At 70.1% G+C, this 56,762-nt stretch carries 56 protein-coding genes (2 of these 56 cut by a window edge); 25 read left to right on the top strand and 31 right to left on the bottom strand.

Features of this window, described 5'->3' with window-relative positions; translation table 11 throughout:
• On the top strand, window positions 1-776 hold the 3' portion of the coding sequence (locus tag ACH34W_RS07755) for a hypothetical protein (protein ID WP_395960012.1). The gene continues 400 nt to the left of window position 1, outside the view; 776 of the gene's 1,176 nt are visible here — the last part of the coding sequence; the start codon falls outside the window, past its left edge; the stop codon is at window positions 774-776.
• 75 nt (window positions 777-851) lie between these two features.
• Here ACH34W_RS07755 and ACH34W_RS07750 read toward each other — a convergent pair whose 3' ends face one another.
• The 5 genes from ACH34W_RS07750 to gndA all read right to left on the bottom strand — a co-directional run bounded on the left by ACH34W_RS07750 (window position 852) and on the right by gndA (window position 9,090).
• On the bottom strand, window positions 852-3,011 hold the full coding sequence (locus ACH34W_RS07750; protein ID WP_395960011.1) for an MMPL family transporter: 2,160 nt from the start codon (window positions 3,009-3,011) through the stop codon (window positions 852-854).
• A 125-nt stretch (window positions 3,012-3,136) separates the two neighbouring features.
• Window positions 3,137-3,829, bottom strand: coding sequence for a response regulator (locus ACH34W_RS07745; RefSeq protein ID WP_395960010.1), 693 nt, complete (start codon window positions 3,827-3,829; stop codon window positions 3,137-3,139).
• A gap of 3 nt (window positions 3,830-3,832) precedes the next feature.
• On the bottom strand, window positions 3,833-4,957 hold the full coding sequence (locus ACH34W_RS07740) for a sensor histidine kinase (protein ID WP_395960009.1): 1,125 nt from the start codon (window positions 4,955-4,957) through the stop codon (window positions 3,833-3,835).
• 116 nt (window positions 4,958-5,073) lie between these two features.
• Window positions 5,074-7,581 (bottom strand): DEAD/DEAH box helicase, encoded by a 2,508-nt coding sequence (locus ACH34W_RS07735; protein ID WP_395960008.1) that lies wholly within the window; start codon window positions 7,579-7,581, stop codon window positions 5,074-5,076.
• A gap of 81 nt (window positions 7,582-7,662) precedes the next feature.
• Entirely contained in the window at window positions 7,663-9,090 is a 1,428-nt protein-coding gene (gndA, locus tag ACH34W_RS07730; protein ID WP_395960007.1) for an NADP-dependent phosphogluconate dehydrogenase, read from the bottom strand.
• Window positions 9,091-9,306: 216 nt separating this feature from the next.
• On the opposite strand from gndA, the gene ACH34W_RS07725 reads away from it, so the two are divergent.
• Together ACH34W_RS07725 and ACH34W_RS07720 are read left to right on the top strand one after the other, a co-directional pair.
• Window positions 9,307-10,149, top strand: coding sequence for a beta-phosphoglucomutase family hydrolase (locus ACH34W_RS07725; protein WP_395960006.1), 843 nt, complete (start codon window positions 9,307-9,309; stop codon window positions 10,147-10,149).
• Window positions 10,146-12,548 carry a glycoside hydrolase family 65 protein gene (locus ACH34W_RS07720; protein WP_395960005.1) on the top strand — a complete coding sequence of 801 codons (2,403 nt, stop codon included), beginning with the start codon at window positions 10,146-10,148 and terminating at the stop codon, window positions 12,546-12,548. Before ACH34W_RS07725 ends, ACH34W_RS07720 begins: the two co-directional genes overlap by 4 nt.
• Before the next feature lie 47 nt (window positions 12,549-12,595).
• Here ACH34W_RS07720 and soxR read toward each other — a convergent pair whose 3' ends face one another.
• From soxR to ACH34W_RS07685, 7 genes are all read right to left on the bottom strand, one after another.
• Window positions 12,596-13,144, bottom strand: a complete 549-nt coding sequence (gene soxR / locus ACH34W_RS07715) for a redox-sensitive transcriptional activator SoxR (protein WP_395960004.1) — start codon at window positions 13,142-13,144, stop codon at window positions 12,596-12,598.
• 114 nt (window positions 13,145-13,258) lie between these two features.
• Entirely contained in the window at window positions 13,259-15,076 is a 1,818-nt protein-coding gene (locus ACH34W_RS07710; RefSeq protein WP_395960003.1) for a phosphoenolpyruvate carboxykinase (GTP), read from the bottom strand.
• A 178-nt stretch (window positions 15,077-15,254) separates the two neighbouring features.
• Window positions 15,255-16,346: an ABC transporter ATP-binding protein gene (locus ACH34W_RS07705; RefSeq protein ID WP_395960002.1), complete on the bottom strand. Its 1,092-nt coding sequence runs from the start codon at window positions 16,344-16,346 to the stop codon at window positions 15,255-15,257.
• Complete coding sequence (locus ACH34W_RS07700) at window positions 16,343-17,173, bottom strand: ABC transporter permease (RefSeq protein ID WP_395960001.1); 831 nt, start codon at window positions 17,171-17,173, stop codon at window positions 16,343-16,345. Before ACH34W_RS07700 ends, ACH34W_RS07705 begins: the two co-directional genes overlap by 4 nt.
• A gap of 18 nt (window positions 17,174-17,191) precedes the next feature.
• A complete protein-coding gene (gene modA, locus ACH34W_RS07695) occupies window positions 17,192-17,950 on the bottom strand; it encodes a molybdate ABC transporter substrate-binding protein (protein WP_395960000.1) in 759 nt (252 codons plus the stop codon).
• A gap of 17 nt (window positions 17,951-17,967) precedes the next feature.
• Complete coding sequence (locus tag ACH34W_RS07690) at window positions 17,968-18,363, bottom strand: molybdopterin-binding protein (protein ID WP_151566704.1); 396 nt, start codon at window positions 18,361-18,363, stop codon at window positions 17,968-17,970.
• A 157-nt stretch (window positions 18,364-18,520) separates the two neighbouring features.
• Window positions 18,521-19,657 (bottom strand): nucleoside 2-deoxyribosyltransferase domain-containing protein, encoded by a 1,137-nt coding sequence (locus ACH34W_RS07685; protein ID WP_395959999.1) that lies wholly within the window; start codon window positions 19,655-19,657, stop codon window positions 18,521-18,523.
• Window positions 19,658-19,747: 90 nt separating this feature from the next.
• Between ACH34W_RS07685 and ACH34W_RS07680 the strand changes: the two genes are divergently transcribed.
• On the top strand, window positions 19,748-20,413 hold the full coding sequence (locus ACH34W_RS07680; RefSeq protein ID WP_395959998.1) for a hypothetical protein: 666 nt from the start codon (window positions 19,748-19,750) through the stop codon (window positions 20,411-20,413).
• Window positions 20,414-20,502: 89 nt separating this feature from the next.
• Here ACH34W_RS07680 and ACH34W_RS07675 read toward each other — a convergent pair whose 3' ends face one another.
• The 14 genes from ACH34W_RS07675 to ACH34W_RS07610 all read right to left on the bottom strand — a co-directional run bounded on the left by ACH34W_RS07675 (window position 20,503) and on the right by ACH34W_RS07610 (window position 33,727).
• Entirely contained in the window at window positions 20,503-20,703 is a 201-nt protein-coding gene (locus tag ACH34W_RS07675; RefSeq protein WP_395959997.1) for a hypothetical protein, read from the bottom strand.
• 117 nt (window positions 20,704-20,820) lie between these two features.
• A complete protein-coding gene (gene der / locus ACH34W_RS07670) occupies window positions 20,821-22,212 on the bottom strand; it encodes a ribosome biogenesis GTPase Der (protein ID WP_395959996.1) in 1,392 nt (463 codons plus the stop codon).
• A 57-nt stretch (window positions 22,213-22,269) separates the two neighbouring features.
• Complete coding sequence (gene cmk / locus ACH34W_RS07665; protein ID WP_395959995.1) at window positions 22,270-22,932, bottom strand: (d)CMP kinase; 663 nt, start codon at window positions 22,930-22,932, stop codon at window positions 22,270-22,272.
• A gap of 131 nt (window positions 22,933-23,063) precedes the next feature.
• Window positions 23,064-24,155 carry a prephenate dehydrogenase gene (locus tag ACH34W_RS07660; protein ID WP_395959994.1) on the bottom strand — a complete coding sequence of 364 codons (1,092 nt, stop codon included), beginning with the start codon at window positions 24,153-24,155 and terminating at the stop codon, window positions 23,064-23,066.
• Window positions 24,156-24,227: 72 nt separating this feature from the next.
• The gene (aroH, locus tag ACH34W_RS07655) at window positions 24,228-24,590 is read right to left on the bottom strand and encodes a chorismate mutase (RefSeq protein WP_395959993.1); all 363 of its coding nucleotides are present in this window, start codon (window positions 24,588-24,590) and stop codon (window positions 24,228-24,230) included.
• Window positions 24,591-24,635: 45 nt separating this feature from the next.
• Window positions 24,636-25,379: a pseudouridine synthase gene (locus ACH34W_RS07650; RefSeq protein ID WP_395959992.1), complete on the bottom strand. Its 744-nt coding sequence runs from the start codon at window positions 25,377-25,379 to the stop codon at window positions 24,636-24,638.
• A complete protein-coding gene (gene scpB, locus ACH34W_RS07645; protein WP_395959991.1) occupies window positions 25,376-25,957 on the bottom strand; it encodes an SMC-Scp complex subunit ScpB in 582 nt (193 codons plus the stop codon). The genes ACH34W_RS07650 and scpB overlap by 4 nt, the downstream gene beginning before the upstream one ends.
• Complete coding sequence (locus ACH34W_RS07640; RefSeq protein WP_395959990.1) at window positions 25,950-26,807, bottom strand: segregation and condensation protein A; 858 nt, start codon at window positions 26,805-26,807, stop codon at window positions 25,950-25,952. Before ACH34W_RS07640 ends, scpB begins: the two co-directional genes overlap by 8 nt.
• Before the next feature lie 25 nt (window positions 26,808-26,832).
• A complete protein-coding gene (locus ACH34W_RS07635) occupies window positions 26,833-27,252 on the bottom strand; it encodes a hypothetical protein (RefSeq protein ID WP_395959989.1) in 420 nt (139 codons plus the stop codon).
• On the bottom strand, window positions 27,234-28,100 hold the full coding sequence (locus ACH34W_RS07630; RefSeq protein ID WP_395960072.1) for a ParA family protein: 867 nt from the start codon (window positions 28,098-28,100) through the stop codon (window positions 27,234-27,236). Before ACH34W_RS07630 ends, ACH34W_RS07635 begins: the two co-directional genes overlap by 19 nt.
• A gap of 145 nt (window positions 28,101-28,245) precedes the next feature.
• Window positions 28,246-29,301 carry a site-specific tyrosine recombinase XerD gene (locus ACH34W_RS07625; protein WP_395959988.1) on the bottom strand — a complete coding sequence of 352 codons (1,056 nt, stop codon included), beginning with the start codon at window positions 29,299-29,301 and terminating at the stop codon, window positions 28,246-28,248.
• Window positions 29,302-29,388: 87 nt separating this feature from the next.
• A complete protein-coding gene (locus tag ACH34W_RS07620; protein WP_395959987.1) occupies window positions 29,389-30,045 on the bottom strand; it encodes an NUDIX domain-containing protein in 657 nt (218 codons plus the stop codon).
• Window positions 30,042-31,712 (bottom strand): CTP synthase, encoded by a 1,671-nt coding sequence (locus ACH34W_RS07615; protein ID WP_395959986.1) that lies wholly within the window; start codon window positions 31,710-31,712, stop codon window positions 30,042-30,044. The genes ACH34W_RS07620 and ACH34W_RS07615 overlap by 4 nt, the downstream gene beginning before the upstream one ends.
• Before the next feature lie 446 nt (window positions 31,713-32,158).
• Entirely contained in the window at window positions 32,159-33,727 is a 1,569-nt protein-coding gene (locus ACH34W_RS07610) for a hypothetical protein (protein ID WP_395959985.1), read from the bottom strand.
• Between the two features lie 129 nt (window positions 33,728-33,856).
• On the opposite strand from ACH34W_RS07610, the gene pip reads away from it, so the two are divergent.
• The 15 genes from pip (at window position 33,857) to ACH34W_RS07535 (ending at window position 48,279) form a co-directional block, all read left to right on the top strand.
• Window positions 33,857-34,825 (top strand): prolyl aminopeptidase, encoded by a 969-nt coding sequence (gene pip / locus ACH34W_RS07605; RefSeq protein WP_395959984.1) that lies wholly within the window; start codon window positions 33,857-33,859, stop codon window positions 34,823-34,825.
• 467 nt (window positions 34,826-35,292) lie between these two features.
• Entirely contained in the window at window positions 35,293-35,802 is a 510-nt protein-coding gene (gene ectA, locus ACH34W_RS07600) for a diaminobutyrate acetyltransferase (protein WP_395959983.1), read from the top strand.
• 164 nt (window positions 35,803-35,966) lie between these two features.
• Window positions 35,967-37,229, top strand: coding sequence for a diaminobutyrate--2-oxoglutarate transaminase (ectB, locus tag ACH34W_RS07595; RefSeq protein WP_395959982.1), 1,263 nt, complete (start codon window positions 35,967-35,969; stop codon window positions 37,227-37,229).
• A gap of 11 nt (window positions 37,230-37,240) precedes the next feature.
• Entirely contained in the window at window positions 37,241-37,714 is a 474-nt protein-coding gene (locus ACH34W_RS07590; protein WP_395959981.1) for an ectoine synthase, read from the top strand.
• Entirely contained in the window at window positions 37,711-38,619 is a 909-nt protein-coding gene (gene thpD / locus ACH34W_RS07585) for an ectoine hydroxylase (protein WP_395959980.1), read from the top strand. The genes ACH34W_RS07590 and thpD overlap by 4 nt, the downstream gene beginning before the upstream one ends.
• A 156-nt stretch (window positions 38,620-38,775) precedes the next feature.
• Window positions 38,776-39,681 carry an ectoine/hydroxyectoine ABC transporter substrate-binding protein EhuB gene (gene ehuB, locus ACH34W_RS07580; protein ID WP_395959979.1) on the top strand — a complete coding sequence of 302 codons (906 nt, stop codon included), beginning with the start codon at window positions 38,776-38,778 and terminating at the stop codon, window positions 39,679-39,681.
• Window positions 39,682-39,685: 4 nt separating this feature from the next.
• Window positions 39,686-40,414: an ectoine/hydroxyectoine ABC transporter permease subunit EhuC gene (ehuC, locus tag ACH34W_RS07575; protein ID WP_395959978.1), complete on the top strand. Its 729-nt coding sequence runs from the start codon at window positions 39,686-39,688 to the stop codon at window positions 40,412-40,414.
• Window positions 40,411-41,061, top strand: a complete 651-nt coding sequence (ehuD, locus tag ACH34W_RS07570) for an ectoine/hydroxyectoine ABC transporter permease subunit EhuD (protein ID WP_395959977.1) — start codon at window positions 40,411-40,413, stop codon at window positions 41,059-41,061. Before ehuC ends, ehuD begins: the two co-directional genes overlap by 4 nt.
• Window positions 41,048-41,917, top strand: coding sequence for an ectoine/hydroxyectoine ABC transporter ATP-binding protein EhuA (gene ehuA / locus ACH34W_RS07565; RefSeq protein ID WP_395959976.1), 870 nt, complete (start codon window positions 41,048-41,050; stop codon window positions 41,915-41,917). Before ehuD ends, ehuA begins: the two co-directional genes overlap by 14 nt.
• A gap of 126 nt (window positions 41,918-42,043) precedes the next feature.
• A complete protein-coding gene (locus tag ACH34W_RS07560) occupies window positions 42,044-43,327 on the top strand; it encodes an MFS transporter (RefSeq protein ID WP_395959975.1) in 1,284 nt (427 codons plus the stop codon).
• A gap of 21 nt (window positions 43,328-43,348) precedes the next feature.
• Entirely contained in the window at window positions 43,349-44,344 is a 996-nt protein-coding gene (locus ACH34W_RS07555; RefSeq protein WP_395959974.1) for a GlxA family transcriptional regulator, read from the top strand.
• 81 nt (window positions 44,345-44,425) lie between these two features.
• Window positions 44,426-45,409, top strand: coding sequence for a GlxA family transcriptional regulator (locus tag ACH34W_RS07550; protein ID WP_395959973.1), 984 nt, complete (start codon window positions 44,426-44,428; stop codon window positions 45,407-45,409).
• Between the two features lie 42 nt (window positions 45,410-45,451).
• Window positions 45,452-46,618, top strand: coding sequence for a thiolase family protein (locus ACH34W_RS07545; protein WP_395959972.1), 1,167 nt, complete (start codon window positions 45,452-45,454; stop codon window positions 46,616-46,618).
• Window positions 46,619-46,633: 15 nt separating this feature from the next.
• Window positions 46,634-47,032: a Zn-ribbon domain-containing OB-fold protein gene (locus tag ACH34W_RS07540; protein ID WP_395959971.1), complete on the top strand. Its 399-nt coding sequence runs from the start codon at window positions 46,634-46,636 to the stop codon at window positions 47,030-47,032.
• A 53-nt stretch (window positions 47,033-47,085) separates the two neighbouring features.
• Window positions 47,086-48,279, top strand: coding sequence for an NAD(P)H-dependent flavin oxidoreductase (locus ACH34W_RS07535; RefSeq protein ID WP_395959970.1), 1,194 nt, complete (start codon window positions 47,086-47,088; stop codon window positions 48,277-48,279).
• Here the strand turns inward: ACH34W_RS07535 and ACH34W_RS07530 are convergent.
• Window positions 48,263-49,396, bottom strand: coding sequence for an SGNH/GDSL hydrolase family protein (locus ACH34W_RS07530; protein WP_395959969.1), 1,134 nt, complete (start codon window positions 49,394-49,396; stop codon window positions 48,263-48,265). The two genes, ACH34W_RS07535 and ACH34W_RS07530, sit on opposite strands and share 17 nt — an antisense overlap.
• Before the next feature lie 230 nt (window positions 49,397-49,626).
• On the opposite strand from ACH34W_RS07530, the gene ACH34W_RS07525 reads away from it, so the two are divergent.
• Window positions 49,627-50,286, top strand: a complete 660-nt coding sequence (locus ACH34W_RS07525; protein ID WP_395959968.1) for a DUF4126 domain-containing protein — start codon at window positions 49,627-49,629, stop codon at window positions 50,284-50,286.
• 53 nt (window positions 50,287-50,339) lie between these two features.
• Window positions 50,340-51,497, top strand: a complete 1,158-nt coding sequence (locus tag ACH34W_RS07520; RefSeq protein ID WP_395959967.1) for a hypothetical protein — start codon at window positions 50,340-50,342, stop codon at window positions 51,495-51,497.
• On the opposite strand, the gene ACH34W_RS07515 is transcribed toward ACH34W_RS07520, so the two are convergent.
• Window positions 51,494-52,123: a hypothetical protein gene (locus ACH34W_RS07515; RefSeq protein ID WP_395959966.1), complete on the bottom strand. Its 630-nt coding sequence runs from the start codon at window positions 52,121-52,123 to the stop codon at window positions 51,494-51,496. The two genes, ACH34W_RS07520 and ACH34W_RS07515, sit on opposite strands and share 4 nt — an antisense overlap.
• A gap of 18 nt (window positions 52,124-52,141) precedes the next feature.
• On the opposite strand from ACH34W_RS07515, the gene ACH34W_RS07510 reads away from it, so the two are divergent.
• Window positions 52,142-52,300: a hypothetical protein gene (locus tag ACH34W_RS07510; RefSeq protein ID WP_395959965.1), complete on the top strand. Its 159-nt coding sequence runs from the start codon at window positions 52,142-52,144 to the stop codon at window positions 52,298-52,300.
• 48 nt (window positions 52,301-52,348) lie between these two features.
• Here the strand turns inward: ACH34W_RS07510 and ACH34W_RS07505 are convergent, their stop codons facing one another.
• Window positions 52,349-52,903: a hemerythrin domain-containing protein gene (locus ACH34W_RS07505; RefSeq protein WP_395959964.1), complete on the bottom strand. Its 555-nt coding sequence runs from the start codon at window positions 52,901-52,903 to the stop codon at window positions 52,349-52,351.
• 154 nt (window positions 52,904-53,057) lie between these two features.
• Between ACH34W_RS07505 and ACH34W_RS07500 the strand changes: the two genes are divergently transcribed.
• Complete coding sequence (locus ACH34W_RS07500) at window positions 53,058-54,266, top strand: hypothetical protein (protein WP_395959963.1); 1,209 nt, start codon at window positions 53,058-53,060, stop codon at window positions 54,264-54,266.
• A 43-nt stretch (window positions 54,267-54,309) separates the two neighbouring features.
• Window positions 54,310-54,750, top strand: a complete 441-nt coding sequence (locus ACH34W_RS07495) for a hypothetical protein (protein WP_395959962.1) — start codon at window positions 54,310-54,312, stop codon at window positions 54,748-54,750.
• A gap of 38 nt (window positions 54,751-54,788) precedes the next feature.
• On the opposite strand, the gene ACH34W_RS07490 is transcribed toward ACH34W_RS07495, so the two are convergent.
• Both ACH34W_RS07490 and ACH34W_RS07485 read right to left on the bottom strand, forming a co-directional pair.
• Entirely contained in the window at window positions 54,789-55,277 is a 489-nt protein-coding gene (locus ACH34W_RS07490) for a cupin domain-containing protein (protein WP_395959961.1), read from the bottom strand.
• Window positions 55,278-55,331: 54 nt separating this feature from the next.
• On the bottom strand, window positions 55,332-56,039 hold the full coding sequence (locus ACH34W_RS07485; protein ID WP_395959960.1) for an IclR family transcriptional regulator: 708 nt from the start codon (window positions 56,037-56,039) through the stop codon (window positions 55,332-55,334).
• Window positions 56,040-56,149: 110 nt separating this feature from the next.
• Between ACH34W_RS07485 and ACH34W_RS07480 the strand changes: the two genes are divergently transcribed.
• A protein-coding gene (locus ACH34W_RS07480) for a homogentisate 1,2-dioxygenase (protein ID WP_395959959.1) crosses the window boundary here: on the top strand, window positions 56,150-56,762 show its 5' portion. Its footprint extends 578 nt past the window's final position; the window shows 613 of its 1,191 coding nt (coding positions 1-613); the start codon lies at window positions 56,150-56,152; its stop codon lies beyond the right edge, outside the window.

Here is a 56,762-nt window from a genome sequence, read left to right as displayed (position 1 = left end):
GCACCCCGCATCAGCTCGATCTGTGGCGCATCGTGCGGGGCCGCCCGATGGGCCTCCCGATGGGCACCGACGATCTCGACGAGATGATCGACACCGTTGTGCGCGCCGTCCTGCCGGACGCCCCGTACCGCACGGTGCCCGCCGTCCACCCCTACACCACGGGCGGGCGCCAGATCGACGTCCAGGTCGGCGACGAGTGGATCGAGCTCGCCGAGTGCGGGCTCGCCGCCCCGCAGGTCCTGGCCCGCGCCGGCCTTGGCCCGGAGACCACCGGGTTGGCCATGGGGCTCGGCCTGGACAGGCTGTTGATGCTCCGCAAGCGGATCCCGGACATCAGGCTCCTGGCGGCGGCCGATCCGCGCATCGCCGGCCAGATGCTCGACCTGGCCCCCTACCGGCCGGTGTCGAAGCATCCGCCGATCGCCCGTGACCTCTCGGTCGCCGTGGCCGCCGACGCTGACGCCGAGACCCTCGGCGGTACGGTGCGCGACGCGCTCGGCGGTGACACGGCTGGCGGTGACACAGTCGGCCACGACGCGATCGAGGAGGTCCGCGTCATCAGCGAAACCCCGGTCGAGGATCTGCCCCCTGCAGCAGTGGAACGCCTCGGCGCGCGCCCCGGCCAGAAGAACGTGCTGCTGCGCATCGTTCTCCGCGACCCAGCACGTACTTTGTCCGACGCCGAGGCGAACGTCCTGAGGGATCGCGTCTACGCGGCCGTCCACCAGGGCACGGCCCGGCAGTGGGCGACTGAGCAGCGGGCGACCGAGCAGTAGACGACTGAGCAGTTAGACGACAGAGCGAGGGCGGGTCGTGAGATCCGCCCTCGCTCTCGCCGGGTGATCGACCCCTCAGCTGACGGTCTGCGGTTCCGGTGCGGCTGGCTCTGGTGCGGCCGGCTCGGCCAGGGCCACGCGATCGTGCACCCGGCGGAGAGGCCGGGGCAGCCACCAGTTGCGCCGCCCCAGGAGAGTCATGGTCGCCGGGACCAGCAACATCCGCACGATCGTCGCGTCCAGGGCGATCGCCAGGACCAGGCCCAGCCCGATCGCTTTGATCGGGACGAAGCCGCCGAACATGAAGCCGGCGAACACCACGCCGATCAGCAGCGCGGCCGCGGTGACGATGCCGCCGGTGCTCTGCAGGCCTTCGGCGACCGAACCCCGGGGTCCGTCACCGGCCAGCCAGCGTTCCCGGATCCGCGACAGCAGGAACACCTCGTAGTCCACCGACAACCCGAACGCGATCACGCCGACCAGCACCGGGACGGTCAGGTTGAGGTAGCCGAGGCCCTGGGTGCCGAGGAGCTCCGCGAAGTGGCCGTCCTGGAACACCCAGACGACGATGCCGAGGGCGGCGCCGATGCTGAGCACGTTGGTGAGGACGGCCTTGACCGGGAGGACGATCGAGCCGGTGAAGGCGAAGAGGAGGAGCAGCGTGCCGACGGCCATGAGCGCCGCGGCCCACGGGATGCGCTCCGTCAGCATCGCACGGTAGTCGACCATGCGGGCCGAGTCGCCCGTCACCTCGACCCTGAACGGCACCGGAAGATCGCGGATCGCCTTGACCGCGTTCTCAGCGGGCTTCTCGCCCGGTCCCTGAGGGGTCGCCAGGAGCAAGGTCTGTGTGGGCCCGAGCTTCACCTCTTCCACCTCGGCGGCTCCCGGCATGGCCTCGATGGCTTGACGCATCCGAGCAAGGTCGGGGTTGCCAGCGGGAGCGTCGGCGAGCACCTGGATCCGGCCCGCCCACTGGGCGCGTTCGGGGTAGTGAACGGACAGTTTGTCCCACAGCTGGCGGGTCGAGGTCGACTCAGGCAACATCCGCGGGTCGCCCTGCGAGATGTGCATGCCGAGCACGGGCCCGGCGAGCGTGGCCATCACACCGAGCGTGGCCACCAGGACCAGGACAGGGCGGCGCTGCACGCCGTGGGCGACGCGGGCGAAGACGCCGCGCCCGCTGCGTTCCTTGGCCGGAGAGATCCGGTGGCCGAAGCGGCTCAGCAGCGCGGGCAAGAGCGTGAGAGCGGCGAGCATGTCGGCCAGGACGACGGCGCCGCCCGCCATGCCCATGGAGCGGAGGAACGGGTCGGGGAAGACCATCAGGCCGGCGAACGCCACCATGACGGTCAGGCCGGAGAACACGATCGTCCGTCCGGCGGTGGCCATCGTCCGGGCGACGGCGGCCGCGACGTCACTCTCTATGACATTGGACGCACTGACATCGGACCCAGTGACATCAGACCCTGCGCGCCGCTCCTCCCGGAACCGGCTGACCATGAGCAGCGCGTAGTCGACCCCGAGGCCGACGGCGAGCATCGTGGTGATCTGGATCGAGTACACCGAGACGTCGGTGACCATGCTGAAGGCGTACAGGATGCCGAACGTCGAGCCGATGCCGACCACCGCGATCAGCAGTGGCAGCCCGGCCGCGAGCACGCCGCCGAAGATGACCAGCAACAGGATCAGCACCACGGGCATGCTGAGCATCTCGGCGCGTGCCACGTCCTTCTGCGCCTGCTCGTCGAACTCCGCGTCGGACAGTGGTCCGCCGGCGATGGTGACTTCGGCGCCCGCGACGCCGCGCAGCTTGGCCGCGGCAGCCTCCGCCGCGTCCTCTTCGGTGTCGCCCGGCGCGACCATGACCTGTATCAGCAACGCGTCGCCCCCAGGTTTCGGGGGCACAGTGGTAGAGGGCACAGTTGACGGCACCGGATCGGTGACGCCGGCGATGCCCGGTACGGCGCGTACGGCGGCCAAGGCCGATCGCAGTGCGGGATCCCCGGCCTGCTTGCCGGTGATGACGGCGGTCAGACGTTCGGGCCGGGGCGCGGCCTGCTGGAGCCGCTTCTCGGCGCCGGCGGACTCGCTGCCCGAGACCTTGCCGACCTCGGAGGTCAGCCGTTCGAAGACGCCGGTGCCGATTCCGAAGCCGCCGGCCAGCACGGCGATCCAGATCACGATGACGATGTACGGCCGGCGGACCGAGAATCCGGTGACGGTGCGGACCATGACAGCCTCCATGGGTTGAGAGCTGTCCTGATGGTCGGCCCCCGACCTGTGGTGACGCCTCGCCGTGAGGAGCGGATTCGCGACCCGCTCTCAGGAGCGAGGGCCCTCACTCTGGAGACGGATACTCATTCTGGAGACGGAGATTCACCGGGCCGTACGAGTCCCGACTCGTACGCCAGCACCACCGCCTGCACCCGGTCGCGGAGCGCCAGCTTGCTCAGCATGCTGCTGACGTGGGTCTTGACGGTGTGCTCGGTGACGTACAGCTCCCGCGCGATCTCCGCGTTCGACAGGCCCCTGGCGACCTGCCGCAACGTGTCGGTCTCGCGGGCGGTGAGCGTCTCCAGGCGCGCGTCCGTGCGCGGCGCCACGGGGGCGCGGCCGGCCCGCCCGACCACGTCGGCGATCAGCCGCCGGGTCACGGTGGGCGCGAGCAGCGCCTCTCCCGCGGCCACCACGCGTACCGCCCCGACCAGCTCGGCGCGCCGCATGTCCTTCAGCAGGAAGCCGCTGGCCCCGGCCCGCAGCGCGTCGTACACGTACTCGTCGAGGTCGAACGTGGTGAGCACCAGCACCTTCGCGGACGTGTCACGGCAGATCGCCGCGGTCGCCTCGATGCCGTCCACGTTCGGCATGCGCACGTCCATGAGGACGACGTCGGGCGACAGCTCGCGCGCCGCGCGGATCGCCTCGGCCCCGTCCGCCGCCTCGCCCACGAGGACGAGGTCGGGCTCCTCGGACAGGATCATGCCGAAGCCGTCGCGCACCAGCGCCTGGTCGTCGGCGATGAGCACGCGGATCGTGTTGTGAGGCGGCACGGCCTAATTCAAGGGCAATGAGGAATTCAAGGGCAAGCAAGCCGCCACGCGAAAGCCCGATCCGCCCTTCGCCGGGCCGAAAGTCAGCTCTCCCCCGGCCGCCGCGACACGTTCCCGCATCCCGGTCAGGCCGTGCCCGCCCGCACCGCCGTCCGGCCCACGGCCGTCGTCGCAGACCTCCAGCCTCAGCGCGCCCTGCTCCCAGCTCACCCGGACCCGCACACTGCTGGCCTCCGCGTGCTTGACCGCGTTGGTGAGCGACTCCTGGACGATCCGGTAGGCGGTCGTCCCGAGGTCCGGCGGCACCGGCCTGGGCTCTCCCGCCTCCTCCAGCGTGACGGTCAGCCCGGCTTTCCGCACCCCGTCGACAAGGGTGGGCAACGCCGCCAGGTCGGGTTGCGGCTCCCGCGCCGCGCCCTCCGAGCGCAGGACGCCGAGCGCCCGCCGCAACTGCGCGAGCGCCTCCCGGGACGTGACCGAAATGGTCTCGAAGACCTGCTGGGCCTTGGCCGGATCGCGGTGCGCCACCGCCGACCCGCCCTCCGCCTGGATGGCGATCATGCTCATGGAGTGGGCGATGATGTCGTGCATCTCCCGGGCGATCCGTTCCCGCTCCCGGGTCGCGGCGGCGTCCTGCTCCTCGGCGAGCCGCCGCGCACGTTCCTCCAGCATCGCGATCCGATCGCGCCGCGCCCGCGCACCCGTGCCGAGCGCGTAGGCCACCGCGAACCCGATGCCGACGAGCCCGAGGTTCAGGGGCTCGTCCTTCGGGATCACGATGGAGACGGTGACGCCGATGACCGTGCCCACCACGGCCAGGGACCTCTTCACCGGCGGGCACAGCTCGGCGAAGGTGTAGGTGGCGACCAGCTGCACCGACGGGAACTGCCCCAGCAGGTCCGTCGGCGCGAGCACCGTGGTGCCGATGCCGCAGATGAACGCCACCGCGAACGGATACCGCCGCCGCCACATCAGCGGCAGCGCGTACGCCGACACCAGGAGCGGCATCCACCATTCGAGCTGATCGTCAACCGCCGCCTGCATCGTGATCTGGACGGAGCAGACGATGGCGATCAGCGTGTCCACCCCGCGCTGCGGCAGCGCCCGCGCCCGCTCGATGATCGACACGTGGTCACCCCCACCGTCCTGGCCGACCACCAGTATCGGGTCCGGGCCCGTCCTCGTCCTCACTCCCAAGAGGGAGGGAGTCCAGGCCCTAGAAGGGCCCGGGCGGGAGTCCGCGTTCAGCCTCCCAGGCGGTCGACGGCGATCACCCGGATGACGGCTTCACCCGCCTCGTCGGATCCGGCCAGGTCGACCTCGGCGCTGATGCCCCAGTCGCGGTCGCCCGCCGGGTCGTCGAAGACCTGCCGTACGCGCCACAGGGAGTCTTCGGGCACCTCTTCGATCTGGAGGAGCTTGGGGCCGCGCGCGTCCGGGCCTGTGGGCAGCTCGTCGTGCTCCTCGAAGTAGGCGTCCATGGCATCGGCCCAGCCGCGGGCGCCGAGCTCGGGGTCCAGCTCGCCGAGTTCGGCGTACCGTTCGAGCGCTGCCAGCTCGACCCGGCGGAACAGCGCGTTGCGCACGAGCACCCGGAAGGCGCGGGTGTTGGCGGTGACCTTGGTGACGCGCTCCTCCAGGTCCTCGGCGAGGGTCTCGTCGGTCGGGTTGGCCAGCTGCTCCCATTCGTTCAGGAGGCTGGAGTCGACCTGGCGGACCAGCTCGCCGAGCCACTCGATGAGGTCGATGAGGTCGTCGTTCTTGATCGACTCCGGCACGGTCTGCTGGAGGGCCTTGTAGGCGCCCGACAGGTAGCGCAGCACCAGGCCCTCGCCGCGGGCGAGCTCGTAGTAGCCGATGTACTCGGTGAACGTCATCGCCCGCTCGTACATGTCCCGCACGACGGTCTTGGGGCGCAGCGGGTGGTCGCCGACCCACGGGTGACCGCGCCGGTAGATCTCGTAGGCGGCCTCCAGCTCCTCTTCGAGCGGCTTGGGGTAGTCGACGTCCTGGAGCGCCTCCATGCGCTCCTCGTACTCCATGCCCTCGGCCTTCATCTCCGCGACCGCCTCGCCGCGGGCCTTATTGAGCTGGGCGGCGATGATCTGGCGCGGGTCGTCCAGGGTGGATTCGATCACCGACAGGACGTCCAGCGCGTACGTCGGGGAGGAGGGGTCCAGGAGCTCGAAGGTGGCCAGCGCGAACGTCGACAGCGGCTGGTTGAGCGCGAAGTCCTCCTGGAGGTCCACGGTGATCCGCGCCCAGCGGCCCTGCTCGTCGGGGACCTCCAGCTGTTCCACCACTCCCCCGGCCAGCAGCGACCGGTAGATCGCGATCGCCTGGGAGATGTGGCGGCGCTGCTGGGGCCGCTCCTCGTGGTTGTCGGTGAGGAGCTTGCGCATCGCCTGGAACGCGTTGCCCGGCCGTGCGATCACCGACAGCAGCATGGCGTGGCTGACCTGGAAACGGGACTTGAGCGGCTCGGGCTCGGCGGTCTGGAGCTTGACGAACATCTCCTCGTCCCAGCCGACGAAGCCCTCCGGGGCCTTCTTGCGCTGGACCTTGCGCCGCTTCTTGGGGTCGTCGCCCGCCTTGGCGAGGGCCTTCTCGTTCTCGACGACATGCTCGGGGGCCTGCGCGACGACGTACCCGATCACGTCGAAACCGGCCCGTCCCGCGCGGCCCGCGATCTGGTGGAACTCCCGCGCCCGCAGCCGCCGCACCCGGTGCCCGTCGTACTTCGACAGCGCCGTGAACACCACGGTCCGGATCGGGACGTTGACGCCCACCCCCAGCGTGTCCGTCCCGCAGATCACCTTGAGCAGCCCGGCCTGCGCCAGCCGCTCCACCAGCCGCCGGTACTTCGGCAACATCCCGGCGTGGTGCACGCCGATCCCGTGCCGCACGAACCGCGACAGGTTGCGCCCGAACTTCGTCGTGAACCGGAAGTTGCCGATCAGATCGGCGATCTGCGCCTTCTCCTCCTTGCTGCACACGTTGATGCTCATGAGCGACTGCGCTCGTTCGATCGCGGCCGCCTGCGTGAAGTGCACCAGGTAGACCGGGGCCTTCTGGTCCGACAGCAGGTCCTCGATGGTCTCGTGCAGCGGGGTGATCCGGTATTCGTACTTCAGCGGTACCGGCCGTTCCGCCGACGTCACCACCGCGGTCGGGCGTCCCGTCCGGCGCTTCAGGTCCTTCTCGAACCGCGCGACTTCCCCCAGCGTCGCCGACATCAGCACGAACTGCGCCTGTGGCAACTCCAGCAGCGGGATCTGCCACGCCCACCCCCGCTCCGGCTCGGAGTAGAAGTGGAACTCGTCCATCACCACGAGCCCGATGTCGGCGTCGGCGCCGTCCCGCAGCGCGATGTTGGCCAGCACCTCGGCTGTGCAGCAGATGATCGGCGCGTCCGCGTTCACACTCGCGTCCCCGGTCATCATCCCGACGTTCTCGCTGCCGAACATCTCGATCAGGTCGAAGAACTTCTCCGACACCAGCGCCTTGATCGGCGCGGTGTAGAAGCTGACCTCGTCCCGGCCCAGCGCCGCGAACTGCGCCCCCGCCGCCACCAGGCTCTTGCCCGACCCCGTCGGCGTCGCCAGGATCACGTTCGACCCGGAGACGGCCTCGATCAGCGCCTCCTCCTGCGCTGGATACAACGTGATCCCGCGCTCGGACACCCACCCCTCGAACGCTTCGAAGACGGCATCGGGGTCGGCGGGGGCAGGAAGGCGGTCAATAAGGGTCACCCTTCCATCCTGCCCTCCATCGCCCCCTGCCCGAGCCATCCAGCAGCAAGTTCCGCGGCGCTGCGGAGCGGTGACCTGCGGTCAGCCTGGGACTTCGGCGCGGTCGGCGCCCCAGAGGGTGTGGAACGAGCCGTCGCGGTCGGTGCGGCGGTAGGTGTGGGCGCCGAAGAAGTCCCGCTGGCCCTGGGTGAGCGCGGCGGGCAGGCGCTCGGCGCGCAGCGAGTCGTAGTAGGCGAGCGCGGCGGAGAAGCCGGGCGTGGGGATCCCGAGGCGCACGCCGGTCGTGATCACTTGCCGCCAGGCGTCCTGGGCGGTGCCGACGGCCTCGGCGAAGTGCTCGGCCTTGAGAAGGGTGGGCAGGCCGGCGTCGGCGTCGTAAGCCTCGCGGATCTTGTCGAGGAACCGGGCCCGGATGATGCAGCCGCCGCGCCAGATGGTGGCCATCGCGCCGGGGTCGATGCCCCAGTCGTACTCGGCGCTGCCCGCCTGGATCTCGTGGAAGCCCTGCGCGTACGCGACGATCTTTGAGGCGTAGAGGGCCTGCTCGACCGCGTCGGCGAAGCCCGACTCCTCGACCTTGGTACGGGAGGGACCCGGGAGTCCCTGGGAGGCGTCGCGGAGGTCGGCGTGGCCGGAGACGGCACGGGCGAAGACGGCCTCGGCGATGCCGCCCACCGGGACGCCCAGGTCGAGGGCGGTCTGCACGGTCCAGCGGCCGGTGCCCTTCTGCTCGGCCTGGTCGAGGACGACGTCCACGAACGGCTTGCCGGTGGCGGCGTCGGTGTGCGCGAGCACCTCGGCGGTGATCTCGATGAGGTAGGACTCCAGGCGGCCGGTGTTCCAGGTCCGGAAGACCTGGGCGATCTCGGCGGGCGTGAGCCCTGCGGCGTGCCGGAGCAGGTCGTAGGCCTCGGCGATGAGCTGCATGTCGGCGTACTCGATGCCGTTGTGCACCATCTTGACGAAGTGCCCGGCGCCGTCCGGGCCGACGTGGGTGGCACACGGGACGCCGTCGACCTTGGCGGAGATGTCCTCCAGCAGCGGGCCCAGCGCCTCGTACGACTCGGCTGAGCCGCCCGGCATGATGCTCGGGCCGTTCAGCGCGCCCTCCTCGCCGCCGGAGATGCCGGCGCCGACGAAGTGGAGGCCGCGCTCGCGCAGGGCCGCCTCCCGGCGGCGCGTGTCGGCGAAGTGCGCGTTGCCGCCGTCCACGATCATGTCGCCCGGCTCCAGCAGCGGCGCGAACTCGTCGATCACCGCGTCCGTCGGCCCGCCCGCCTTGACCATGATCACGAGTCGGCGCGGGCGTTCCAGCGCGGCGACGAACTCCTCGGCCGTCTCGGCGGGCACGAACGTGCCCTCGTGGCCGAACTCCTCCACGAGTGCCTTGGTCTTGGTCGAGGTGCGGTTGTGCACCGCCACCGGATGCCCGTGCCGGGCCAGATTGCGGGCCAGGTTGCGGCCCATGACCGCGAGTCCCGTGACACCGATGCGCGCCTGCTGTGCCATGGCGATGTTCCCTCCGTTGTGGCTCCCACGCCGTACCCCAACGTACGCGCGTCGCCGGGCCGCCGTTCGACCGGGCCCGAAATTGATCAACTGTGGTGCATGTCCTTGTCTTCCCTGGGGAGAAGTCGAACAGTGGGACGGCACAGTGGATGGCACAGTGGGACTGCACAGTGGGACTGCGCAGTGGGGGAGACACCGAACGTGGGAGGGGACGGCGTGCTGGGATTGCCGGAGCAGGTCGAGGCCTGCCTGTTCGACCTGGACGGGGTGCTCACCCGGACGGCCTCGGTGCACGCGGCCGCCTGGAAGGAGATGTTCGACTCCTTCCTGCGCGACCGCGCCGCCGCGACCGGCGAGCCGTTCGTGGCGTTCGACCCGGTCAAGGACTATTCCGCGTACGTGGACGGCAAGCGCCGCGAGGACGGCACCCGCTCGTTCCTGGCCTCGCGGGGCATCACGCTCCCCGAGGGCGCGCCGGACGACCCGCCGGAGGCGGAGACCGTGCACGGCCTGGGACGGCGCAAGAACGAGCTGGTGCTGAAGCTGATCGAGGAGAAGGGCGTCGAGGTCTTCGACGGCTCGGTGGACTACGTGCGGGCCGTACGGGCGGCGGGCTTGCGGACCGCCGTCGTCTCGTCCAGCGCCAACACCGTCCAGGTGCTGAAGGCGGTCGGCATCACCGGCCTTTTCGACGCGCGCGTCGACGGGGTGGTGGCGCAGGAACGCAACCTGCCGGGCAAGCCGGCACCCGATATGTTCCTCGCCGGTGCGGAGGCGGTCGGGGTCGCAGCAGACCGGGCGGCCGTGTTCGAGGACGCGCTGGCCGGCGTCGAGGCGGGACACGCGGGCGCGTTCGCGGTGGTGATCGGGGTCGACCGGGTCGGACCGGAGCACGCGGCGGCCTTGGCCGAGCACGGCGCGGACGTCGTAGTGTCGGACCTGTCTGAACTCCTGGAGCCACACCAACCCGAGCCAGGCAAATCCATGCCTGACATACCCAAGCCAGACATACCCAAGGCAGACAAGCCCGAGCCTGACAAGCCCGAGGGGGCCCAGTGAGCGACCGGAACGGGGATGACGCCCCCGCCATCGACCGCCCCGTCTTCACAGTCGAGCCGTGGTGCGTGCGCGAGCCGGAGCTGCGGCTGGACCGGCTCGCCCAGACGGAGTCCGTCTTCGCCCTGTCGAACGGGCACGTCGGCCTGCGCGGCAACCTCGACGAAGGCGAGCCGCACGGGCTCCCCGGCAGCTATCTCAACTCGTTCTACGAGCAGCGGCCGCTGCCGTACGCGGAGGCCGGCTACGGCTTTCCCGACTCCGGCCAGACCATCATCAACGTCACCAACGGCAAGCTGATCCGGCTCCTGGTCGACGACGAGCCGTTCGACGTGCGCTACGGGCGCCTGCACTCACATGAACGCATCCTGGACATGCGCGCCGGGACCCTCACCCGCACCGTCGAGTGGACGTCTCCCGCCGACCGCACGGTCCGCATCAACTCGGTGCGGATGGTCTCGCTCACGCAGCGGGCCGTCGCGGCCATCTGCTACGAGGTCGAGCCGGTCGGCCACCCCGTCCGCATCGTGGTCCAGTCCGAGCTGGTCGCCAACGAGTCGCTGCCCGACATGGGCAAGGACCCGCGCGTGGCGGCGGCGCTGGAGTCGCCGCTGGTCAGCGAGGAACACCAGACCAACGGCACCAAGGCGATCCTGGTCCACCGGACCAGGTCCAGCGGGTTGCGGATGGCCGCCGGGATGGCCCACCACATCGAGGGGCGCGACCGGATCGCGGTCGACTGCGAGAGCTTCCCCGACGTCGGGCGGATGACGATCGCGACGCGGCTGGAGCCCGGCGAGAAGCTGCGGATCGTCAAGTTCCTGGCGTACGGCTGGTCCAGCCAGCGGTCGCGGCCCGCGCTGCACGACCAGGTGGTCGCGGCGCTCGCGGGCGCCCGGCACGCAGGCTGGGAGGGGTTGCTGGCCGAGCAGCGCGCCTATCTCGACGAGTTCTGGTGCGGCGCGGACGTCGAGGTCGACGGCGACGCCGAGGTGCAGCAGGCGGTGCGGTTCGCGCTGTTCCACATCCTGCAGGCCGGTGCCCGCGCCGAACGCCGGATGATCCCGGCAAAGGGCCTCACCGGGCCGGGTTACGACGGGCACACGTTCTGGGACACCGAGACGTTCGTTCTGCCGGTGCTCACCTACACCCATCCGTCCGCCGCCGCCGACGCGCTCGCCTGGCGGCACATGACGCTGCCGCTGGCTCGTGAGCATGCCGACAAGCTCGGCCTGGCGGGTGCCGCATTCCCATGGCGGACGATCCGGGGCCAGGAGTGCTCGGGTTACTGGCCCGCGGGCACGGCCGCCTTCCACATCAACGCCGACATCGCCGACGCTGTGGTCCGGTATGTGGACGCCACGCAAGACGAGGGCTTCGAACGCGAGATCGGCTTGGAGCTGCTGGTGGCGACCGCGCGGCTCTGGCGGCGCCTCGGCCACCACGACGTCGAGGGCGTTTTCCGGATCGACGGTGTCACCGGCCCGGACGAATACAGCGCGGTGGTCGACAACAACATCTACACCAACCTCATGGCCCGCCGGAATCTGCGGGAGGCGGCGGCGACGGCGATGCGGCATCCCGACCTCGCCGAGGAGCTGGGGGTGACGACGGAGGAGGCCGCGTCCTGGCGGGACGCGGCGGGGTCCATGCTGATCCCGTTCGACGAACGGCTGGGTGTGCATCCCCAAAGCGAGGGCTTCACCAACCACGCCCGCTGGGACTTCGCCGGCACGCCGCCCGAGAACTACCCGCTGCTGCTCAACTACCCGTATTTCGACCTCTACCGCAAGCAGGTCATCAAGCAGGCGGACCTGGTGCTGGCGATGCATCTGTGCGACGACGCGTTCACGGCGGAGGAGAAGGCCCGCAACTTCGCCTACTACGAGGCGCTGACCGTGCGCGACTCTTCGCTGTCCGCCCAGACGCAGGCGGTGATCGCCGCTGAGGTCGGGCATCTCGACCTCGCCCACGACTACCTGGCCGAGACCGCGCTCATGGACCTGCACGACCTCGCACGCAACACCCGCGACGGCCTCCACGTCGCGTCGATGGCGGGTGCCTGGAGCGGCCTGGTCGCCGGGTTCGGCGGGATGCGCGCCTGCGCGGGCCAGCTGAGCTTCGCGCCCCGGCTGCCCGGCGGGATCAGCCGCCTGGCGTTCCGGCTCCGCTACCGGGGCAGCCGCCTGCGCGTGACGGTGACCGCGACCACCACCTCCTACGAGCTGCTCGAAGGCCCGGAGCTGACGCTGATCCACCACGGCGAGCGCTTCACCCTCGGCGAGAAGCCCGTCGAGCTCGGCGTGCCCGCGATGCTCCCGCTGCCCCGGCCCAGCCAGCCGACCGGCCGCGAACCCCATCCCCGCCGCACCGACCCCACCTTCCAGGGCCCGCACCACTAGGAGCAGTCCAGAAGTGGGATCGGAGGGAATGGGCTAGCAGGAGTGCGTTATGTGCAAGGGCCGGCGTTGCAACCGTCGCCCTGGTGGCGTTCCTCCGTGCCGTCACCGCCGCCGGGCTGGGGACGGTCCGCGGCGGCCGCGTGCCGGACGAGCAGGCGGCGCGGGCCGGGGCCCTCGTCGCCGAGCTGGTCGTACGGGTTGGCCAGGGCACACTTGTTGATCGACAGGCATCCGCAGCCGATGCACTCGGTGAGGCTGTCACGCAGGTTCAGGAGCTGGGCGATGCGCTCGTCCAGTTCCTTGCGCCAGGTCTCGGACAGCCGCGCCCAGTCGGCCACTGTCGGGGTCCGCTCCTCAGGGAGGGTCTCGAGGGCCTCCTTGATCTGGCTCAGCGGGATGCCGACCCGCTGGGAGACCCGGATGAACGAGACCCGGCGCAGCGTGTCCCGGGAGAACCGGCGCTGGTTGCCGGCCGTCCGGCGGCTGCTGATCAGCCCCTTGGACTCGTAGAAATGCAACGCTGAGACGGCGACACCGCTCCGCTCGGCCAGCTGGCCGACGGTCAGCTCGTGCACCCTGTGTTCCAGCCGCGTCATGCCGTGCATGGTATTCGGCCGGGACGGGCGTCCAGCACCTTTCCGGCCATGATGATCAGCAGAGGGGCCGCGCCCGGCAGGCGCGGCCCCTCTGATCTCCTCAGCTCCTGCGAACTAGCCGAGGCGGTTCACGAGTGCGTTGTACTCGTCCCACAGCTCCTTGGGCAGGTGGTCGCCGAAGGTGTTGAAGAAGTCGGGGACCAGGGCGGCCTCTTCCTTCCACACCTCGTTGTCGACCGACAGCAGCGTGTCGAGGTCGGCCTCGTCCATCTCCAGCCCGCCCGTGTCCAGGGCCTGCTTGGTGGGCAGGTGCCCGATCGGGGTCTTGACCGCGTCGGCCTGGCCGTTGAGGCGCTCGACGATCCACTTCAGGACGCGGCTGTTCTCGCCGAAGCCTGGCCAGATGAACTTGCCGTCGGCGTTCTTACGGAACCAGTTGACGTAGTAGATCCGGGGCAGGTTCTCGGCGTTCGTGGACTTACCGATCTTCAGCCAGTGGCCGAAGTAGTCGCCCATGTTGTAGCCGCAGAACGGGAGCATGGCGAACGGGTCGCGGCGCAGCTCACCGACCTTGCCCTCGGCGGCGGCGGTCTTCTCCGACGCCACGTTGGCGCCGAGGAAGACGCCCTGCTGCCAGTCGAACGACTCGGTGACCAGCGGCACCGCGGTGGCGCGGCGGCCGCCGAACAGGATCGCCGAGATCGGCACGCCCTTGGGGTCCTCCCACTCCGGCGCGATGATCGGGCACTGCCCGGCCGGGGTGGTGAAGCGCGCGTTGGGGTGGGCCGCCGGAGTCTCCGAGTCGGGCGTCCAGTCGTTGCCCTTCCAGTCGGTGAGGTGGGCCGGCGGCTCGTCGGTGAGGCCCTCCCACCAGATGTCACCGTCGTCGGTGAGCGCGACGTTGGTGAAGATGCTGTTGCCCCACAGGGTCTTCACAGCGTTGGCGTTGGTGGAGTTGCCGGTGCCGGGCGCGACGCCGAAGAAGCCGGCCTCGGGGTTGATCGCGTAGAGGCGTCCGTCCTCGCCGAACCGCATCCAGGCGATGTCGTCGCCGATGGTCTCGACCTTCCAGCCCGGGATGGTCGGCTGGAGCATGGCGAGGTTGGTCTTGCCGCAGGCCGACGGGAACGCGGCGGCCACGTAGCGGGTCTCGCCGCTGAGCGGGGTGAGCTTGAGGATGAGCATGTGCTCGGCCATCCAGCCCTCGTCCCGCGCCATCGTCGAGGCGATCCGCAGCGCGTAGCACTTCTTGCCCAGCAGGGCGTTGCCGCCGTAGCCGGACCCGTAGGACCAGATCTCCCGGGTCTCGGGGAAGTGCGAGATGTACTTCTCGGAGTTGCACGGCCACGGCACGTCGGCCTGGCCCGGCTCCAGCGGGGCGCCGACGGAGTGCACCGCCTTGACGAACTGGCCGCGCTCCTCGATGAGGCGCAGCGCGCCCTCGCCCATCCGGGTCATGATCTTCATCGACACCGCGACGTACGGCGAGTCGGTGATCTCGACGCCCAGCTGCGAGATGTTGCCGCCGAGCGGTCCCATGCAGAACGGCACCACGTACATGGTGCGGCCCTTCATACAGCCCTTGAAGAGGCCGTCGAAGGTCGTGCGCATCTTCGCCGGGGCGATCCAGTTGTTGGTGGGACCGGCGTCCTCTTCCTTTTCGGAGCAGATGAACGTACGGTCTTCTACTCGCGCGACATCACTGGGATCAGAGGCGGCGTAGAAGCTGTTGGGACGCTTTTCGGGATTGAGGCGTTTGAATGTGCCCTGCTCGACGAGGAGGCCTGTCAGGCGCTCCCACTCGGCTTGCGAGCCATCGCACCACTCGACTCGGTCAGGCTCGGTCAGCTCGGCGATCTCCCGCACCCAGTCGATGAGCTCGGTGTGACTGGTCGGGGCCTGGTCGAGGCCGGGGACGACCTGGTTGGACACGGGCAACTCCTTCAGCTGTTCGCAGGATCCCTGCATCATGAACAAGGACCCGCGTTTTTGCCATTTGGTCTGGACCACTCAGAGCCTCTATTGGGCCTTCCGGGGCCTTTTTGTGAGAGAAATCACCGGCAACGGCGTCCGTTCTCTCCGCTGGGCTCCGACCTCGACATACAGTCGATCAAGCTGGGTAGACATGCGTTTCAGTGGCCTTGACAGCGGCCCACACCACGCTGCCTTCGACAAGCCCCAGCTCGGCCACTGCTCCCGGCGTCACGTCCGCGGCGGCCGCCAGGGGCGGGCCTTCCAGCCTTACCCGGACGCGGTCGCCCTGCCTTTCGATCGCCTCGACGCGCGCCTGCCAGAGGTTCCGTGGGCTGCCGTCCGGACGGCTCCGGTAGAGCGCCACCGACGATGGCGCGAATGCCAGGAAGACCTGGCCCTCAAGCTGGTCGACTGTGTCCAGTTTGATAGCACCATCATCGATCAGGACGGTTCCGGCCGCGGCATGACCTCGGTAAAGATTCAGTCCGACCAGCCGCGCGACATAGTCCGTCCGGGGTCGTCGCGCGACCTCGGCGGGTGGCCCCTCCTGCACCAGCCGCCCGTTCTCCAGCACCACCAGCCGGTCGGCGAGGACCATCGCGTCCAGCGGATCGTGGGTCACCAGCACGGCGGCGCCGTCGAAGCCGGCCAGATGGCGGCGCAGCGCGGCCCTGATCTCCAGCCGGGTGTGGGCGTCCAGCGCCGCCAGCGGCTCGTCGAGCAACAGCAGCCGGGGCCGCACCACCAGGGCCCGGGCCAGCGCCACCCGCTGTGCCTGTCCACCCGACAAGGCCCCGGGCCGCGCCTCGGCGTGGTCGGCCAGGCCGACGCGGGCCAGCCATTCGGCGGCCCGCCGGCGCGCCTCGCGCTTGCGTGTCCCCTGGCTGCGCGGCCCGAACGCCACGTTCTCGAGCGCGCTCAAGTGCGGGAACAGCAGGTAGTCCTGGAACACCATCCCGATCCCGCGCTGTTCGGGCGGCAGCGGGCGCAGGTCCGCCCCGTCCACGCGAAGGTGCCCGTCGTGCATCGGCACCAGGCCCGCCAGCGCCCGGAGGGCCGTCGACTTCCCCGCGCCGTTGGGCCCGAGCAGGGCCACGACCTCGCCAGGCTCCGCCGACAACTCCAGGTCCAGGTCGAACGAGCCGCGCCGGACGACCAGGCGAGCGTCGAGTCCCGTGGAGCCGCTCATATGGTCTTCACCGGGCTCTTGGCCTTCACCGGGGCTCATGTGGTGTTCACCCATCGATCCCTCAGGGCTGCCAGTACGAGGACGGACACGACCAGCAGGACCAGGCTGAGGACGATCGCGGCCTCCGGGTCGGTCTCCAGGGCCAGGTAGACGGCCAGCGGCATGGTCTGGGTACGGCCCGGGAAGTTGCCCGCGAACGTGATCGTCGCACCGAACTCGCCCAGCGCCCGTGCCCAGCACAGGATCGCCCCGGCCGCGATGCCCGGTGCCACCAGCGGCAGCGTGACCCGGCGGAAGATCGTCCAGCGGGTGGCGCCCAGCGTGGCCGCCGCCTCCTCGTAGCGCAGGTCGGCCGCCCTCAGTGCCCCCTCCACACTGATCACCAGGAACGGCATCGCCACGAACATCTCGGCGAGCACGACCCCGGCCGTGGTGAACGGCAGGGAGATCCCGAACGTGTCGTACAACCAGGCACCGACCAGGCCACGGCGGCCCAGCACCAGCAGCAAGGCCACACCGCCCACCACCGGCGGGAGCACCAGCGGGACCGTCACCAGCGCCCGGACCAGGCGCGCCCCCCGGAACGGCACCCGGGCCAGGAGCCAGGCAAGCGGCACCCCCAACAGCAGACACAGGCCGGTGGCGAGGGTCGCGGTGACCAACGAGAGCCTCAAAGCCTCCAGCACCTGCGGCTCTCCCAGCCGGGTGCCGATCGTCGACCAGGGCGCGCGGATCAGCAGCCCCGCCAACGGCAGTACCAGAAAGGCCAGCCCCACCAGCGCGGGAAGGAGGAGAATCCACGGCGGACGGCCCGGCAGTCTCTCGGCCGCTCGGCTCGGCCTGGTGCTCTGCTTGGTACTCAACATTCGGTGCTCAACATGAGATCAGCCGGGGCTCGCGGGCTCGAAACCGGCCTGGGTCAGGACCGCCTGCCCCTGCGCGGAAAGCACGAGCTGGACGAACTCCTTGGCCAACACGGACTGAGGGGCCTTGGGCAGCGCCACGATCGGATAGTCGTTGACCGCCTTGGCCGACTCGGGGAACTCGATCCCCCGCACCTTGGCGGCGGCGGCCTTGGCGTCGCTGCGGTAGACCAGACCCGCGTCAGCCTCGCCCAGACCCACCTTGGTCAGCACCGCCTTGACGTCCTGCTCCTGCGATGCGGGCTTGACCCGGACCCCCGCCGCCGCGAAAGCCTTGGTCGCAGCGGCCCCGCAGGGCACCTGCTCGGCGCACACCACGACCTTGAGGTTGGGCCGGGCCAGGTCGGCGAGCTTCGTCACCTTGCCCGGATCGTCCTTGGGGACCGCGATCACCAGGCGGTTCTTGGCGAAAACCTGCGATTCGCCGCTGACCTGCTTCATCGTGGCAGGGCTGGCGGAGGCGAAGACGTCGGCCGGAGCGCCCTGCCCGATCTGCTGCGCCAGCCCCGAGCTCCCACCGAAGTTGAACCGCACTTTCACACCCTGATGCGAGGCCTCGAACGTCTTGCCGAGCGAGGTGAACGACTCCGTCAGTGACGCGGCTGCGAACACGGTCAAAGTCTTCCCGCCCGACACCTCCCCGGTGTCACCGCAGCCCGTCGCCAACAGCGACAACCCGACGGCGACCGCGACGCTCTTCGACATGCTGGGCTTCGACATGCACGAGCTCCTTGAGATCAGTCGGGCAGCTCGACGACGACATTGGTGGATTTCACGACGGCCTCGGCGACGACCCCGACCTCGAGCCCGAGCTCGTCGGCCGCCTCCCGGCTCATCAGCGAGACCACCCGGAACGGCCCGGCCTGGATCTCCACCTGCGCCATGACGCCGTCGCGGATGACATCCGTGACGATGCCGCGCATGCGGTTGCGGGCGGAGGAGGCCCGGTGCTCCCCCCGCTCGTTCTGCCAGGACTGCGATCGCACGAAGGCGGCCAGTTCGGGCCCGGGCACCAGCCGATGCCCGTGCTCGTCGCGCACCGCGTTCAGCCGCCCGCCGTCCACCCACCGGCGAACGGTGTCCGCGCTGACACCGAGCAGCCCCGCGGCCTCACTGATCCGGAATGTCGCCACAGGCAAAGACTACCCATCGCACATGCCAGGCACATCCGGCAGATACCCCAGAAGATACAAGGCGGGGCAGCATTCACCCTTGGCAGATGCTCCAGCTGGCCGGGCGCGTCCGCCCAGCCAGGCACGTCCGCCCGGCCGAGCACATCCGCCCAGCCGGTCAGGGGTGTCCGCGCAGGACTTGGGCGATCATGCCGACCGTGCCCCAGTCGACGAGGCGGTCCCGCAGGATCTCGCCGAACGTCGCGATCTCGACGTACGTTCGCTCGCTGTCGGCCGCCACTCCGCCCGGACCGGCTGCCCGGAGCAGGGCGATCTCCTCCTCGGTGATCTCTGCGGAGAACAGGTGCGCGCGGTGGGCGGACATGGTGGCGTTGACCTGGCGGTCGCCGTGTGGCCGCAACCGCCCGGCGGCGAGGCGCAGCCCGGTCTCCTCGGCGACCTCCTGGACCGCGCGAACCAACGGGTCGGCAGGTCCCGCGCCGCCGGGCAGCTCGTGCACGAAGCCGTCCGGGGTGGTCGCCGGGCTCCGGAACTCCCGGACGAGCACCACGAGGGTCTCTTCGAGCGTCGGACCTGGACGGTAGAGGACGACCGTGCTGATGTCGGGCCGGGCGATGACCACCTCGTTGCTCTTCACGCGGTCTTCGGACGCCACGTACACCTGGACGTGGAGCCCCCAATGCAGTCCCATCCGCCAGTGCACGCGCGCGCCGCGCAGGGAGTTGCCCGCTCCGCGCTGCGCCGCGTACCAGCGCTGGAATGTCTCGGTACACCAGATGAGCAGCGGCACCTCGCGCTCGCCGTCCACCCGCAGGTCTCCGGGGCCGATGCGCTCCAGCGCCGCCGTGACCGTCCCTGGCAGGTCCGTCGCCGTCGGGACCCCGAGCTTGTGGGCGTAGTGCAGCAGATAGTTGTTCTTGGGCGCCTGCGGCGGCGCGCCGAAAACCGCGCGGCCGCTGTCATGCCACACGCCCCATTCGACGTTGGTGGTGAACGCGGGCATCGTCGCCAGGTCACGCGGCACGTAGAAGAGCACCTCATCGGCCAGGTGGAGGCAACGTTCCTCCCATTCGACCTGGCCGACGTAGTCGTCGTAGACGCCGTGCCGGTGCTCGGGCACGAACACCACGAGCCGCCCGCCACCGTGCCACTGCTTGCGCAGTTCCCGCAGCGCACCGGGCCGCCACGACTCCACGTCCGGCGTCCGGGGCGTCGGCCCGGCGAGGAACACCGCCGCGTGCCAGCTCTCAGGCGGCTCCTCATGCGCATGAACGACGATTACCTCGTGTCCCACTTTGCTCTCCGCTCGGCGTGCTTGGACCGGCCCCTCCGGGGTAAACGGATCCCAAAACAATCACATAAGCCCGGTCAGGAGGACCGAATCATGGCTGGGACAATGCACGTACCTCGTACCCGGGGCGTTCTGAGCGGCGTACTCCTGGTGCTCCTCGGACTGTGGGGCGGGCTGCTCCCCTTCGTCGGCCCGTACGCCGACTTCGGATTCACCCCCGACGACCCCTGGGTCTATGACACCGACCGCCTGCAGCTGAGCATCGCTCCCGCGATCGCCGTGGGGCTCGGCGGCCTGATCGTGCTGCTGAGCGCCAACCGCGCGTTCGCCATGTTCGGCGCGTGGATCGCCGTCCTGGGCGGCGCCTGGTTCGCGGTGGGCGGGCTGGTCGCCACGCTCTGGGACGTTGAAGGCGTCGGCGCCCCGCTGGGCACGGACGAAGGACGGCAACTGGCCGAGCAGCTGGCCGGATTCACCGGGCTCGGCGTCGTCACGGTGTTCCTCGCCGCGCTCGCGCTCGGCCGCTTCGCGGTGGTCGGGGTCAAGGAAGCCCGGCTGAACGAGTTCGGCGAAGAGAGGGCCGACGAGCAACGGGCCAGGGAAACCGATGACCACAAGACGACGCAGCCCATCGTGCGGTCGTCGTACGGCCGCTACGGCCGCGACTCGGCGAACCCCGCGCCACCGCCGCTACGGGAGTCGGACACCGCGCCCGAGGACCAGCGGGTCGCCGGCGATCGGGGAGCCGGCCGGCGTTGACGGCGGGTCCGGCTCAGGACCGGAGACAGCGCAGGAGCAGGCACCTCAGGAGCAGGCACCGCTGATCAGGCAGGAGCAAGCACCGCTGATCAGCGGTGCTTGCTCCTCATGTTGCGTACGGACTTCTCGGTCTCGTAGCTGCTCTTCTCGTGGACGCGCACATCGTCACGATCGGTGAACATCGCGGCGAAGGCGACCAGCAGCCCGACGCCGCCGATCCATGGCTCCCTCCACACGAAGCTGAGGGCCACACACACGACCGCCACGGACATGAGCAGCAGAAGCTTCACGTTCGTACTCCCCGACCCCGCGCCACCGGAAGACGTCGACTGGAACAACGGCCTGTTCTCGTTGTGTGGTCAACGAGTAAGAGGGAGCTTACATCGGGGAGCGGCGCGGCGGGAAGGTCACTTCTTCTTGCCGCGCTTCTCCCTGATCTTCATGGCGATGTCGAGCGGCGTGCCCTCGAAGCCGAACTCCTCGCGGAGACGGCGCTCGATGAAGCGGCGGTAGCCCTCCTCCAGGAAGCCGGAGGTGAAGAGCACGAAGCGGGGCGGCCGCACCCCCGCCTGGGTGGCGAAGAGGATCTTCGGCTGCTTGCCGCCGCGGATCGGGTGCGGGTGGGAGTTGACCAGGTCGGCGAAGAACTGGTTGAGCTTGGACGTCGGCACGCGGGTGCCCCAGCCCTCCAGCGCCGTCTCGATCGCCGGGACGAACTTCTCCATGTGCCGCCCGGTCTTGGCCGAGACGTTCACCCGGGGTGCCCAGCGCGCGTGGTGGAGCTGCCGGTCGATCTCGCGATCCAGATAGTGGCGGCGCTCCTCGTCCAGCAGGTCCCACTTGTTGTACGCGATCACCAGCGAGCGGCCGGAGTCGATCACCATGGAGATGATCCGCAGGTCCTGCTCGGTCAGGGTCTCGCTCGCGTCGACCAGCACGACCGCGACCTCGGCCCGCTCCAGGGCGGACTGGGTGCGCAGCGTGGCGTAGAAGTCGGCGCCCTGGTTCTCCCGGTGCCGGCGGCGGATGCCCGCGGTGTCGATGAACCGCCAGGTCTTGCCGCCCAGGTCGATCAGCTCGTCCACCGGGTCGCGGGTGGTGCCGGCGACCGCGTCGACGACCGCGCGCTGCTCCCCCGCCACCTTGTTGAGCAGGCTGGACTTGCCGACGTTGGGCCGCCCCAGCAGGGCGATCCGGCGCGGCCCGCCGACCTCGCCGAACGTCTCGGCGGGGGCCTCCTCGGGCAGCGCCTCCAGGACCGCGTCCAGCAGGTCACCGCTGCCGCGCCCGTGCAGCGCGCTGACCGGGTGGGGCTCGCCGATGCCCAGCGACCACAGGCCTGCCGCGTCGGCCTCGGTGCCCACGTCGTCGACCTTGTTGGCGACCAGCACGACCGGCTTGCCGGAACGGCGCAGGATCTCCACCACGGCCTCGTCGACGTCGGTGGCGCCCACGGTCGCGTCGACCACGAACATCACCACGTCGGCCAGGTCCACCGCCATCCGGGCCTGCTCGGCGATCGCGGCGGCCAGGCCCTGGGCGTCCGGCAGCCAGCCGCCGGTGTCGACCACGGTGAACCGGCGGCCGCTCCAGGTCGCGTCGTAGGCGACCCGGTCGCGGGTCACCCCGGGCACGTCCTCCACGACCGCCTCGCGGCGGCCGAGGATCCGGTTGACCAGGGTCGATTTGCCGACGTTGGGCCGGCCGACCACCGCCACCACCGGGGCGGGCGGCGCGTCCGGCGCCAGACCGTCCTCGTCGACGGTCACTGTCTCAAGTTCGTATTCGCTGCTGCTCACTGTGCTCTCCGCATGCCTGCGGGGGCGCCTTCCGGCACCGCGCCCCTCCGGCATGGCTCAATGTTGCTCTTTCGCGAGGCGGATGACCGCCTCGATGACCTCGCCGAGGCTGAGCTCGGTCGAGTCGATCTCATGCGCGCCCGCCGCCATGGTCAGCGGGGACGCCTTGCGGGTGGAGTCGAGCTTGTCCCGGCGGGCCTGCTCGGCCTGCGTGACCGTCACAGTGGCGCCGGGGTCGGCGGCCAGGTCCTTGGCCCGCCGCGCCGCCCGGACCTCCTCGCTGGCCGTGAGGTAGACCTTGACCGGGGCGTCCGGTGCGACGACCGTGCCGATGTCGCGGCCCTCCACGACGATCCCCCCGGTACCGATGATCTCACGCTGGAGGGCCACCAGCCGCGCCCGGACCTCCGGCACGGCGCTCACCGCGCTGACGGCGTTGGTCACCTCGCGGGACCGGATCGGCCCGGACACGTCGGCGCCGTCCACGCTGATCGTGGGCGCGTCGGGGTCGGTGCCGCTCTCCAGCACGGGGTCGCCCGCCTTGGCCGCCACCGCGGCGGCGTCGTCGACCGGTACGCCGTGGTCCAGCATCCACCACGTCATGGCCCGGTACATGGCGCCGGTGTCGAGGTAGCGGAGCCCGAGGGCGCGGGCCACGCCCTTGGAGGCGCTGGACTTGCCGGACCCGGAGGGGCCGTCCATGGCGATGACGAGCGACACGTTCGCTGCCTTTCGTTCAAGATCGAAAACATGACGAAACGGGCTGCGGGCACGAGTCGCACCGCCCTCTGCTCCCTGCCGCCCTCTACTCCCTGCGGAGCTCCGGCCCTTCAGGCTACCGGCCCCGGGGCTCAGCCCGGGACGGACCAGCCGCGCGCCCGCAGTTCCTCGGCGAGGCGCTCGGCGGCCTCGGGCTTCACCGAGATCTCCAGGACGCCCAGCGGACGGCCGGGTGAATGCTCGATCGTCACGTCCTCGATGTTGACCCCGGCGATCCCGGCCGCCTGGAAGATCATCGCGAGCTCGCCCGGGCGGTCGGGGATCATCACCGGCACCACGGCGTAGGTCTTCAGGTCGCCGCCGTGCTTGCCCGGGATGCGGGCCCGTCCCGCGTTGCCGCGCAGGAGAAGATCGGCGACGTGTGCGGCGGCGCCCTCACTGCCGTCGCGCAGCAGCGAGGCCGCGACGGCCAGGTCGGTCGCGACGGCCTCCAGGACCTCGGCGACCGGCTCGGAGTTGGCGGACAGGATGCCGATCCACATCCGGGGGTCACTGGCGGCGATCCGGGTGACGTCCCGGACGCCCTGCCCCGCGAGGCCCAGGGCCACGTCGTCGGCGGCGGTGAGGCGGGCGGCGACGGCGGCCGACACCACGTGCGGGCCGTGCGAGACCAGCGCGACGGCCCGGTCGTGCTCCTCGGCGTCCACGGAGACCGGCTCGGCGCCGCAGGCCCGGGCGAGCGCGGTGACGGCCGCGACCGCCTCGGGCTTGGCCTCGGGGGGCGCGCACAACGCCCACGGCCTGCCCAGGAAAAGATCGTCCTGCGCGGCGGCGGGCCCGGACCGCTCACGCCCAGCCAGCGGATGCCCGGCCACGAACACGCTCAGGTCGCAGCCCAGCTGGGCGGCCTGCGCCAGCGGCAGGGCCTTCACGCTGGCGACGTCGGTGTAGATCTTGGCCAGCCCGCGCTTCTGCGCGTCCAGCAGCGTGACCGCGACGGCGGCGGCCGGAACCGCGAGCACCGCGAGATCGGCGGGCTCCTCGGCGGCCCCGTCCGGGAGGGCCTGGCCCGCGCCCAGCTCCACCGCCATCCGCAGCGAGCCCTCGTCCCGGTCGGTGAGCAGGACCTCGGCGCCGCGCTTGCGCATGGCCAGCGCGATCGACGTCCCGATCAGCCCGGTCCCGACGACGACGATGCGCCCTGGAATGCCCTCTTCAACCACCGCAACAGCCTATCGGCCCTGGGCCCTGACCCTGCCCGGTTGACGTACGGCCCAGCCCGGAACAGGCGCCGATCATTGGGCGATGTCGAGCCGCAGGGCGGTGGCGCCGCGCAGATAGACGTGCTGGATGTCCGACCGCGGGCGGTCGACCTCGACGTGCGCCATCAGCCGGATCACCCGGGGCAGCGCGTGCGGCACGGCGATCTCGCTCGCGCACAGCAGCGGCACCTCGTGGAAGCCGAGCTTGCGGGCGGCGAGCGCCGGGAACTCCGCGGTGAGGTCGGGGGTCGCCGTGAAGACCACGCTGATGACGTCGTCGGTGGTCAGCTCGTTGCGGGCCATGACCTCGGTGACGAGCTCGGTGGTCGCCTCCAGGATCTGGTCCCGGACGTCGGCGTCGACCTGCGTCGCACCCCGGATCGCGCGTACCGCCACTTGTGTCCCTCCTACAGATTCACGGCCTTACAGATCCACACAGCCCTACAGATTCACGGCCTTGTAGAGCTCTCCGACCTCTTTCACGGTCAGCGCCCGCATGTTGCCCGGCTTGAGCAGGCCGAGCTTGATCGGTCCGAACTCTATGCGCGCCAGCTGCTGGACGGGGAACCCGACCTCCTTGAGCAGCCGCCGCACGATGTGCTTGCGGCCCTCGTGCAACGTGATCTCCACCAGCACCCGGCGGCCCACCTGGTCGAAGATCCGGAACTTGTCGGCCTTGGCCGGGCCGTCCTCCAGGTGCACGCCCGCCTTGAGCCGCCGACCGAGGTCACGCGGGATCGGGCCGTGGATCTCGGCAAGGTAGGTCTTCTCCACGCCGAAGCTGGGGTGGGTCAGCCGGTGGGCCAGCTCGCCGTCGTTGGTGAGCAGGATCAGGCCCTCGGTGTCGGTGTCGAGACGGCCCACGTGGAACAGCCGCTCGGGCACCTCCACATAGGCGGCCAGCGACTTGCGGCCGCGCTCGTCCTTCATCGTGCTGACCACGCCGCGCGGCTTGTTGATCATGTAGTAGCGCATCTCGGCGCGGGTCTCCACCCGGCGCCCGTCGACGTGGATGACGGCCCGCTGGGGGTCGACCTTCTCGCCGAACCGGAACACGACCTTGCCGTCGACGGTGACCCGGCCCTCGCCGATCAGTTCCTCGCAGTGGCGGCGGCTGCCGATCCCGGCCTCGGCCAGGACCTTCTGCAGGCGCACCTCGTTGGCGCTGCCCTCGTTCTCGCTCAATGTCCCTCGATGATCTCTTCAGGTAGGTCGTCGGGCAGGTAGGGGGCCAGGTCGGGGAGCTCCTCGACGCTGCGCAACCCCAGCCGCTCCAGGAAGTACCCGCTGGTGCGGTAGAGGTGCGCCTGCGTCTCGGGGTCCTGCCCTGCCTCTTCGATGAGGCCCCGCAGTGTCAGGGTCCGGATGACCCCGTCGCTGTTGACGCCGCGGATCGCCGACACCCTGGCCCGGCTCACCGGCTGGCGGTAGGCCACCACGGCGAGCGTCTCCAGTGCGGCCTGCGTCAGCCGGGCCTGCTGCCCGTCAGTGACGAAGCGTTCCACCACCGGGGCGCACACGTCCCGGGTGTAGAACCGCCAGCCGCCGGCGATCTCCCTCAGATCGAACCCCCGGCCCTGCTCGGTGTATTCCGCGGCCAGTTCCCGCAGGGTGGCCACCACCTCGCCGCGCGGGCGCTCCAGGATCTGCGCCAGCGTGATCTCGGCGACCGGCTCGTCCACCACCAGCAGGATCGCCTCGACCGAGGCACGCAGCCCCGGAAGATCATCCGCGGTGGTGTCCTCGCGGGGTTGCTCAGTCATCGTCGTCGTCTTTCCCGTTCTTGACGGGCTCGGGGGAGCCCTCGTACTCGTCGACCTGGACATCGCCCTCGTCGCTGCCGGTCCAGGTGATGTGCAGCTCGCCCAGCGGCTCGGTCTGCTCGAACGACACCGACAGGTCGCGGTAGAGCTCCAGCAGGGCCAGGAACCGGGCCACGACCTGGTAGGTGCCCTCCACGTCGTCGATGAGCTCGCGGAAGGTCGTCGTGCGCAGCCGCCGGAGGCGTTCGACCACGATCGCGGCCTGTTCCTTGATGCTCGCCTTCGGCTGGTACATGTGCTGGACGGAGACCGACGGCGGCTCCTTGGGCGCGAAGACCTTGCCCGCCAGGCGGGCGAACTCGGCCGGGCCGAGCCCGAGCAGCACCTCCGGGAGGAGGCCCGCGAACCGGGGCTCCATCGGGACGATGCGCGGGTAGCGCTTGGCCTCCTCGGCCATCCGCGCGGTGAAGGCCTTGGCGACCTCCTTGTACGCACGGTACTGCAGCAGCCGCGCGAACAGCAGGTCGCGGGCCTCCAGCAGCGCGAGGTCCTCCTCGTCGTCCACCTCGCCCGAGGGCAGCAGGCGGGCGGCCTTCAGGTCCAGCAGGGTCGCCGCGACCAGCAGGAAGTGGCTGGCCTGGTCGAGGTCCCATTCCTTGCCGTGCGACCGGATGAACGCGATGAAGTCGTCGGTGACCTTGTGCAGCGACACCTCGGTGATGTCGAGCTTGTGCTTGGAGATGAGTCCCAGCAGCAGGTCGAACGGGCCTTCGAAGTTGTCCAGGTGGACCTGGAAGCCGCGTGCCTGCTCGGCACCGGGCTCCGCCGAGTCTGCCTGCGTCTCGTCCACATCCCTCACGCTAGCGGAGGCCAACTCAGCCCTCGCCGTCGCGGAGGCGGCGGACCAGCGTGCTGCGCTCGCCCCGCACCTCGAAGTCGGCGAGGATCGCGGCGACCGCCTCGCGGACGATCCGGCCGCGGTCGACGCTCAGCGCGTGCTCGGCGCGCAGGGTGAGGCGCAGGCGCTCCAGGTCGAGCAGCTCGCCCGCGGACACATAGACCGTGATCTTGGAGTCATGGCGCTGGCGGCCGGTGGGGCGGCGCCCAGCCACAGGTGCAGCCACCGGAACGGCGGCCGGGGCGGGCACCGGCAGGGCGGTCTGCGTGGGCACCGGTGCGGCGGTTGGTGCAGTAGCCGGTGCGGCGGCCGGCGCGGCGGCCTTGCCGGGAGGTTTCGGGGCGGTGGGACGGAAGATCTCATCCGCTCCGGGCAGCCTTACCCGACGTGACGCCACCTTTCGAGCACCTCCCGCGCGAGACCACGATATGCGTTCGCCCCCATCGAGTTGGGGTCGAAGTACGTGATCGGCTCCCCGGCGACGGTCGCGTCAGGAAACCGTACCGTGCGATTGATGACCGTGTGGAAGACCTGGTCACCAAAGGCCTCGACGATTCTGCCGAGGACCTCGCGGGTGTGCAGTGTGCGGGAGTCGTACATGGTGCCGAGGACGCCGTCGATCACCAGGCCCGGGTTGATCCGGCCCTGCACCTTCTCGATGGTCTCCATCAGCAGCGCGACGCCGCGCATGGCGAAGTATTCGCACTCCAGCGGGACGAGCACGCCCTCGCTGGCGGCCAGCGCGTTGACCGTCAGCAGGCCGAGCGACGGCTGGCAGTCGATGAGGATGTAGTCGTAGTACGGCATGGCCGGTTTGAGCACGCCGGCGAGGATGTACTCGCGGCCGACCTCGTGCACGAGCTGGACTTCGGCGCCCGACAGGTCGATGTTGCTCGGCAGCAGGTCGAGCCCCTCGACGCCGGTGTCGATGACGACGTCCTCCCACTCGACGTCCCGCTCCAGGAGCAGGTTGTGGACCGTGACGTCGAGTTGGCGCGGGTCGCCCTTGCCCAGGCCGACCGAGAGCGCGCCCTGCGGGTCGAAGTCCACCAGCAGCACCTTGCGGCCGTACTCGGCGAGCGCGGCCCCCAGGTTGATGGTGGTGGTGGTCTTGCCGACTCCGCCCTTCTGGTTGCAGATCGCCACGATCCGCGCCGGCCCGTGCTCGGCCAGCGGCTCCGGTTCGGGGAACGTCGGTACGGGGCGTTGAGTCGGCCCGAGGGCTCGACGCGGATCGGTCTCTATGGTGGCGGAGGACAGAACGCCTTCCGCAGCGTGTGTGCTGGTCACCAGATCCCTCCCGGGCGGCCCGAAAATGCCATCCAGAACCGGGACTCTAGGGCTTGACACCGTGCGTCTCAAGCCGACGCGCGCCGATAGTCGGGATTAGTCAGCTCCGGGCGCGGGGGTGGGAGGTCGCGTAGACCTCTCGCAGGAGCTGGACCGTCACCAGCGTATAGACCTGCGTCGTGGTCACGGAGGCGTGCCCGAGCAGCTCCTGAACGACCCTGACGTCCGCTCCCCCGTCCACCAGATGTGTGGCGAACGAATGCCGGAGGGTATGCGGTGAGACGTCCGTCAGCCCGGCACGCTCCGCGGCGGCTCCCAGGACCATCCAGGCGCCCTGTCGCGACAGCCGCCCGCCGCGCGCGTTGAGGAACAGCGCTGGCCCGCCGCGCCCTGCTTTTGTGTGCCCTGCTTTTGTGCGCCCAGCCTTGGCGAGCTCAGGCCGGGCCCGGACGAGATAGGCCTCGACGGCACGCCGGGCGTAGTCGCCGATCGGCACCACGCGCGTCTTGCCGCCCTTGCCGGAGACCCGGGCGAACCCCTCGTCCAGGTCGAGGTCGTCGACGTCCAGGCCGACCGCCTCGGAGATGCGGGCGCCCGATCCGTACAGCAGCTCAAGCAGGGCGCGGTCGCGGAGCCCCCGGGCGACCTCGGCGGGTCCGCCCGCCTCCCCCGCCACGCCGGCCGCCGCCAGCAGCCGTTCCACGTCGCTGAGCGAGATGGCCTTGGGCAGCCTGCGGGGCGGCGTGGGCGGTTTGACGTCCCGGGCGGGGTCGCCGGGCGCGAGGCCCTCGCGGAGCGCGAACCGGTGCAGGCCGCGGACGGCGACGACCGCCCGCGCCGCCGAGCCCGCCGACAGCGGCGGATGGTCCTCGTCGCCCTCGCGCAGGCCCACCAGGAACGCCCGCACGTCGTCCTCGGTGATCTGGTCGATGGCGTCGCGTCCCCGGCCGGTCAGCACTGTGACGTAGCGGCGCAGGTCACGCCGGTAGGAGCTGAGCGTGTTGGCGGCCAGCCCCCGTTCCACGGCGAGGTGACCCAGGTAGGTGCGAACGGCGGACGCCAGCCTGGTCTCCGGACCGGCGGGGGCCCGCTCGGCGTACCGGCCGGTCGTGCTCGGTGACAGTTGCGGCACCTCTTCCGGGCGGGGCGCGGACATGGGACGTGCCCATCATGCCTTCTCCCGCCGGCGGGAGGGACGCCGACGCCCCGGCGGCCGATCGGACCGCCGGGGCGCCGCTGTCAGTCACTCCTCCGGCGCGTCCGCCGGGCGCAGGTCGCGGAAGCCGCGCGCGTGCGCGGCGCTGACCGCGAGGATGCCGGTCGCGGCGATCATGTTGTGGATCTCGCCGGCGAGCACCTTGCGGACCGCCTCGGCCAGCGGCACCCAGACGACCGGCATGTCGGCCTCCTCGTGCACCCGCTCGAAGTCGATCTCGTCGGCGGGGACCTCGGTCAGCTCGCGGGCCAGGAAGATCCGGGTGCGTTCGTCCGACATCCCCGAGGACGGGAAGACGTCGACGAGCGTGTCCCACCGGCCGGCGCGGTAGCCCGCCTCCTCCAGCAGCTCCCGCTCGGCGAGCTGCTGGAGCGGCTCGCCGTCCTTGTCGCGGAGCCCCGCGGGCGCCTCCCACAGCAGGTGGCCGACGGGATGCCGGTACTGCCGGACGAGGAGCACGCGGTCCCGGTCGTCGAGCGCGAGGATGCCGACCGAGCCGAGGTGCTCGATGAGGTCCCGCTGGACGATCTCGGTGCCGGCGCCGCTGGGCATGCGCACCGAGTCGCGGCGGACCTTGAAGACGTGCCCGTCGAACTCCTCGCTGGTGCCGGTGACCTCCCAGCGCTCCGGCCGGTCACGCACGTCCCCCGGGCCCAGCCCGTGGCCGGTGACAGGGCCGGTCACTGGACCGCGCCGGCGCGGCTGTCGGCGTAGTCGAGCGCGGCCGAGATCAGGCCGGTGAACAGCGGGTGCGGGCGGGTCGGCCGGGACCGGAACTCCGGGTGGGCCTGCGTGCCGACGAAGAACGGGTGTGCCTCGCGCGGCAGCTCTACGTACTCCACCAGGCGGCCGTCGGGCGACAGGCCGCTGAACCGCAGGCCGGCCTTCTCCAGCTGGTCGCGGTAGGCGTTGTTGACCTCGTAGCGGTGCCGGTGCCGCTCGGACGCCTTGGCCTCGCCGTACAGCTCCCGGACGATCGAGCCCTCGCCCAGGTCGGCCGGGTAGAGGCCGAGCCGCATGGTGCCGCCCATGTCGCGCTCGCCGGCCACCACGTCGACCTGGTCGGCCATCGTGGCCACCACCGGGTGCGTGGTGGCGGAGTCGAACTCGGTGCTGCCGGCGTCGTCCAGCCCGGCCAGCGTCCGGGCGGACTCGATCACCATGCACTGCAGGCCGAGGCAGATGCCCAGCAGGGGGACGCGGTTCTCGCGGGCGTGCCTGATCGCGCCGAGCTTGCCCTCGATGCCGCGCACGCCGAAGCCGCCCGGGACGAGCAGGCCGTCCACGCCGTCGAGCTCGCGCTTGGCGCCCTCGGGCGTCTCGCAGTCGTCGCTCTTGACCCAGCGGATGTGGACCTTGGCGTCGTTGCCGAACCCGCCGTGGCGCAGCGCCTCGGTGACCGACAGGTAGGCGTCGGGCAGGTCGATGTACTTGCCGACCAGCGCGATCGTGACCTCGCGGGCCGGACGGTGAACGCGGCGCAGCAGCTCGTCCCAGGCGCCCCAGTCGACGTCGCGGAACGGCAGGCCGAGGCGGCGCACCACGTAGGCGTCCAGCCCCTCGGAGTGCAGCACCTTGGGGATGTCGTAGATGCTGGCGGCGTCCACGGCCGAGACGACGGCCTCGCGGTCCACGTCGCACATCAAGCTGATCTTGTGCTTGAGCCCGTCGGTGATCGGCCGGTCCGAGCGGCACACGATCGCGTCGGGCTGGATGCCGATGGACCGCAGCGCGGCGACCGAGTGCTGCGTCGGCTTGGTCTTGAGCTCGCCGGACGGCCCGATGTAGGGCAGCAGCGAGACGTGCAGGAAGAAGCAGTTGTCACGGCCGATCTCGTGCCGGATCTGCCGGACCGACTCCAGGAAGGGCAGGGACTCGATGTCGCCGACCGTGCCGCCCACCTCAGTGATCACCAGATCGACGTCACCCTCGGCCATGCCGGTGATGCGGTCCTTGATCTCGTTGGTGATGTGCGGGATCACCTGGACGGTGTCGCCGAGGTACTCGCCGCGGCGCTCCTTGGCGATCACGTTGGAGTAGACCTGACCGGTGGTGACGTTGGCCGAGCCGTGCAGCTCGGTGTCCAGGAACCGCTCGTAGTGGCCGATGTCGAGGTCGGTCTCGGCCCCGTCGTCGGTGACGAAGACCTCCCCGTGCTGGAACGGGTTCATGGTCCCGGGGTCGACGTTGAGGTAGGGGTCCAGCTTCTGCATGGTGACGCGGAGGCCGCGGAGGGCGAGAAGCCGCCCCAGGCTGGACGCCGTCAGTCCCTTGCCGAGGCTGGAGGCGACACCGCCGGTGACGAAGAGGTGCTTGGTAGGACGTGACCTACCAGTGGCTGCCGATGGCAAGAAGACGCTCCCGTGGTCGTTGCGAGGCGGACGTTACCGCACTGTCCACGGGCCACCAGGATAACAGCCGCCCGGACCCGCGGCGTCCGGGACGGGGTCCCGCCTGGTGTGTCACGCCCCTGGTCAGGGCCCACACGCCCCCGCTCACACCCGAAATCGCCGCGCACATAGGCCCTTCGCGCCAATTTCGGCGGCCATGCATGATCCCCGCAAGACAGGCAAGTCGAACGCGCAGACCGAGCCAGGCAGGCCGGTGGGCCAGGTGAGGCAGGCAGGCCGGAGGGCCAGGTGGGCAGGCCGGGCAAGCCAGGCAGGCCAGGTGTGGCCGGGCAGGCCGGTGGGCTAGTTGGGCCGAGCAAGCCTGCTGCGCAGGGTGGGCCAGCAGGGTGGGCCAGCAGGGTGGGTCGGCAGGGATAGGCAGGCCGGATGGGCAGGCCGGGTGCGGCCTAGATGCGGGGGGCCGCCGTTGGCATGATCGTGCGTAGCTGGCGGGTGAGTTCGTCGATGAGGGAGCGGGCCTGGTCGGCGGCGTTGCGGGCCTGGTCGCGTTCCTGGGAGAGCTCGGCGATGGCGGCGCGCTGCTCGGTGACGGCCTGGGCGAGCTGGTCGACCCACTGGTCGCGTTCGGCGAGCTTCTCGGCGATCGCGTCGCGTTCGGCGGCCAGCTGGCGCAGGCCGGCGGTGGCCTTGTCCAGCTCGCGGGTCGCCTTGTCGGCGCGGCCGCGGTCGAGCGTGCGCTCGGACTCGACGCGGGCCTGAGCCTGGACCGCGGCCTCCCGGGCCCGTTCGGCGACGTCCCTGGCCTGCTCGGCCTTCTTGGCGGCCTCCAGGGACTGGGCGGCGGTGTCGAGGGCCTGCTGCCGCTCGTTCTCGGCGTCCTGGGCGCGGCGACGGGCGTCTTCGGCGTCCTTGGCGGTGGCGGCCGCTGTGTGCTGCAGGTTTTGGGCGGTCATCTCGGCGTCGGTGAGCTTGGCGCGGAGCGCCGACAGCTCGCTGTGCGCCTTTTCCAGCGCGCGGGACAGCTCGCCGCTCTGCTCGGCGATCCGGTCGCGCTCGGCCTCGGCCGAGCGGCGGGCGCTGACTGCGTCCTCGAGTGCGCGGTTGGCGTCGTCGCGGGCCTCGCTCATCGCGTCGCGCTGAGTGACGGCCTGGCGGACCGTTGCTTCGGCCTCGGCGATCCTGCGTTCTGTTTGCTCGACCTGGGCCTGGGCCTGCTCCATCTGGGCGCGCGCGTGGTCGGCCTGAGCCCGCGCCTGGTCGGCCTGGGCCCTGGCCTGCTCGGCCTGGCCGCGAGCCTGGTCGGCCTGGACGCGGCCCTGCTGGGCCTGGTTCCAGGCGGCGGCAGCGTCGCGCTGGGCCGACTCCTTCTCGGCCTGGAGCGCGGCGACCTGCGCGGTGGCCTCGTTCTGCACCTCGGCGGCACGATGCTCGGACTCGGCCAGGCGGCGCTCGGCGTCGATGGCGCGGCGCTCGGCCTGCTCGGCCTGGCCACGCGCACGCTGCACCTCACCCCAGGCGGCGGCGGCGTCGCGCTGCGCGGACTCCTTCTCGGCCTGGACGGCGGTGAGCTGGGTGGCGCTCTCGTTCTGGATCTCACCGAGGCGGCGCTCGGCGTCGATGGCGCGGCGCTCGGCCTGCTCGGCCTGACCGCGGGCACGCTGCACCTCGCCCCAGGCGGCGGCCGCGTCGCGCTGCGCCGCTTCCTTCTCCGACTGCACGGTGGCCACCTGCGAGGCGGCGTCGGTCTGCACCTCGGAGACCTTGCGTTCACCGGCGGCCAGGGCGTCGCCGATGAGGTCGGCCATCTGGCGCAACCGCTCGACGATGTCCCAGGGCTGTGCCTCGGGAGGCTGGGGCTCGGCCTGCCGGGCGGGCTCGCCGCCGGAGTGCTCCGCCTTGTGGGTTGCTTTGATGGGCACGTCGGGCTGCGGCCCCGGATCACGTCCCGGGATCGGCCAGGGCGAGCCGGCGTCCGGGACGGGACGCGAACCACCCGATCCGTTGAGATCGCTCACGGAAAGCACTCTAGTGGGGACCCGGACGGCGTTTGCCCAGTTTGGGGTTTAGTTTCTTGATCCTCATGGTCTCTTCGGCCAGGTCCGGCCGCAGGTGGACCAACAGGTGGCGTGGAAGAATCACAGCTCATGGAGCTTCGCACCCTGTACCCGCCGATCGAGCCGTACGACTCGGGGACGCTCGACGTAGGCGACGGTAATCACATTTATTGGGAGGCCTGCGGAAACCCCGGCGGGAAGCCCCTGGTGATGTTGCACGGCGGCCCCGGCGCGGGCTGCAACGCCGAGCACCGGCGCCAGTTCGACCCGGAGGCCTACCGGATCGTGCTCTTCGATCAGCGCAACTGCGGCCGGAGCACACCGCACGCGAGCGATCCGGAGGTCTCGCTGGAGGCCAACACCACCTGGCACCTGGTCGCCGACATGGAGCTGCTGCGGGAGCACCTCGGCATCGACCGCTGGCTGGTCTACGGCGGGTCCTGGGGCAGCGCCCTCGCGCTCGCGTACGCCCAGACGCATCCGGACCGGGTCACCGAGCTGGTGCTGCGCGGGATCTTCATGCTGCGGCCGTTCGAGCTCTACTGGTTCTACCAGGAGGGCGCTTCGCTCATCTTCCCCGATCTGTGGGAGAAGTACCTGGCGCCGATCCCCGAGGAGGAGCGCGAGGACCTCATGAGCGCGTACGAGGAGCGGCTCAGCTCCCTCGACCCCGCCGTCCGGATCCCGGCCGCCAAGGCCTGGGCGCAGTGGGAGGCCGGGACCATCCGGCTGGTCCCCGACGCCGGCTCGGTCGAGGAGGCGGGCGAGGAGAACAGTGCCGTGGCGTTCGCCCGGATCGAGAACCACTACTTCGCCAACGAGGGTTTCTTCGACGCCGAGCAGCTGATCGAGGGCGTCGACAAGATCCGGCACATCCCGGCCGTCATCGTGCAGGGACGCTATGACGTCTGCACCCCGGCCGCGACCGCCTGGGACCTGCACCGTGCCTGGCCGGAGGCGGAGTTCCACATGGTCGACGACGCCGGCCACGCCTTCACCGAACCTGGCATCACGCACCGTCTCGTCGAGGCGACCGACCGTTTCGCCAAGGGTTCCTGACGCGCTTCCGGGCCCGGCAGGCCCTCTGACGCACGTGCGCCGGGCCCGTCGGCGGTCACCGAGGCTTCATCCGTGCGGGCAAGCAGAGTGTCACCAGACGCGCGGCGACGGTATCCAGTTGACATTAATTCTGCGTGATTCAGCTCACACAAATGTAATGTGACCCCCCGGTCGGAGTTGTCACCTTTCACTCTCCGTCATCACCCAGGGGTTGCATCTGATCACCCTCGGAGACCCCCCGGAAAGGCCCAGGTGAGGAAGGGTGTGCGTCACTTTCACGGCGACGCGGTGACGTGAATGTGGTGCTCCGAACCGAACAATCAACCACCCCTACCCGGGGCCCTGATGGCCAAACATCCTCTTGATAACAATCGCGATGGGGCTATTCGCGAAGTTCGCTAAGTTGCCTGGGCATGGCCCCACAACCCCTGCGATCGCGACTACGACGAACTGACGAGGACTCGAAGGTGCGACTCTCGGAGCCGAGCCTGGAGGACGGCCGGGAGTTGTGGCGGATGGCACGGGAGTCGCAGGTTCTCGATGTCAACTCGCCCTACAGTTACACGCTCTGGTGCCGCGACTTCGCCGACACTTCGGTGGTCGCCAGGTCCGGGGACGAGACCTGCGGTTTCATCACCGGATACGTGCGCCCGCAGCAACCCGACACGTTCTTCGTGTGGCAGGTCGCCGTGGACCGCGAGCACCGCGGGCAGGGGCTGGCCCGGCGCATGCTGGACCGCCTCGGCAACCGGATGGCCGCCCGCGGCTGCCGGTACATGGAGGCCACGGTGACCCCCGCCAACACCGCCTCCACCGCGATGTTCGAGTCGTTCGCGCGTGACCGGGGCTGCACCCTGGATCGCAGCCCCCTGTTCGGCTCCGAGCACTTCCCGGCCGGCCACGGCCATGACCCCGAGGTGCTGTTCCGCATCGGCCCGCTCTCCGTCAGCACCGCCGGCGCCTCGTCCGCCCGCTGATCCGCCGATCGCCCCCGCCGATCATCCTTGCCAATGGTCCCTGCCAATCGTCCTGCTGAGCCGACCTGACGCCCACCGACCGCCGACGACTACGCGGCCGGCGCGGCCGCGTGCACGTGATCACTCCCACCCTGTTTCGCTCCCATTCACGAGCCGGAGGAAAGATGGACGTTTTCGCACGTCTCGAATCGGAAGTTCGCGGCTACTGCAGGGGCTGGCCCACGGTGTTCACCACCGCGCGAGGCAGCCATATCACCGATGAGAACGGCAAGACCTATCTCGACTTCTTCGCCGGCGCCGGCACGCTGAACTACGGGCACAACAACGCCGAACTGAAACGCCCGCTGATGGATTACCTCGCCGGCGACTCCATCGTCCACAGCCTGGACATGTACACGGACGCCAAACGCACCTTTCTGGAACGCTTCAACGAGGTGGTGCTCGCCCCTCGCGGCCTCAACTACAAGGTGCAGTTCCCCGGCCCCGCCGGCAACCACTCGGTGGAGGCCGCCCTCAAGCTCGCCCGCAAATACACCGGCCGCGAGACCATCGTCAGCTTCACCAACGCCTTCCACGGCATGACGCTCGGCGCGCTCGCGGTGACGGGCAACTCGATGAAGCGCACCGGCGCGGGCGTGCCGCTCGGCCACGGCGTGGCGATGCCGTACGACAACTACCTCGACGGCCGCACCCCCGACTTCCTGCTCTTCGACACGATGCTCGACGACAGCGGCAGCGGCCTGGACAAGCCCGCCGCGGTGATCGTCGAGACCGTGCAGGGCGAGGGCGGGATCAACGTGGCCAGCCCGGAGTGGCTGCGCCTGCTGGCGGATCTGTGCAAGCGCCACGACATCCTCCTGATCGTCGACGACGTGCAGATGGGCTGCGGCCGGACGGGGCCGTTCTTCAGCTTCGAGGAGGCCGGCATCACGCCGGACATCGTCTGCCTGTCCAAGTCGCTCAGCGGGTACGGCCTGCCGTTCGCGGTGACGCTCATGCGGCCCGAGCTGGACGTGTGGGAGCCGGGCGAGCACAACGGCACGTTCCGCGGGTTCAACCCCGCGTTCGTCACCGCGACCGCCGCGCTCGACGAGTTCTGGTCCGGCGAGGGCATGGAGAAGCAGACCCTGGCCATGGGCGAGCAGGTCGAGCGGGCGCTCAACGAGATCGCGCTCGAGCACGCCGGGGCCATCGATGCCGTCCGCGGCCGCGGGCTGGTGTGGGGCCTGGTCATGAAGGACCCGGAGATGGCGCCCAAGATCTGCGCCGAGGCGTTCATGCGCGGCCTGCTCATGGAGACCTCCGGCCCGGAGGGCGAGGTCGTCAAGCTGCTGCCGCCGCTCACGGTCACCGAGGCCGATCTCGCCCGGGGCCTGCAGATCATCGCCGAGTCGGTGCGCGCCGTCCGCGCCGCCGTCACCGTCTGAGGAGTGAGTGAATGATCGTTCGATCGTTGAACGAGATCGTCGGCACCGAGCGCGACGTCCAGGCCGAGACCTGGTCCAGCCGCCGCCTGGTGCTGGCCAAGGAGAGGGTCGGCTTCTCGCTGCACGACACCGTGCTGTACGCGGGCACGGAGACACGGATGTGGTACGCCAACCACATCGAGGCGGTCTACTGCATCGAGGGCGAAGGGGAGCTGATCAACGACGAGACCGGTGAGAAGCACCGGATCGAGCCGGGCGTGATGTACCTGCTCGACGGGCACGAGCATCACACGCTGCGCGCCCACACCGACGTGCGCACGGTCTGCGTCTTCAACCCGCCCTGCACCGGCAGGGAGGTCCATGACGAGAACGGTGTCTACCCGCTGCTGACAGAGCCGCAACTGACAGAGCCGCAAGTGACAGCGCCCACCGACATGCCCACCGACAAGCCCGCTGCGAAGCCCGCCGAGAAGGAGGACGCATGAGTCTCATCGAGTCCCACCCCACGATCAACGACGCGTACCCGACCCGGGTGTCCAGTGAGCCCACCCTGCTCTACCGGCAGGACCCGGTCGTCCACGGCGGCCCGGACGACGGGCCCATCGACGCCGCGACGCTCGACTCGTTCGAGGCCAACGGCTACCTGAGCGTCGAAGAGCTCATCGGCCCCGAGGAGATCGAGACCTACCGGGCCGAGCTTCGCCGGATGGCAGCCGACCCCGGGATCCTCGCCGACGATCGCACGGTCACCGAGCGCGACTCCGACGAAGTTCGCTCTATATTCGAAGTTCACAAGATCAGCAACGTTTTCGCGGAGCTGGTCCGCGACCCGCGCGTGGTGGGCCGGGCCAGGCAGATCCTCGGCTCCGATGTTTACGTGCACCAAAGCCGGGTGAATTACAAGCCAGGCTTCACTGGTAAGGACTTCTACTGGCACTCGGACTTCGAGACCTGGCACGCGGAGGACGGCATGCCTCGCATGCGGGCGGTGAGCATCTCCATCGCGCTCACCGAGAACTTCGTGCACAACGGAGGTCTCATGATCATGCCCGGCTCGCACAAGACCTTCGTGGCGTGCGTCGGCGAGACCCCGGCCGACCACTACAAGGCCTCGCTCAAGTCCCAGGAGGTGGGCACCCCCGACCCGGGCAGCCTGTCGATCCTCGCCGACAAGCACGGCATCGAGCTGTTCACCGGCCCGGCGGGCTCGGCGACGATGTTCGACTGCAACTGCATGCACGGCTCGAACGGCAACATCACCCCGTTCCCGCGCTCGAACGTCTTCGTCGTCTACAACAGCGTCGAGAACACCTGCGTGGAACCGTTCTCCGCCCCTTCACCGCGCCCCTCGTTCATCGGCGCGCGGGACTTCACGCCCATCACCGACTGATCCGACCGACGTCCGTTCCCGGGGACCGGCTTCCCCCCGCTCCCAGTCCCCGGCTCATCCACCTGTCCCCTATCCCGCTCCCAACCCCGACCCCCGCGCCCGCCCGAGGCCTCGAGCCCCTGGCGGGCGCGGCGGCGCACCCAACTGGAGTCAAAGATGACATCTCCGACGCCCTCGTCCCGACGTGATTTCCTGCGCTACGGCGCTGTGCTCGCCGGTGCCGTGCCCCTGCTCGGCGCGGCCGCCTGTTCCACCACCGACCCGGAGAAGGAGAAAGCCGGCGGCGGCACCCTGGAGAAGGCCAAGAAGGAGGGCTACATCCAGGTCGGCTACGCCAACGAGGCGCCCTACGGTTTCACCACCAGCGACGGCAAGCTCACGGGAGAGGCCCCCGAGCTGGCCAAGGTGATCTTCAAGGAACTCGGCATCAACGAGGTCCGGGGCGTCCAGGTGGAGTTCGGCGGGCTGATCGCCGGTGTGCAGGCACGCCGGTTCGACGCCATCGCGGCGGGCATGTTCATCAATCCGGAGCGGTGCGGCCAGATCGCCTTCGCCGACCCCGAGTACATCGCCAAGACGGCCCTCATGGTCCCCAAGGGCAACCCCAAGGGCCTCAAGAACTTCGACGACGCCATCAAGCAGAAGGTCAAGGTCGGCGTGATGAACGGCGCGGCCGAGGCCGACTACGCCGCGAAGCTCGGGGTCAGCAAGGGCAACATCAAGGGATTCCCCGACCCGCCCGGTGCTTATGACGGCCTCAAGGCCGGTCGTTGCGACTGCATCGCCCTCACCCGCATCTCGCTGGTGGACCTGCTGTCCAAGCACAAGAGCGACCCGTTCGAGGTCACCCCCGCGTTCGACGTGGTGATCGACGGCAAGGAGCAGTCCGGCGCGGGCGGCTTCGGCTTCCGCAAGGCCGACACCGACCTCATCCAGGCGTTCAACGGCGAACTGGCCAAGCTCAAGACGAGCGGCCGGCTGCTGGAGATCCTCAAGCCCTTCGGGTTCAGCGAGGCCGAGATGCCCGGCAACCGCACGGCCGCCGAGTTCTGCAAGGCCTGATCCCGTGTCAGAGATCATCAACAGCCCGCTCCTGTGGAAGGGGGCCGTGGTCACGCTCCAGCTCACGCTGTATTCAGCGGTGCTGGCGCTGATCCTGGCCTTCCTCTTCGGGCTGCTGGGCTCCTCACGGCACAGCTGGGCGCGCGCCATCGGCCGTATCTACGTGGAGTTCTTCCGCGGCCTGCCCGCCCTGGTGCTCATGTTCTGGTTCTTCTACTCGCTCCCGCTCGTCGGCATCCGGTTCGAGACGATGGTCGCGGGCGTGCTGGCCCTGGGCCTCAACTACGGCGCCTACGGCGCCGAGGTGGTGCGCGGGTCCATCAACGCCGTGCCCACGGCGCAGTACGAGGCGACCGTCGCGCTGAACATGCTGCCGCGCCAGCGCATGTGGCGGGTGCTGCTGCCCCAGGCCGTCCCGTTGATGCTGCCCCCGTTCGGGAACCTGCTGATCGAGCTGCTCAAGGCGACCGCCATCGTGTCGCTGATCACCATCAGCGACCTGATGTTCCGGGCCCAGCAGTTGCGGGCCTCCACGGGCAAGGGCACCGAGGTGTTCCTGGTCGTGCTGGTCATGTATTTCGTGATGGCGCAGATCCTGCAGCTGCTCATTCGCTATCTGGAGCGCCGTAGCGAACGGATCCTCGGCCGCAGGCCGCAACGGCGTGCCGCGACCGCCATCGCGGGCACCACCGGTACGGGCAGCCTCGGCGGCGTGGGGGGTGGCAGCTCATGACCTGGGACTGGTCCTATGCCGGAGACCTGGTGGGCCCCCTCCTGGGAGGTCTGCGCCTCACGATCGCGGCGACCGCCTTGGGATATGTGCTGGCGCTGGCTCTCGGCTTCGTCTGGGCGATCCTGCGCCGCTCACCCAATGTCGTGCTGAACCAGGCGGTTCGCTGGGTGATCGAGTTCATCCGGAGCACCCCGCTCCTGGTGCAGCTGGTCTTCCTGTTCTACGCGCTGCCGACGACAGGGATCCAGTTCAGCGCCTTCTGGACCGGTGTGATCGGGCTCGGCGTGCACTACTCCACCTACATCTCCGAGGTCTACCGGGCCGGCATCGAGAACGTGCCCCGCGGCCAATGGGAGGCGTGCACCGCCCTCAACCTGCCACGCAGCCGGGTGTGGTTCGCCGTGGTGCTGCCCCAGGCCATCCGCAAGGTGATCCCGACGCTGGGCAACTATCTCATCGCGCTGTTCAAGGACTCACCGCTGCTGCTGGTGATCACAGTCCCCGAGGTCATGCGCGTGGCGTACACCGAAGGCGGCAAGTCCGGCTTCCTTGAGCCGTTCACCGTCGCCGCGGTTCTCTTCGTCATCGTCAGCGTCCTGTCCTCCATTTTGATCCGACGTCTGGAGGGGCGCTATGCCACCATCTGAGACCATGTCCGAGGCCCCCACGCCCGAGGATCCTCAGGGAGTGCCGATGGGAAAGACCGCCGAGGCCGACGCGCTGCCGCACGGCAGCACGCCGGGCATCCGGTTCGAGAAGGTCATCAAGCGCTTCGGCGACAACGTCGTCCTTCGCGAGCTGAACTTCACCGTCGCGCCCGGCGAGCGGGTGACACTGATCGGCCCCAGCGGATCGGGCAAGACCACGATCCTCCGGTTGCTGATGACGCTGGAGAAGCTCGACGACGGGGTCATCTGGATCGGCGACCGGCCACTGTGGCACATGCCGCGCGGAGACGGGCTGGCGCCCGCCAACGAGAAGCACCTGCACGAGATGCGCAAGCAGGTCGGCATGGTCTTCCAGCAGTTCAACCTGTTCCCGAACATGAACGTGCTGCGCAACCTCATCGAGGGGCCGGTCCGGGTGCTCGGCCTGTCCAAGGACGAGGCCGTGGAACGTGCCCGCGAGCTCCTGGACATGGTCGGCCTGGGCGACAAGATCGACGCCCATCCCACCCAGCTTTCGGGCGGGCAGCAGCAGCGCGTGGCGATCGCCCGTGCGCTGGCGATGCAGCCGAAGGTGCTGCTGCTGGACGAGGTCACCTCGGCCCTCGACCCGGAGCTTGTGGTGGGCGTGCAGGATCTGCTGCGCGAGATCGCCCGTGCGAGCGACCTGACCCTGCTCTGCGTGACCCACGAGATGCACTTCGCCAAGGACATCTCCGACCGGGTCCTGATGTTCGACAAGGGACAGATCGTCGAGGAGGGGCCGCCGGAGCAGATCTTCGGTGAGCCCACCGAGCAGCGCACGCGGGACTTCCTGCAGGCGATCCTCGCCACCTGATCCCGGACGCGGTCCGGTCTGGGCCCCGTGCGTCTCTTCGCCCAGGGACGTGCGGGGCCCGAAGTTTGCGGTTTCCGTCCCAGATTCCTCTCGTTCGGGACGGGCCGTTCTTGCAGCCTGGACCGCATGTCCATCACCGATACGCGGGTCGCCGCGTCCACTCGTCGGCCGGGGCCGCGCGGTCACCGGGCCTGGTGGATCGTGGCGGTCGCCGCGGTCGCGATCATGGCCGCCGGCGCGTTCAGCACCCTGCCCGGCCTGCTCGTCGACCCGCTGCACCGGGAGTTCCACTGGTCGCACGGCACGACCGGCCTCGCCATGTGGGTGAACATGGCGCTCAACGGCCTGGTCGCTCCGTTCGCCGCCGCTCTGATGGAGCGGTTCGGGCCGCGCCGGATCGCCGCGGCCGCGCTCGTCACCATCGCGGCGGGCGCGGTTCTGACCACGGTCATGACCGCGGCCTGGCAGCTCACCCTGTATTGGGGTGTGCTGATCGGGCTCGGTACCGGGGCGATGGGCGGGACGTTCGCCACGGTCATCACCAACCGCTGGTTCGTGCGGCGGCGGGGTCTGGCCACGGGGATCCTGACGGCGTCGAGCGTGTTCGGCCAGTTCGTGTTCCTGCCGCCGCTGGCCTGGATCGTCGACCACGTGGAGTGGCGCGCCGGGACGGTCACCGTGGCGGTGGCCGCGCTGGTCGTGGTCCCGTTCGGCTGGTTCCTGCTACGGGATCATCCGAGCGACGCCGGGACGACCGCGTACGGCGCCACTGAGCCGAGCCCGCCCGCTCCCCCGCGTCCGCACGCCTTCCGCCGTGCGTTCCAGGTCCTGCGCGGGGCGGCGCGGACGCGGACGTTCTGGCTGCTGGCGGGGACGTTCGCGATCTGCGGCATCTCGACCAACGGGCTGATGTGGACCCATTTCGTGCCCGCGGCCGGCGATCACGGCATGGCGCCGACGACCGCGGCGTCCATGCTGACGCTCATCGGGATCTTCAATGTCGGCGGGACGATCGCGTCGGGCTGGCTGACCGACCGGTACGACGCGCGGCTGCTGCTGGCCGTCTACTACACGCTGCGGGCGGGGACGTTGTTCGCGCTGCCCCACATCCTCGGCCCCGCCGTCCATCCGCCGTTGATCGCGTTCGTCGTGCTGTTCGGCCTGCTCGACGTCGCCACGATCCCGCCGACGATCGCGCTGAGCGCCATCCGGGACCGCTTCGGGCCGGAGGAGAGCGCCATCGTCTTCGGCTGGACGCTCGCCGCCCACCAGGTGGGTGCCGGGCTGATGGCGCTGACCGGCGGGCTCCTCCGCGACGCGCTCGGCGCGTACACCCTGGTCTGGATCTTCGCGGGGCTGCTCTGTCTCGTCGCCGCGCTCATGTCGGGGGCGCTCCCGCGCGCACGATGAACATCGGCGAAGATCGGAGCCATGGCGATCAATGGCTCTCACGTGGTGGCGGTCCTGGTCCGGCATGGCGTGATGCCGCTGGAACTCGGCATCGTGCACCAGCTGTTCGGCAGCGCGGAGTCCCCCGGTGGAATGCCGTTGTACGACGTCGTCACCTGCGCGCCCGAGCCCGGGGACATCCGTACCGACGCCGATTTCACCCTCCGCGTGCCGCAGGGGCCGGGCGTCCTCGCGCGAGCGGGCACGGTGATCGTCCCAGCCGCGCACGTGCCCGACGAGACCGAGACGGAGGGGCGGCTGGGCACCGCGCTCGCCGACGCGCTCGCGCGGATACGGCCGGGCACCCGCATCGCGTCCATCTGCACGGGCTCGTTCGTCCTCGCCGCCGCCGGGCTCCTGGACGGGCGGCGGGCGACGACCCACTGGCGGTCCGCCGGCCACTTCCGCGAGCTCTACCCGCGGGTGCGCCTCGATCCCGATGTCCTCTACACCGACGAGGGTGACATCCTCACCTCCGCCGGGGAGGCCGCGGGCATCGACCTCTGCCTCCACATGATCCGGAACGATCACGGAGCGGCCGTCGCCAACGACGTCGCGCGCCGCACGATCGTCCCTCCGTATCGCGACGGCGGGCAGGCCCAGTACATCCCGCGCCCCCTCGCCGAACCCGCCTCTCCCTCCACCAAGACCGCCCGCGCCTGGGCCCTGCTGCACCTCGGCGAGCCCATCTCGCTGCCCGATCTCGCCGCCCTCGAATCGGTGAGCGTACGGACGTTCACCCGCCGGTTCCGCGAGGAGGTCGGGGTCTCCCCCGCCCAGTGGCTGACCCGGCAGCGGGTCGACCGAGCCCGGCAACTGCTGGAGACGACCGACCTCCCCATCGAGAAGATCGCGGCAGAGGTCGGCTTCGGCACAGCGGTCTCGCTCCGCCAGCATCTGCACGCGGCGGTCGGAGTGTCGCCGCGCGCCTACCGCCGCACCTTCCGCGGCCCGCCCTCGGCAGGAGACGTGCGTTAGGCGCCTGTGTCAGCGGCCTGCGTTAGGCGATCCCGCGCCGGGCCTGATGTCCAGAATGCCGCTGTACGCTAGATTCTGGCCATGCACATCGTCGCCGTCCTCGCTCTCGACGGCGCCGTCGCCTTCGAGGTGACGGTGCCGTGCCAGGTCTTCGGGTCGTCCGTCGGTGAGGACGGCGGCCTGCTCTACGAGGCCCGGGTCTGCACGGCCCCGGGATCGGCCATCACCACGGGCGTCTTCGGCCAGATGACGCTCTCGACGCCGTGGGGCCTGGAGACACTGGCCACCGCTGACACCATCGTGATCCCCGCGCACGACTCCTTCCTGGCAGAGCCGCCGCCGGAGGTGATCGAAGCCCTACGTGAGGCCGCCGCCCGCGGAGCGCGGATCGCCTCGATCTGCGTCGGGGCGTTCATGCTGGCCGCGACCGGGATGCTGGACGGCCTGCGGGCGACCACGCACTGGATGCACGCGGCGGAGCTGGCGCGCCGCCATCCCGAGGTCGAGGTCGATCCGGCGGTCCTGTTCGTCGACAACGGCTCGTTGCTCACCGCGGCGGGGGTCGCGGCGGGCATCGACCTGTGCCTGCATCTCGTCCGCCGCGACCACGGATCGGACGTGGCCGCGCGGACAGCGCGCGGCATCGTCATGCCGTTGCAGCGGGACGGCGGGCAGGCGCAGTTCATCCAGCACGAGGATCCGAAGGACACCGGGGCGGCCCTGCAGCCGACGATGGCGTGGATGGAGGCCAACCTGCACCGGCCGCTCACGCTGGACGAGATCGCCCGGGAGGCGGCGGTGAGTGTACGCACGCTGACGCGGCGGTTCCAGGCGCAGGTCGGCACGACGCCGTTGCAGTGGCTTCTGCGTGCGCGGATCCATCGCGCGCAGCAGTTGCTGGAGAGCACCGATCTGCCGGTGGAACGCGTCGCGGCGGAGGCCGGGTTCGGGTCGCCGGTCACGCTGCGGGCACACTTCGCCCGTACGGTGGGCGCCTCGCCGCTCGCGTACCGCAACGCCTTCCGCGCCCGCCCCAGACCGATGACTCCGAATCAGGTTCGGTAATGTAAGTGGTCACCGACTGAGGGAGGGTGGCGGCGGTGATCCATGGTTGACGGCGCGAGCATCGTGGGGCTCGGCATGACCGAGCTCGGCCGGGTGTACGGGCGCAGCCCGCGCCGGCTGGCGGCCGACGCGGCCCGGCTCGCGGTCGCCGACGCGGGCCTGACCCTCGGCGACGTGGACGGCCTGCTGGTCAGCCACGGAATGGGCGGCTCCCCCGGCATCGAGCTCGCCGACACCCTCGGCCTGCGCGATCTGCGCCTGCTCGCCAAGATCGAGGCCTTCGGAGCGACCGCGGGCGCGATGGTCTCGTACGCGGCGACGTCGGTGCTCAGTGGCGCGGCGTCCACCGTGGTGTGCGTGTTCGCGGACGCCCCGCTCAAGCCGGAGCAATCGGCGGGCTCGGCGTACCACCGCAACGCGCCCGAATGGTACGGATTCAGCGGGATGACGGCCGCGCTGGGTTTCCGCAGCGTCAACGCGTTCTACGCGCTCGCGGCGCAGCGGCACATGGCACGCTACGGCACCACCAGCGAGCAGCTCGGCGCGATCGCGGTCAGCACGCGCGAGTGGGCCACGCGCAACCCGCTCGCGCAGATGCGCGGGCCGATCACGCTCGCCGACCACCAGAGCTCGCGATGGGTGGCCGAGCCGCTGCACCTGCTCGACTGCTGCCTCGTCTCGAACGGCGCCATCGCCGTCGTCGTCACCAGCGCGGAACGCGCCCGCGACCTCGCCCAGCCACCGGTGCACGTGTGGGGCTGGGGGCAGGGGCATCCAGGCCACCGCAAGGAACGCGGGAGCGAGTTCGGCCTGACCACGGGCGCGGTGACGTCCGGGCCGATCGCGATGAAGATGGCGGGCGTGACCGTCGACGACATCGACGTGTGCCAGCTCTACGACTGCTACACCTACACGGTCCTGGTGTCGCTGGAGGACTACGGCTTCTGCGCCAAGGGCGAGGGCGGCGCGTTCGCCGCGTCCGGCGCGCTCGGTCCTGGCGGCGCCCTGCCGACCAACACCGGCGGCGGCCAGCTGTCGGGCTACTACATGTGGGGCATGACGCCGCTGTCGGAGGCCGTGATCCAGGCCCGCGGGCACGGTGGCGAACGCCAGGCGGACAAGCACGACGTGGTTCTCGTCAGCGGCAACGGCGGCATCCTCGACCACCACTCGACGCTCATCGTCAGCCCGCACCCGAAGGGGATCTGACCAATGGGGGCGAGAATGGACATTGGCATCCTGCGGCGCGACGGCCGCACCGACCCGTTCTTCGACGGCACCGCCGCGGACCGGCTGATGATCAAGCGCTGCGAGGCCTGCGACCGGTGGTTCGCGCCGGACGCGGGCAGCTGCCCCGGTTGTGGCGACGAGGAGCTGGCCTGGGCCGAGGCCGCCGGGGACGCGGTCCTGGTCACCTGGACGGTCACGCACGGCCGTCCCGATGACGACGGGAACGCGCCGCCGCCCGCCTACCTGGCGCTGGTCGAGCTCGCCGAAGGGCCGTGGCTGCACGCGCGGTTGGACGGCGTGGACACCGCGGCGCTGCGCGAGGGCCTGCCGTTGCGGGCGACGTTCGAGCATCCGGACGAGGGCGAGGCGTACGTGCTGTTCCGCCCCGTGTGATCGTGGCACGGAGCCTATGGACCGAATCGCGTTCGGCCCATTAGCGTCGGGGCATGCGTACCGAGGTGTGTGAGAGGTTCGGGATCGAGTTCCCGCTGTTCGCCTTCAGCCACTGCCGCGACGTGGTCGCCGCCGTCACCAACGCCGGAGGCCTCGGCGTCCTCGGTGCCGTCGCGTACACCCCCGGCCGGCTCGAAGAGGAGCTGCGCTGGATCGACGACCATGTCGGCGGCCGACCGTACGGCGTGGACGTGCTCGTCCCCAGCAAGATCGACATGGTGGGGGTGGGCCCCCGTATGGGGGACGGAGAAAACACAGCTGCGGAGAGGGCCGGGCGAGGCGAGGGCGGGCTTGACGCCATGCTCGCCGCAGTCCCCGAGGAGCACTGGACGTTCCTCTCCGGGCTGTTCGAGAAGTACGGGGTGCCCTTGCCCGACTTCGAGAAGGCCAAGAAGACCCGGGACGCCGAGAACATGGGCACGCAGGTCACCAAGGAGGGCGCCACCGCGCTCATCGACGTGTCGCTCGCGCACCCCATCGGCCTCATCGCCAGCGCGCTCGGCACGCCGCCGCCCGTCATGGTCGAGAAGGCCAAGGCCGCCGGGGTGCCCGTGGCGGCGCTCGTCGGCACCGCCGAACACGCCCGGCGGCAGGTCGCCGCGGGCGTGGACCTCATCGTCGCCCAGGGCGGCGAGGCCGGCGGCCACACCGGCGAGATCTCCACCATGGTCCTGGTCCCCGAGGTCGTGGACACCGTCGCCCCGATCCCCGTGCTCGCCGCGGGCGGGATCGCGACGGGCCGCCAGATGGCCGCCTCGATGGCCCTCGGCGCCGCCGGCGTGTGGTGCGGGTCGGTGTGGCTGACCACCGAGGAGGCCGAGACGCCGCCGCATGTGAAGGCCAAGATGATCGCCGCCGGCTCGCGCGACACCATCCGGTCGCGGTCCCGCACCGGCAAGCCCGCCCGCCAGCTGAAGTCGGCCTGGACCGACGAGTGGGAGGGCCCGGCCAGCCCCGGCCCCCTCGGCATGCCGCTCCAGATGATCGTCGCCGAGGGCGCGATGCGGCAGATCAACAAGGTCGCCGAGAGCGGCAACGAGGGTGCCCGCGAGCTGGCCAACTACTTCGTCGGCCAGTGCGTCGGGCTGATGAACACCGTCAAGCCCGCCCGCCAGGTCGTCTACGACATGATCGAGGAGTTCGCCGACGCCGTGGAACGCCTGAACAGCATCACCGAGGCGGATTGAGCGGACGCCCGGGACCCCGGTTGACCTGGTCGATGAAGAGCCGGGCGAGGGCCTTGTAGCCGTTCGCCGTGGGGTGGTAGCTGCGCGACTCGGGGGCCAGCGCCGACAGGTTGACCGCCAGCCCGTTCATGTACGGGTCGGCGGTGCCCACCTCATGCCCGGCGAACGCGCTGTAGGCGTCGACGAACTCCACGCTCCCCGGCGCGCGGGCGGCCACGATGCGGGCGTCTGCCTCCTTGACCGCCTGCCGGATGAGCTCGTTGAGATCGCGGGCCCGCCCGTTCAGCCACTGCTGGTCGGCGACGCTGATGTTGTCGCCGTCGCTGCCGGAGGTCTCCTTGAACGCGCGCGGGTAGCCGAGCACGATCACGCGTGCCTGCGGTGCCCGCGTGCGGATCTCCTTCAGCACCCCGGGCAGCTCCTGCCGCAACGTGGCCATCCGCTCGGCGATGTCACGACCCTGCTCCGTGCAGTTCTTGCTCCACGGCAGCTTGATCACACATCCGGCGAGCACCTTGGAGAAGCCGACGTCGTTGCCGCCGATGCTGATCGTGACGAGGCTGGTGTTGTGGTCGACTCGGCCGATCTGCGGAGGCTCGCCGGACTTGCCCCGCAACACATCGCCGGTCTTCGCGCCGGAGCAGGCCCAGAACGCACTGCCCCGGGCGAAACGGAAGGTCTTGGCGACCGAGTGGTAATAGGCCTGGCCGGTCCGGTGACACCGGTTGAGCGGGTTGAGGTCGGCCGCGCTGAGGTCGGCGCCCACACCCGCCGAGTAGGAATCGCCCAACGCCACGTACGACCCCTGCAGTGCGGCCTGGACGGCGTTCACCTGCGCGGCCCGGACCGGCTCGGCCCGCGGCTCCCGGAACTTGGGCTGGCAACCATTGCCGTCGCCGAACATCTCGCACCGGACGGCGGGCAGCGACACCAGAGGGACGACCATCACCAGGATCAGGCCGACGAGGAGACCGATCGCGAGCGCCCGGTCCCCGAACCGGTCCCGCGCCCGGCCGGGCAGGCCCGTCACCAGGTCGCGCACACTCCCCCGGCCGGGCACCTCCTCCGGGTCCAAGGCCATCGCCGTTTCGGTGCCCGGCTCTGGCATCGCTCGCATGCCCGCCTCCGCCGGGTCATCCGGTGTCAGCTCAGGTCCCGGCCCTGTCATCGCCCGCCTTTCGTCACGCCGCCCGCATGTGGAGACGTTCATTCGCCGCCCGAGGTTCCCGCGCCCGAGCCGAGGTTCCGGCGTTCAAGGTTCGCACCTTTACTTTGTAGATCACTGACTGGTGGAACACGAATGGGAAATCCCACGTCCAAGAAGGGAACGATACTTCCGGGGGGATCATGCTGGCGGTTCTGACCGGGCTCGGCCTGTCCGCGGCGGCGGGCCTGAACGCCTACATCCCCCTGCTGGTCGTCGGGATGCTCGCCCGCCACACCGATCTGGTGCGCCTGCCTGCCGAGTTCGAGTGGCTCACCAACGGCTGGGTGCTGGCGCTGCTGGGCGTCCTGCTGGCCGCCGAGGTCGTCCTGGACAAGGTCGCCGTCGTCGACAGCCTCAACGACGCGGTGCAGACGTTCGTCCGCCCGGCCGCGGGCGGCGCCGTCTTCGCCGCCACCGATGCCGCCGGCCGGCTCGACTCGTCCCTGTTCATGACGGAGTTCATGACGGACCATCCGTGGATCGGCTGGGCCCTCGGGATCGTGGTCGCCCTCGTCGTCCACCTGACCAAGACGTCCATCCGCCCGGTCGTCAACGCCGGGACCCTCGGCACCGGCGCCCCCGTCGTGAGCACGGTCGAGGACACCGTCTCCCTCGGCATGAGCATCCTGGCGATCCTGGCCCCGATCATCGCTCTGATCGGCGTCATCATGCTGGCGTTCGTCTCGTTCCGCATGCTCAGGGCCTTCCGCCGCCGCAGACGCCGCAGACGGGGTATATCAGCGTCGTCAGGCGGATATTCCCCGGCCACAACCGGCCAAGACAGAACCCTCCGACCATGATCGTCTCGGCCATTATTGGATCACTCGGATCGGAACGAAGCGGGAGTCCATTCATGACATCGGGGTTTGTCGCGCGTTTCTTCGATCTGGACCTCGAGGCCGTGCAGCACCGGTTGCGGTCGCTCGGCGCAGCCTGCGTGGCGCCGCGCCGGCTCGTCCGGCAGGTGACGCTGGAGAACGACGTCGTCCGTTCGCGTGGATCGTGGGTCACGATCAGCTCCGAGGGCGAGCGCAATCTGCTGGTGCTGACCGGCCGCCAGGAGGGGAACGAGATCGAGGTGCCGGTCGGCGACTTCGGTCTCACCCGGCGGTTCATGGAGCAGATCGGCTTTGCCACGTCCGGCCACCAGGAGAGCTACCGCGAGGACTGGGAGATCCACGGCATCGCGTTCAGGCTCTCGGACTGGCCGGGCCTGCCGCGTTCACTGGAGATCAACGCACCGCAGGAGGACCACGCCCGCTGGGCCGCCCAGAACCTCGGCCTCGACCTCGCGCACGCCATGATCGGCCCCGATCTCCCGACCGGCGCGCCCGAACCACCCCGCGCCCCCGCTCCGGTCCAGGCCGCCTCCGCCGGATCGCAGGAACTCGCCGCGTTCCATTCCATCGACCTCGGCTGGAGCGCGCAGCCCGGGTTCGACCCCGGCGAGTACTGGGTCAACTGGGTCGTCATCCTGGAGAACCCCAACCCGGGCCACTACTGCGAGTTCCCGACGATCCAGGTCACCGCCCGCGACAAGAACGACTACGTGGTCGGCACCGAGGACCAGACGCTCTCGCTCCTTCCGCCCGGCGGACGGCTCGCCTTGGCCGGCTCGCTCGACGCCAACGACCCGCCGCACACTCTCGAGATCGTCTGCAAGCCGGCCGACTGGCGCGCCACGGCCGCCCGGCCCGAACACTTCCTGCAGTTCGGCTACCGGGGCGTGCGCCTCAACGCCGGCGGAGACTCCTGCGGGGTGACGGGCGAGATCCTCAATCCGTTCTCCCAGTACATCGAGCAGGTGGCGGTCACCGCGCTCTTCCGCGGCCCGCAGGGCGACCTGGTCGGTGGCGAGACCACGTACGTCGACGGCCTCCCGCCACAGTCGGCCACCCCGTTCAGCCTGGAAGGCCGGGTCGCCTCACCCGCCGCGTCCCTGGACCTGATGGCCGCGCCGTGGGGCTCGGGCGGCGACGACCCCTGGGAGCAGATCCTGCGCCGCGTCTAGAGATCGATCCGGATCTCGCCGCCGAGCCGGGCGCCCATCTCCAGGTCCAGGTCGTCGCCGCTCCAGAAGCGGCCCGGGTCGAACCAGTTGGGGCGGCGCCCCTTGGGCAGCAGCCCCATGGACTGGTAGGTCACGGCCACGATCTCGGCGCAGAACGCGGTCTCCAGGTTGGGGTCGCGTTCGGCGGGGCGGCGGAAGGGTATCCGGCCGCGCGCCCACCGGGACGCCATCCGCGAGGTGGTCGGGAAGGGCGTGCCGTCGAGGCGCGCGACCGCGCGCAGCGCCGCGTTCTCCATGTCCCTGGACGCGGGCGGATCCAGCTGGCGCAGCCAGGCTCGCTGGTCGTAGCGTTCGGCCCACACCATCACCGAGTCGCGCAGGTCATGCAGCTGCGCGCCCCGGTGATGACCGCCCGTCCACATGTCGGGCAGGGACCGGCCCAGCTCCGCGTGCCACATCAGCGGCGGCAGGTCGTCCACCACGATGGCCATGCCGACGTGATTGATGGGGCTGTTGGTCATCGTCTGGATCGCCCGGTCGGCGACGGTGTGGCCTCGGAAGAGCCAGATGTCGCCGGTACGGGTCAGGTCGACCGCCTTGGCAAGCGGGATGCTCGTGCCGCTCATGGTCGCTAGCCTAGGCACATGCGTTGGTGGAAAGTACTGGGAGTAGCCGGACTGGCCGGGGTCGCCGCGACCGGAGTCGTGATCGCGCGCAACGAGCGCCGCCGTCGCGCCTACACCCCGGACGAGATCAGGCAGCGACTTCACGACCGCGTGAACGAGTCCACCGAGCCTCGCTGACGCTCACCGCACCCGCGTCTCCATTGCTTTGTTGTTTCCTGGCATTGTCTATTTCCTGGCATTCCGGATCAGGTCACGGACGCGGTCCATTATCGCCAATGGCGGGCCTACGAGCATGTTCTTCGTGGCGGACTCGGTGCCCGGGTGCGGGTGGGTGGGGGCCATCGCCTCCGCCGCCTTCACGGCCGCGGCGAGCGACCGGCGCTCGGCTTCGCCGAACGCGCCCTGGAGCTGCTCGAACTCGTAGCGCTCCTCGGCACGGGCATGCGTGAGCACCTCCGTGCGGAGCCTGTCGAGCTTGGCCATGAACTGCGGGTCGCCCGTGTCCATGCCGTCCAGCTCGGAGAGCAGCTCCTTCGCCGAGCGCTCCTCCTTGAGCCGGTCGTCCACGATCCCGTCCCCGCCGGGCAAGGCGCGCCGCGCGGCCGGGTGCACGATCTCCTCTTCGGCGGTCTCGTGGACGGCCAGCAGCCGTACGAGGCGTTCGAACGCCTCCCGCCGTTCACCGGCCCCGCAGTCGCTGACCAGATCGAAGAGGTCCCGGATCTGCCCGTGCTGCCGGCGCAGCAAATCGATGACGTCCTGCTCCATCGCCGTGCTCATGTTCCCCCCTTGGATTGCGCACACCCGGCCGTACCCATGACATACCGCGACCAATCTGTCGGCCAGGAATGTGCATATTTCTTGGGGTGGACGTGAATGCCCGTACGCCTCGGGTAGGAGAGGGCAGTCACACACGCAGAGAGGCCGGGGAGCAATGTCTTTCAATCCACTCGAACACAAGGGCATTCCGCTGGACCGTCAGGTGCGCAACTGGCGGGAGCTCGACGTGGAGCCCGTCGACCCGGACAGGAGCGACCCGTACACCAAGTGCCGGATCATCACGATGAACGGCATCGAGGTGGAGGCCATCATGTTCAGCCACCACTTCAACCGGGTCTGCCCCGACCCCGACATCAAACGCCAGATGGCCGAGGTGCGCTACATCGAGCAGCAACAGCAGAAGGCCGTCAACTGGCTGCTCCCCGGACAGGCCTCCGTCCTGGAGACGACGATCTCCTACGAGCAGGTCGCCGTCGACCTCACCGCCTGGATCGCACGGATGGAACCCGACGCCCATCTGCAGCAGGCGTATGAATTCGGAGTTTTGGAGGACTTCGACCACCTGTACCGGTACGCCAACCTCTACGAGATGATCGAGCACCGCAAGGCCGAGAAGATCGTCGGCGAGCTCACGGAGATCATGCCCGGCCGCCCGACCGTGGCGGAGCACCGGCACCCGGCCGACAACGTCCGCGACCCGTACGACAAGAACAAGGCCCAGCCGCTGTCCAAGCTCCATGCGCTCACCGTCATGTCGGCCGAGCAGCAGACGATGAACTTCTACATGAACGTCGGCCCGATGTACATGGAGCCGATCGCGCGGCAGCTCTACCAGGAGATCGGGCTCATCGAAGAGGAGCACGTCACCCACTACGAGTCGCTGGTCGACCCGGGCGAGACCTGGTGGGAACGGCTGGTCAACCACGAATACAACGAGTGCTACCTCTACCACTCGTTCATGGAGACCGAGACCGACCCCAAGGTGAAGGCCATCTGGGAACTCCACCTCAACATGGAGCTCGAACATCTCCGCCTGGCCTGCGACCTCATGCGCCGCTACGGCGGCGGCGACCCGGAGAGCATCCTGGCACCCGAGTTGCCGCACCCGGTCACGTTCGAGCCCAACAAGGAGTATCTGCGCGAGCTTCTTGCCACGCAGATCGACCTCACCACGCTCGGCGCCGGCTACGTGCGCGAGGCGCATGAGCGGTTCGAGAAGATGCAGCAGGAGCTCATGGGCGGCGAGAAGCCCCCGAGCGAACGGGTCATCGACAAGCACCGCGAGGCCTTCGGCCACGAGTACCGCTCCGAGACTGAGGGCCCGCACCCGGTCCGGAGCCTGCGCGAGACCGCAGGAGTCTGACAAGGGTGACGTTCACCGCCGCCTGGCGCGTAGCGTGTCCGGCATGGATCACGAAGCCGCCGGCGCCGCCGCCCTGCTGACCGCGATCGACGACGCGGCGCATGAGTTCCGGACGTTCGGCTACGCCCGCTTCCTGGAGCACCAGTCGGTGACGTGGCGGCTCCTCGGCGGGACGGGATTCGCCGACGCACCGGGGATTTCGGTCGGAGTCTCGTTCGGTTTGAACGACGCCGACGAGCGGGACGTCTCGATGCACATCGTGATCCGGCTTCGGGACGGCCTTTTCGAAGTGTCCGGTGACGCCATGATCGATGATCCCGGACCCGGCCGTCTTGAGGGCGGCAACCAGCGGGACCTGCGTGAGCTTCCCGAGGTTCGCACCGCGGACCTCGGCGAGCTCATCGCCACCTTGAAGAGCTACACCGCGAACCTGTGCTCGTATGACTCGATCCTCGACGAGGTCCGCGTGCCGCGGACCCCATGACGGGCCACCGTGGCGGACGCGTGCGGTGAGCAGCCGGGCTAGACCATCCACTGGTCGTGGCGGTGATAGACGTCGGCCCATTCCTCTTCGCTGAGCTGCCGTCCGCTTGCCACGATCTCGGCCAGTTCCTCGAAGTAGGCCTCGCGGGGTGCACCTGGGGCGAACAGGACCAACATCGTGGCTGGTCCGTCCGAGTTGCGGAACGCGTGAATCCCTCCCGGCGGCACGAAGAGGAAGTCGCCCGGGGAGCTGCTGGCCCAGCGTTCACCGTTGTAGAGGCCGACCGTCCCGCTCAGGACGAAGAAGGACTCGGAGAAGGTCTTGTGGAAGTGCGCTCCTCCTCCTGAGGGTTCGGCACCCATCTCCCACCGGTAGAGCCCGTACTGGCCGCCGGTGCTCGCCCCGGTAGCCAGGTAGTGCACCCTCGTACGCTCGCCGATCGACAGGTCCGGCGCGGTGTCCGCGGTGTGGAGCCTGCCCGTGATCTCGCCCTTGTCACCCAGATAGAGAGCGTCCGGATACGTCATCCCGTTCCTCCTTGGAGCGCAGTCGGCCTTGCGTTCACCTTGTGGCAGGGATCATCATCCTGCCCGTTCCGGCTCTTGCGCGGGTGAGGCGCCCAGGCGGGTGGTGATCGTGCGGGCGGCGGTGGTGAGGGCGGGGAGCCAGGTGGTGAGGTCCTCGTCGCGGCTCACCGGGACCACGATGCTGAGGGCGGCCTCGACTCCGGCGGGCGAGAAGACCGGGGCGGCGACGCCGCTGACGCCGGCGCGGAGCTCGTCGTGGGAGTAGTCGTGGCCGGCGCTCCGGACCTTGTCGAGGCGCGCGGGGTCGTCGACCGGGACGGGCGGCGGGTCGAGGTGGGCGAGGATGGCGCGGCCGGCGGCGCCGGCGGCGAGGGGGCGGCGCTGGCCGGGCTGGTAGTCGACCTTCACCAGGTGGCGGGTGCCGGGGACGCGGTGGGCGACGACGATCTCGGTGCCCTCGCGGACGTGCAGCGTGACCGTCTCTCCGGTCGTGGCGCTGAGCTCCGCCATGACCGGGCGGGCGGCTGCCAGGAGGTCGTTCTCGACGGAGTCGGCCAGGTGCCGCAGGACCATGCCGAGGCCGTAGCCCCGGGGATGGCGGCGGACGAAGCCCCGGCCTTCGAGCGTGGCCAGGAGGCGGTGCGTCACCGTGCGGTGCATGCCGAGGCGCTCGGCCAGCTCAGCCGCCGTGCCCGGGCCCTGTTCCGCCACGTTCAGCAGAAGGGCGAGCGCCTGGTCGGCGGTCTTGGAGATCTCCGGCATGCGTTCCCCTCATTGACGTGACCGGACCTGCCTTCGTAGGCTATCCGATAATCGGGTATTCGAATCCGATAATCGGACAGGGGTTAATCGGACGAGGAGGAGGTCGGGCCGTGGCCTACTACCGGCAGGTCGGGAACGTGCCGCCCAAGCGCCACACGCAGCACCGCACCCCGGAGGGCGGCCTTTACTTCGAGGAGCTGATGGGCGAGGAGGGCTTCTCGTCCGACTCGTCGCTGCTCTATCACCGGCACATCCCGTCCGCGATCGTGGACGCGCAGCCGTGGGAGCCGCCGAGCCTCGACGTCAGTCCCAACCATCCGCTGCGCCCCCGGCATCTCAAGACCCACGAGCTCACCCAGGACTGGAAGGCCCAGGACGCGGTCACCGGGCGGCGGCTGCTGCTCGGCAACGACGACGTGCGCCTGTCGTACGTCGCGGCCGGGGAGTCCTCGCCGCTCTACCGCAACGCGATCGGCGACGAGTGCGTCTACGTCGAGTCCGGCGCGGGGACCGTCGAGACCGTCTTCGGCGCGCTGCCGGTGCGCCAAGGTGACTACGCCGTCATACCGCGTGCGACGACCCACCGGTGGGTGCCGGAAGGCAACGAGCCGCTGCGGCTCTACTGCATCGAGGCGAGCAGCCACATCACGCCCGTGCGGCGATACCTGTCGAAGTTCGGGCAGCTCCTGGAGCACGCCCCCTACTGCGAACGCGATCTGCACG

The organism is Actinomadura sp. 6N118 (assembly GCF_044326415.1).
GTDB lineage: Bacteria > Actinomycetota > Actinomycetes > Streptosporangiales > Streptosporangiaceae > Spirillospora.
This window is presented reverse-complemented; position numbering and strand designations above follow the sequence as displayed.

Excerpts from the sequence above, each read along its gene's own strand:
- ACH34W_RS07750 (WP_395960011.1), bottom strand. The coding sequence starts at position 3,011 with ATGGTCCGCACCGTCACCGGATTCTCGGTCCGCCGGCCGTACATCGTC.
- gndA (WP_395960007.1), bottom strand. The coding sequence starts at position 9,090 with ATGGCACAGCAGGCGCGCATCGGTGTCACGGGACTCGCGGTCATGGGC.
- soxR (WP_395960004.1), bottom strand. The coding sequence starts at position 13,144 with ATGACGCGGCTGGAACACAGGGTGCACGAGCTGACCGTCGGCCAGCTG.
- ACH34W_RS07705 (WP_395960002.1), bottom strand. The coding sequence starts at position 16,346 with ATGAGCCCCGGTGAAGGCCAAGAGCCCGGTGAAGACCATATGAGCGGC.
- ACH34W_RS07700 (WP_395960001.1), bottom strand. The coding sequence starts at position 17,173 with ATGTTGAGTACCAAGCAGAGCACCAGGCCGAGCCGAGCGGCCGAGAGA.
- modA (WP_395960000.1), bottom strand. The coding sequence starts at position 17,950 with ATGTCGAAGCCCAGCATGTCGAAGAGCGTCGCGGTCGCCGTCGGGTTG.
- ACH34W_RS07680 (WP_395959998.1), top strand. The coding sequence starts at position 19,748 with ATGGCTGGGACAATGCACGTACCTCGTACCCGGGGCGTTCTGAGCGGC.
- scpB (WP_395959991.1), bottom strand. The coding sequence starts at position 25,957 with ATGACTGAGCAACCCCGCGAGGACACCACCGCGGATGATCTTCCGGGG.
- ACH34W_RS07625 (WP_395959988.1), bottom strand. The coding sequence starts at position 29,301 with ATGTCCGCGCCCCGCCCGGAAGAGGTGCCGCAACTGTCACCGAGCACG.
- pip (WP_395959984.1), top strand. The coding sequence starts at position 33,857 with ATGGAGCTTCGCACCCTGTACCCGCCGATCGAGCCGTACGACTCGGGG.
- ectB (WP_395959982.1), top strand. The coding sequence starts at position 35,967 with ATGGACGTTTTCGCACGTCTCGAATCGGAAGTTCGCGGCTACTGCAGG.
- ACH34W_RS07590 (WP_395959981.1), top strand. The coding sequence starts at position 37,241 with ATGATCGTTCGATCGTTGAACGAGATCGTCGGCACCGAGCGCGACGTC.
- thpD (WP_395959980.1), top strand. The coding sequence starts at position 37,711 with ATGAGTCTCATCGAGTCCCACCCCACGATCAACGACGCGTACCCGACC.
- ehuB (WP_395959979.1), top strand. The coding sequence starts at position 38,776 with ATGACATCTCCGACGCCCTCGTCCCGACGTGATTTCCTGCGCTACGGC.
- ehuD (WP_395959977.1), top strand. The coding sequence starts at position 40,411 with ATGACCTGGGACTGGTCCTATGCCGGAGACCTGGTGGGCCCCCTCCTG.
- ehuA (WP_395959976.1), top strand. The coding sequence starts at position 41,048 with ATGCCACCATCTGAGACCATGTCCGAGGCCCCCACGCCCGAGGATCCT.
- ACH34W_RS07560 (WP_395959975.1), top strand. The coding sequence starts at position 42,044 with ATGTCCATCACCGATACGCGGGTCGCCGCGTCCACTCGTCGGCCGGGG.
- ACH34W_RS07555 (WP_395959974.1), top strand. The coding sequence starts at position 43,349 with ATGGCGATCAATGGCTCTCACGTGGTGGCGGTCCTGGTCCGGCATGGC.
- ACH34W_RS07550 (WP_395959973.1), top strand. The coding sequence starts at position 44,426 with ATGCACATCGTCGCCGTCCTCGCTCTCGACGGCGCCGTCGCCTTCGAG.
- ACH34W_RS07545 (WP_395959972.1), top strand. The coding sequence starts at position 45,452 with ATGGTTGACGGCGCGAGCATCGTGGGGCTCGGCATGACCGAGCTCGGC.
- ACH34W_RS07540 (WP_395959971.1), top strand. The coding sequence starts at position 46,634 with ATGGACATTGGCATCCTGCGGCGCGACGGCCGCACCGACCCGTTCTTC.
- ACH34W_RS07535 (WP_395959970.1), top strand. The coding sequence starts at position 47,086 with ATGCGTACCGAGGTGTGTGAGAGGTTCGGGATCGAGTTCCCGCTGTTC.
- ACH34W_RS07530 (WP_395959969.1), bottom strand. The coding sequence starts at position 49,396 with ATGCGAGCGATGCCAGAGCCGGGCACCGAAACGGCGATGGCCTTGGAC.
- ACH34W_RS07525 (WP_395959968.1), top strand. The coding sequence starts at position 49,627 with ATGCTGGCGGTTCTGACCGGGCTCGGCCTGTCCGCGGCGGCGGGCCTG.
- ACH34W_RS07520 (WP_395959967.1), top strand. The coding sequence starts at position 50,340 with ATGACATCGGGGTTTGTCGCGCGTTTCTTCGATCTGGACCTCGAGGCC.
- ACH34W_RS07515 (WP_395959966.1), bottom strand. The coding sequence starts at position 52,123 with ATGAGCGGCACGAGCATCCCGCTTGCCAAGGCGGTCGACCTGACCCGT.
- ACH34W_RS07510 (WP_395959965.1), top strand. The coding sequence starts at position 52,142 with ATGCGTTGGTGGAAAGTACTGGGAGTAGCCGGACTGGCCGGGGTCGCC.
- ACH34W_RS07505 (WP_395959964.1), bottom strand. The coding sequence starts at position 52,903 with ATGAGCACGGCGATGGAGCAGGACGTCATCGATTTGCTGCGCCGGCAG.
- ACH34W_RS07500 (WP_395959963.1), top strand. The coding sequence starts at position 53,058 with ATGTCTTTCAATCCACTCGAACACAAGGGCATTCCGCTGGACCGTCAG.
- ACH34W_RS07495 (WP_395959962.1), top strand. The coding sequence starts at position 54,310 with ATGGATCACGAAGCCGCCGGCGCCGCCGCCCTGCTGACCGCGATCGAC.
- ACH34W_RS07490 (WP_395959961.1), bottom strand. The coding sequence starts at position 55,277 with ATGACGTATCCGGACGCTCTCTATCTGGGTGACAAGGGCGAGATCACG.
- ACH34W_RS07485 (WP_395959960.1), bottom strand. The coding sequence starts at position 56,039 with ATGCCGGAGATCTCCAAGACCGCCGACCAGGCGCTCGCCCTTCTGCTG.